Origin of the sequence: Alkalihalobacillus trypoxylicola, assembly GCF_001590785.1 — a bacterium.
Taxonomy (GTDB): Bacteria; Bacillota; Bacilli; order Bacillales; family Bacillaceae_D; genus Alkalihalobacillus; species Alkalihalobacillus trypoxylicola.
The window spans coordinates 1-57671 of record NZ_LTAO01000001.1; the positions used below are offsets into that span (position 1 = coordinate 1).

Sequence of the window (57671 nt, forward strand, 5' to 3'; positions counted from 1 at the left end):
GTGTGGTAACTTACTAATTCGACTTTTGGGGAGGTACTCCTTTTTTCGTGTCTTGAAAGCCTTACGAAACTAAGGGTTCAAATTATGAAATTCATTCAATTGATAAATTAAGTAAAAGTACTAAATGGAAAGCAGTGATAATTAAAAGTACTATGATTAGTGGATTTGCTTTTTTTCTTGTTACCTTTCTCTCGATCGGCATTTTATCACAAGGTGTTGTCGCTGATATTCGCTATCCATCTTTCTTTGTAGTTCAAACGATTACAATCGCTGACTTTTTTGAAAGGTTTGAAGTCATTATTGCGATACTTTGGTATATTACTATTTTTTTTAGACTTTCATTATTATTATATATTATATTAGAAGGCTTAAAGGGAGTATTTAATCTTACGAGTAATCAATCTCTTCTTTTGCCTATTTGTTTCATTTCTTTATTTGGAGCTATGAGTATTTGGGACGATGTTACAAGCTTAATTGAGTATCTTGAAGTTTGGCGGTTTTATGCTTCTCTTTTCGGGCTATTATTCCCTCTTCTATTAATTTGTTTAGGTTTATTTAGAAAGAAAGCTTTAGAAAATAAAAAAGGGATAAATCAGTAATTAGAAATCGATTGTTAATAAGTCTCGAAAACGCTCAATAGAATGATGAGAATTTTCGACTTTACCAAATCCGTATTTTGCATATATAAAAGGAATACCGGCAATTTGAGCCGCTTGAAAATCGCCATCTGTATCTCCTACATAAATTGAATTTTCTAGTTGGTTTCTTTTCATGATTAGTTGAATATTTTCAGCTTTCGATAATCCCGTTCTTCCAGGATTTTCATAGTCATCAAAATACTGATCTAACTTGTGATAATGATAAAACGCCTCGATATATCCATCTTGACAATTGCTTACAATGAATAGACGGTGATTTTTCTTCAAGGTGTTTAACGTTTCTTGAACACCTTCATATAGCTGGCCTCCATGCTCTTTTAAATAGTCATTTTCTCTTTGATTACACTGTACTAGAATGTTATTTCGTTGTTCCTTTGACAGCTCTGGTAACAAATGTTCTCCTATCTCGTGAAAAGGTAATCCCATTATTTGTTGAAATGCTTTTTTATCTAGTTTTGAATGCTTCCATGGAGACTTTGCTAGAACATCGTTCCAGGCCTTGACTATAGTCTCAGTTGAATCCCATAATGTTCCATCCAAATCGAAGATTATGTTTTTCATATTAAAATTTCCTCTACTATTATGGTACGTGAAATTATATTGTTCATTGCGTTTCCTTCCTCTCTAAAGCTAAATTATTATTAACTTTTCTCTTCAGTAAGTATATCACGGCAAAAAAAAACCGTCTAAAAAAGACGATTTTTTTAAAGTGTTTTAGTTATAAATTATTTTGTTTTCTTTAAAATATCAAGTAACTTATCCTTTTGTTCCATTTGAACAAGCACATATAAATAATCTCCAGCTAGTATTTCGGTACTTCCTGATGGAGATATCATCTCTCCATTACGTTCTATAGCACTTACATTTACATGAGGAGGAAAGCCTGCACTCGCTAAGTTCTTCCCAACAATTTCACTGTTTGAAGAGGTTTGAAAGTGAATCATCTCAGCGTTACTTCGTCCAATTGACATCAATTCTTTTCTGATTTCTTCTCGCCATTCATCACTTAGTTCATCACGAAGTTCATTATAAGCTTCTTTTTTTAGTATCGCCTTAAGCTCTTCTTGTTGTTTTTTTCTTGTTACTTTTTTGGACAAATCGAAATCTCTTATCATCATAATCGTGACGGCAATGACCATAATCACTAATATAAAAGCAAATGGAAGCGCAGCTGAAATGGCTGCCGTTTGTAATGCTTCTAACCCACCATCATCACTTACTAATAAGACAGACGCAGTTCCGGCTATTAATACACCCCAGATAATTTTTAGTAAAAAGCTCGGGTTTAATTTCCCGCCAGAAGTCATCGATCCTAATACAAAAGCTGCTGAATCAGCAGACGTTACAAAGAAGATAGCAACAACAATGATAGCAAGAATACTTGAAATAACGGTTAAAGGTAAATATTCAAGCATATAAAACAAAGTTAATTCGACTTCGTTCGTAGCAACTTCAGCAAGTCCAAAAATACCTGACATCTCAATCTCTAAAGCTGTACCTCCAAATACAGTGAACCAAATGACAGCAAGAAGAGTCGGTACAAGAAGGACACCAGCCATAAATTCTCGAATGGTTCTCCCTTTTGATATCCTTGCAATAAATAACCCTACAAACGGTGACCATGACATATGCCACGCCCAAAAGAATATCGTATTAGCACCAAGCCACTCACTTTCTGAAAATGGTGTCATAGTTAAAGACATATCAATGATATTAGCTAGATAACCACCAAATGTGCTAACCATACTTTCTAAAAGCGTAATCGTTGGCCCTGCAAAAAATACGAAAATTAACAATAACCCTGCTAATACTAAATTTATGTTCGTTAATCTTTTAATCCCTTTTTCAATTCCTACTACCGCTGAAAATAAAAACAAAACAGTAATAATAGCGATAATCGATAATTGTAAAACTATATTGTTAGATAAAGGAGTTAAAAAAGAGACTCCTCCAGATATTTGCAAAGCACTTAGTCCAAAGGTGGTTGCTACCCCTGCACAAGTAGAAATAACAGCTAATAAATCGATTCCTTTCCCTAGCCAGCCATTGACTCGATTTCCGATTAAGGGATAAAAAGCAGAGCTGATTAATGCTGGTCGATTTTTTCGATATTGTACATAAGCTAACGTTAATCCTACGACCGAAAAAGCACCCCATGCATGAAAGCCCCAATGAAAAACCCCATATTGTAGACCAATCTCTGCGGCTTCTACAGTACCTGGTGTAACTCCTGGTGGTGTATCTAAATAATAAATAATCGGTTCAGCTACTCCAAAAAAAACAAAGCCTACACCTAATCCAGCAGCAAAAAGCATTCCTACCCAGGATATAAACGAATGCTCCGGTTTATCATCATCTTTTCCTAATCTTAATTTTCCTACTGGAGATAAAGCAACGATGAAACCGAATAAAACAAAGGAGCTCGCAACTAGCATATAAAACCAACCAAAATGCTCAATAATCCAAGATAACATCGTATTAGCTGTATTGCCTAAATGAGTTGGTGATATCATGCCCCATAAAACAAATAGAACAACACCAATAACAGATGCGTAGAGAACAAATTGAGAACGAAAATGAAGTTCTCTTTTCTTCTTTCCCATAATCATCACCTTTCCTAAGAATATTATATGTATGAATACCTTCCCTATACGTAAACAAAGGGATGATCTCATTTACCCTCTAATCAAAAAGCTTAAACTTTAAAACAGCCGTATCTTTTCATTAGAAAATTTCTCCAAATAACATTTTGACATACACTATATATATGGGATAATAATAGAAAGTCTTTAATAGGAGTGATAAAACATGAATAGCGTCACATTAAATAATGGTGTTACAATGCCTCAATTAGGCTATGGCGTTTGGCAAGTAGAAAATGAACTAGCGACAAAAGTTGTTCTAGAAGCCATTGAAGTTGGTTACCGCTCCATAGATACGGCTATGATTTATCGAAATGAAAAAGGCGTAGGTGAAGCAATCAAACAAAGCCCTGTTCCTAGAGAAGAGTTATTCATCACAACTAAGGTTTGGAATAGTGACCAAGGATATGAAAATACATTACGTGCTTTTGAGGAAAGCATTGAAAGATTGGGTTTGGAATATGTAGATTTATACCTAGTGCATTGGCCAGCTCCCAAATTTGATAAATATATAGATACATATAAAGCTTTGGAGAAGCTCTATCATGATGGAAGAATAAAAGCAATTGGGGTATGTAACTTTGAAATCGAGCATTTACAAAGGCTGCTTGATGAGTGTGAGGTTGTCCCTGTATTAAATCAAGTGGAATGTCATCCTTATCTAACTCAAACAGAACTTAAGTCGTTTTGTGCCGAGCATAATATCTTTGTAGAAGCATGGAGCCCACTCCAGCAAGGTGGAGAGGTTTTACAATTAGATGTTGTCCAAAATATTGCTAAAAAGCATCATAAATCATCTGCTCAAGTCATTATTAGATGGCATCTGCAAAATAACACAATAGTGATTCCTAAATCAGTCACACCATCGCGTATTCAAGAAAATTTCGATGTGTTTGATTTTTCATTATCTGATGAAGAAATGAATTTATTGAGTGAATTAAATCGAAATGAAAGAAAAGGAAGTAATCCTAAAGACATGCATGTTTGCTAAATATTTTGTTTATGAAGGTTGTACGTAGATTCTACGTCAGCCTTTTTTATTTTTAAAGATTTACAGAAACAACAAAAAGCCCCCCTTCTTTTATTAGAACGAGGGTCTGTAAAATTTATAGAATGGTCTCAGCGATCATTAACTGAGAATAAATCATTTTCCTTTTATTACAACGAGATTTATGACTTCACTTGATAAAATTCATTGGGAATTGGTCCAAAAGTGCGTTTATGATAAAGTAAAGGCTCTTTTTTCTCATCTTGAATATCAATGACTTCACCGATTAAAATCATATGATCTCCAGCTTCCACGGTTTTATACGTTTTACATTGAAGAACAGCAGATGCCTTCGCAATAACAGGCAAGTCATGTTTAGACATTTCCCATTCACAATTGGCAAATCGGTCTTCGACTCGTGAAGCAAACAAATTACAAATTTCACCTTGATCACTTGCTAGTATATGTACAGCAAATTTATCAGTATTGGTAAATACATCATAAGATGATACTCGCTTATCAATGGACCAAAGGATTAACAACGGATCAATGGATACGGAAGCAAAAGAATTAACCGTTAAGCCTAAAGGTTTTTGTTCTTCATTTACCGTTGTGACAACCGTTACTCCTGTTGGGTAATTACCCATTACATCTTTAAATAATTGCACATGTTGATTTTGATTCATATTTATCTCTCCCTTTCCCAACTTAGCCTATTATATGTAGTCTCTATACTTTCCATACAAAAAAGTTTATAAACTCATTGTTAATATAGCATAATTTGATCATAATTGCATATGACAAGCTTGTAAAAGTAAAAGAGCTTGAGTGATAATTTCTACTCAAGCTTCTTTTATATTGGATATTTTTTCTTCTTTCTCGTTCATTACCCTTTTTAATATTTTATCTAGCACAGCAGTAAATGCTTGACTTGTTCTATTTCGAGGACGGGATAAGTGGATGGATTGGTCCAACACGATTTTACCATTTTCTATCAAAATAACACGGTCCGATAACGCTACAGCCTCCTCAATATCGTGTGTCACTAATAGAGCCGTTATTTCTTTTTCAATCCAAAGATTTTCAATTAGCTGCTGCATTTCTAATCTTGTTAGTGCATCTAAAGCTCCTAAAGGTTCATCTAATAATAATAAAGAAGGCTCTTGAATCAGTGCTCTTGCCAATGAAACCCTTTGTTTTTGACCACCTGATAAAACGGATGGCCAGTCATTGGCTCTACTTTCTAATTGAACCTGGCTTAACGCTTTAAAAGCTTTTTCATTCGACGACTCTTTCATTCCTAAACCTACATTTTCTAAAACGGTTTTCCAAGGTAGAAGCCTCCCATTCTGAAACATAATTCGAATATCTGGATGAATATTTTCGAGCTTTTTTTTATTAAATATGACCTCTCCTGAAGAAGCAACATCTAATCCAGCAATTAATCGCAATAAAGTTGATTTTCCGCATCCGCTTTTTCCAACGATTGAAACAAATTCCCCTTTATGAATCGATAGGTTGATATCATCTAGTACGTTTTGCTGACCAAATGACTTTTTGACGTATTGTAATTGTAAAAAGGCCTTTTCTACTTGACTCAATTTTAAACCACTCCTTATTTTTGATAGTGTGGATTCCATTTTAAAAAGCGATATTCTAAAATCTTCGCCAGCCAATCTGAGAATTTCCCTAATAATGCGTATAGAAGAATACTTAGGACGACAACATCGAGCTGCATAAATTCCCTGGCATCCATTGCTAAGTAACCAATTCCACTATTCGCAGAGATTGTCTCAGCAACAATAAGAGTTACCCACATAATTCCAAGCCCATAACGAATCCCTACTAAGATAGATGGAAGCGCACCAGGCAAAATAATTTGAGTGAAAAGCTCCCACTTGGATAAGCCATAGCTCTTGCCCATTTCGATTAATTCGTGATCGACTGAACGAATACCATGAAATGTATTTAAATAGATAGGAAATAATACACCTAGTGCAATAAGAAATATTTTTCCCTCTTCTCCAATTCCAAACCACATAATGACTAGCGGAATTAACGCTAAGTGAGGGATATTTCTGACCATTTGTATAGAAGAGTCAAACAGTGTTTCAGAGATTTTTGAAACTCCATTTAATACACCAAAAATAAAGCCTATGACACCTCCAATTAATAACCCTATTAGTGCTCTTTGTGAACTTGACCAAATATGAGTAAAGATCTCACCTGATGAAAAGAGCTCCCAGCTTGCCATGATTATTTCAGTAGGAGCAGGTAACACTCTTGATGAAATCCATTGAAGCGATGAAAAAAGTTGCCAAATGAGAATTAAAAATAATGGAATGATCCACGGAACTATTTTTTTTAAAATCGTGGAAAGATGCATGACTCTGTTCCCCCTTTTTTACGTTCTATAAAGATTACCTAGCAGCAATACCTCCAAAAGGGCTTACCCATTGGTGTTTAGAATGATTAGGATGTTCAGTATTTTTTACATTTAAAAGAGGGAATACAAGCTCTGCAAAACGATAAGCCTCTTCTAAGTGGGGATATCCTGACAGAATAAATGATTCAATCCCTAACTGCTCGTATTCTTTGATTCTTTCAGCGACTACCTCAGGGCTTCCTACTAAGGCTGTTCCAGCGCCTCCTCGAACTAAACCAACACCTGCCCAAAGGTTTGGACTAACTTCTAATGACTTTTTAGAGCCGTTATGGAGTACACTCATTCTTTTCTGACCAACAGAATCAAATCGTGAAAAGATTTTTTGTGCCGCTTCGATATCTTCATCACGTATATGTTTAATTAAGTTTTCAGCCGCTTTCCAAGCTTCTTCTTCGGTTTCACGAACAATTACATGAAGTCTAATCCCAAATCGTACGGTTCTTCCAGTCTTTTTAGCCGCTTCCTTTACTTTAGTTATTTTCTCTGCTACTTTTTGTGGAGGCTCTCCCCATGTTAGAAAAACATCAATATGTTTAGCTGTTACATCTATAGCAGCTTCAGAAGACCCTCCAATATAAATAGGTGGGTATGGTTTTTGAGTTGGTGGAAAGGTCAGTTTACTTTCTTTAAAATCAAAGAAATTACTTTTGAACGTCACTTCCTCACCTTCCAATAACTTTCGGTAAATGTGTAAAAATTCATCAGTTAATTGATATCTATCTTGATGAGAAAGATGTAGTCCATCTCCTCCTAATTCAACTGGATCTCCTCCTGTTACAACATTTATCAAGAGGCGACCGTTTGAAAGACGGTCTAAAGTAGAAGACATTCTTGCTGCAACCGACGGCGAGGTCAGACCCGGTCGTAATGCAACTAAAAATTTCATTCTTTCAGTTGATGAAATGAGTGATGAAGCGGTAATCCACGCATCTTCACAGTTAGCACCCGTAGGAAGTAGTGCCCCATAATAGCCTAATTGGTCCACTGCCTGCGCTATTTGTTTTAAGTATGGAAAGGTTACAGCTCTTCCTCCTATACTTGAGCCTAAATACTGACCATCACCGTGTGTTGGTAGAAACCATAGAATTTTCAACTATCTCACATCCCTTTCATTTTTTTCGACTAACGCGTCTTGTATGTTCACGTTTTCCGGAATTAATTCTAGTTCATAAAATACATCGCCAATTTCTTGTTGATCATTGGCTACTTCCTCCGTTATTCTCTCAATCCCAAACCCTCTTCTTTTTAAAACTTCCTCTAAAATTTCATTCTCAATACCAACCTCAGGAGATAAAAAGGAAGCCGTTTCTTCGATGTTATTTTGGGCGAATTGTTCTACCGCTTTTAGTTCCTCTAAAATAATGGAAACAATATCGTCATGATTTTCCGCAAATTCCTTATCAGCTAAAATAAATTCCCGATTAGCAACTAATCCCTCGCCATTTCTTAATACTTTCGCTCCAAGCTCTTTTTCTGCTTCAGCAAGGAAGGGATCCCATATAACCCAGGCATCTATATCGCCACGGTCAAATGCTATTCGTGCATCAGCAGGAGGTAAATAAGTAACCTCAATATCTTCTAAAGTTAAACCAGCTTCTTCCAATACTTTCACTAATAAATAATGAACATTTGAACCTCTATTTAAAGCTACCTTTTTTCCTATTAAATCATTCACAGATGTTATCGATGATTGATTTTGAACAACTAATGCTTCTCCTTTAGGTGAACCAGGACCATTGCCAATATAAATGATTGGTGCACCCGCAGCCTGAGAAAAGATAGGTGGCGCTTCCCCTGTATGGCCAAAATCAATACTTCCTGCATTTAATGCTTCTAAAAGCTGAGGTCCTGCTGGAAACTCATTCCATTCCACTTCAATTCCTAATGGTTCCAGTTTTTCTTCTAGTGTCTCTTCCGCTTTTAGAATGTTCAACGTGCCAAATTTTTGATACCCTATTTGTAAGGTGTCTATATTACCAGAAGTAGTGCTTTGGCAGCTCATTAAACATACTAAACAAATAACAATAGTCGGAAATAATATAAATCTTCGGCCTGTTTTCAAATTCCTCATCCTCCCCTAAATAAAAAGAAAGCACTATTCCTTCAATTACGAAAGAATAAGTGCTTTCGGATGTCCGATCAGTCACCTGATAAATCATATGTGCTTTCAACTGATTTGATATCGTCATTTTATTCCAATTAAACCGATTAGTCAACTGCGACTTTATTACTCTTTTTTATTACTGGGTCTATTTAATTGGTTTTTAAGCTTTCATTTTCATAAAAGCGTTCTATATATTCGACAACCTTTTGATCGGCTATTAGTGGTGGTGCATGATGTGGTTTTCTTCTAGCATCTATGATTAGCTGGTCACATCCCCAATGCTTAAATTGAAACGTTTCATTGACTCCGTACATATCTGTTGCTGGGTTGCTTCTAGTAAAAGTAACCCATTGGAAATTACTGATGCTTTCACTTGTAAATGAACTATCATCGCATACAACAAGTAACGGGCATGAACTCATATTAGGAAGCTTAGATAGCTTACTAGCTAACTGATTCATTTCTTTCATTGAATCATCATAATTCATGAATGATTTCATCTCTATAGCTATAATGCCAGGTAAAACAAAGTGTGCACGTTGAATTTCTTCTATTTGCAAAAATTCTGGAGGTAATTGTAGACATAGCTCTCTTTTTTTCTCGCCTGCTGCCGCAAAGACCACCTTACTTCCTTGATTCATCCCTGTTCCGGTATAATCTAATGTATCGATCGTCGTATTAGTTTGCAAATGGATATCTCGTTGCAAGTCAATTCTTTCTAAAAAGTACGTAAAAAATTCTACTTGCTTATGAGTAGACAAAATCACTTCCTCTTCAGCTGCAATAAATAAATATTTGGCTAGACTTAAATGACTTGTACCTAGTATTCGATTAGCGATCGTTAAAATCTCTTGAGGTTGTTTTAACTTTTGATAAGGAGTGTACCTTTCATAGCCTATCGCTAAAAGAAGTGGATGAACTCCTGCTGCATCGACTGCATGAACTTCCTTTACTCCAGGTATTTCTGCTTGAACCGCCCCACCTGTCAATTCATGAATTAAATCTCCAAATGAAGTGTCCTCTTGCGGAGGCCTGCCTACTACCGTAAATGGCCAAATCGCATTGTCCTTCGCATAGACTTTATGGACCTTCATCACTGGAAATTCATGAGCAAGACTGTAGTATCCTAAATGATCCCCAAAAGGACCTTCTAGCTTTGTTTCATCAGGATATATTTCTCCAGTTATCACGAAATCTGCGTCATGACTAACACAAAACCCATCTTCATAGCTATAACGAAAACGTCTACCTGCTAATAATCCAGCAAAGGTTAATTCACTCATTCCCTCTGGTAAAGGCATAACAGCCGATAAAGTATGAGCAGGATGACCACCAATAAAAATACTTACCTTTAGAGCTTCACCTTTTTTAACGGCCTTTGCCTGATGAACTCCTATCCCTCGATGAATTTGATAGTGTAATCCTACCTCTTCGTTCTCTATGTAATCATTCCCGTCTAATTGAACTCTGTACATACCTAAATTTGAATTCATAATACCGGGTTTATCGGGGTCCTCTGAATAAACTTGAGGTAAAGTTATAAATGCCCCACCGTCATCTGGCCATGATTTAATTTGAGGAAGATCTGTAATTTGAATTTCTTTAAAACTGCTCGGTAATTGTTTCTTTTTTTGTGGTAAAGCATTTATAGCCGCAAAGCCAGAATCAAGATATTTGAATGGATTTTTTAAAACTACACTTGGATTATTTCGAACACCGATCACACTTTGAGTTTTGGCTATCGTTTTTCGGAAGATAAATTTACTTCTTTCCACTGTACCAAATAAGTTAGAAACAGCTGGGTACTTTGATCCTTTTACTTTTTCAAAATATAAAGCAGGTCCTTTTTCTGCATATACGCGTAATTGCAATGCAGCCATCTCTAAATAGGGATCCACCTCTTCTTTAATTCGAATAAGGTGCCCCTCTTTTTCTAAATCTAGAATACATTCTTCTAAGTTTTTATACATATAACTAAACCCCTATAAAAATATGTCTTTTCTCTTATTATAGCTTCTAGAAATTAAGTTGTCTTGCTCTAACTAATCTGTTCATAGACTTTCAACATTTTGCTATCTTATCATTGATCTTTTGCTAAAAATACATTTTTGACAAAAAAAAACAGAGAATAGCTCTCTGCTTTTTTATTGATGAAAATTAGTCCCATCTGTTGTAGCTTTGATTATATTTTTTCTGATCAAGAAATCACCGAAATGTTCTTGTTCTTCACGCTCTTTTGCATACTGAGGTAAAAGCTCGTTAAGTATGGATATTATTTCAGCTTCTCCAATGTTTTCTCGATACATTTTACTTAATCGGCTACCATCAAAAGCTGCACCTAGATACATATTATATTTCCCTGGTGCTTTACCAATAAAGCCAATCTCTGCTAATGTGGGTCTCGCACAGCTATTAGGACAGCCTGTCATTCGTATCGTAATTTCTTTATCCGTTAAACCATTACTATCTACAATCTCTTCAATTTGAGTAACTAAAGAAGGTAGATATCTTTCAGCTTCAGCCATCGCTAAGCCACAGGTTGGAAGAGCCACACAAGCAAGTGAGCTTCTTCTAAGAGCAGAATAATGCTTGCCATCTGTTAATTGATAAGCTTCGATTAATTCATTTATTTTTTTCTTTTTATGACTAGTCACATTGGCAATTACTAAATTTTGGTTGGCAGTTAATCGAAAATCTCCCGTATGAACTTTAGCAATTTCTCGTAATCCCGTCATCAGTGGGTAGTTTTCTTGGTCAATAATACGTCCACCTTCTACAAATAATGTGAAATGCCATTTCCCTTTAGAACCTTTCACCCATCCATAGCGGTCACCATTACTATCAAACTGAAAATCTCTAGCTTTCTCAAGTTTCCAACCTAATCGATGTTCTAGCTCTTCAACAACTGCTTCTAATCCCAAACGGTCAACCGTATATTTGAAGCGAGCATTTTTCCTTTCAGAACGATTGCCATAATCTCTTTGTATGGTAATTAACTTTTCCGATAGCTCTAAAATTTGATTCGGCTTTACAAAACCAATCACTTTAGCTAATTGAGGATAGGTGGCTTCATCTCCATGAGTCATGCCCATTCCTCCACCTATTGCCACATTAAATCCGACTAATTTTTTATTTTCTACAATCGCTATAAATCCAATGTCCTGTGAAAAAACGTCAATATCATTGGATGGAGGAACCGCGATTCCGATTTTAAATTTCCGTGGTAAATATAATGCACCATACATCGGTTCTAGTTCATCTTGTTCAGGGGTACTAACCACCTTTTCCTCATCAAACCATAGCTCATAGTAAGCTCTCGTTTTCGGTAAAAGATAATCACTTAGCTGCTGTGACCAGTCAAATACCTCTTGATGTATGTCTGATTGATCTGGGTTCGGATTACACATTACATTTCGATTGACATCACCACAGGCAGCAATTGTATCTAGCTTGGAGGAATAGATATCTTGAATCGTTTGTTTCATATTCCATTTCAATATTCCATGCATTTGAAATGCTTGTCGCGTGGTCAGCTTTAAAGTTTGATTTCCATATTTTTGAGCAAGTTCATCCATCACCAGCCATTGTTCTGGAGTAGATACCCCACCTGGTGTCCGAACTCTAAGCATAAATTGAAAGGCAGGTTCTAACTTTTGTTTTTGTCTTTCTATTCTTAAGTCGCGGTCATCCTGTAGATAGCTACCATGAAATTTCATTAAACGATTATCATCATCTGAAATTCCGGAACTGATTGGTTCTACCATCGATTCAGAAAGCGTTCCCCTCAAATAATTACTTTCTCTTTTAATTCGTTCCACATCACTTGGCGGCCCTTCAGGAGCCGTTAAGATAGGCTTCGTCATACCATAATTCTCCTTTCAATCAACAAACCTAGTAAACATCTCTTTGATATTTACGTTGTTGCTGCAAGTCTAATATAAATGCCTCTGCTTCGTCTCTACTTAAACTAGCTTCTTTTTCTACTATGTCAATTAGCGTTTGGTGAACATCATGAGCCATATTTTTTTCATCACCACATACATATAATACGGCCCCTTCTTTTATCCATTCATAAAGCTCGGCGCTGTGCTTTTTCATACGATGCTGGACATACACTTTTTCATTTGTATCGCGCGAAAATGCAACATCCATATTCGATAGTGTTCCATCCTTCAACCAACCTTGCCATTCTGTTTGGTAAAGAAAATCCGTTACAAAATGCTGATCCCCAAAAAATAACCATGACTTTCCTGTGTGTCCTTGCTCCTCTCTTTCTTGTAAAAAGGATCGAAAAGGCGCTACTCCAGTTCCAGGACCTACCATGATAATCGGTGTATCTGGATTTTCAGGAAGTTTAAAATTCTCGTTATGCTGAATATAAACGGGTAAAGTATCTCCTGGCTCTATTCTTTCTGAACAAAGTATAGAGCAAACTCCATTTCGTTCTCTACCTGCTGATTGATACCGAACTGCACCAATTGTAATATGTACTTCTTCTGGATTCGCTTCTAAGCTGCTTGAAATAGAATATAATCGACCTGGAATTTTTCTTAATTGATTCACAAAATCTTGAATCGAACCGGACCACGGTCCAAAGTCTTTAATGAAATCAAGCAAATCTCTTCCTTTTATATACTCTTTTAATCTATCTTTTTCATTAGTTGATAGTAGCTTGTGTAAATCTTCATTGGCCGTTAGCTTTGAAAGTTTTTCGACAAGAGGTTTTGTTAAAATAGTAATTTCAAAATAATTTGTAAGTGCCTCCTTCAAAGGAAGAACATCACCTTGCTTATTTATGGTCACAATTTCATTAGATTCTGCATTTAATTCATTCAATAAGAGATCGACTAATGTAGGGTCATTAGTAGGATAAATTCCTAAGCTATCTCCTGGCTGATAAGTTAGCCCAGATCCTTCCAAGGAAATTTCTAAATGTCTTGTTTCTTTATTGGAGCCCCTACCATTTAAATTAATATTTTCTAAAACTTCAGCTTGAAATGGATTCGTTCTTGAGTAAGGAGATTCTTCTGCACTCGAAGAAGGGCCTGCTGCTAATTTAGAAGCAGCTTCTGAATGAGTCGAATCTGATTGCAATTCGGTTAACCCTTTTATAATGCCTTCCATCCATTCAGATGCTGGTTCATCAAAGTCTAAATCACAATCAACACGAGGGAAAACTCTTGTTCCACCTAACTCTTCTAACCTTTGATCAAATTCTTTTCCTGTATGACAGAAAAACTCATATGAGCTATCGCCAAGCGAAAGCACAGAAAAATGAACCCCATCTAGTTTAGGAGCTCGTTTTCCTAGTAAAAATTCATGAAAGGAAAGTGCATTGTCAGGTGGTTCGCCCTCACCATGCGTACTCACTAAAATAAAAAGATTTTCAACTTTTTTTAGTTGATTAGGCTTAAAGTCATTCATTGAAGACAAGGTTACATTAAATCCATTACCTTCTAATTTTCGTTTTGTTTCCTTGGCTAAGCTTTGAGCATTTCCTGTCTGAGAACCGAACAATATCGTTACATCCTTCGATATAGCAGGAGTACTGACAGACTGTTCAGAAATTTCTGTACCTGTTTCAAGCGGTTTTACTACTTCTACACTTTGTCCTGCAGCCATGTACCCGCTTAACCATAATTTTTGAGATTCTGTTAAAGTTGGTAAGAGTTGATTTAATAAATCAACTTGTTCTTGATTAAAAGGACTGTTTATAACTTGAAGTTGCAACAATATCCACCTCACATAAGAATAAATACAAATTCACGTTTTTGTTGAAATAAGTTTATTCTATCATAGCTTCACTATTCCTATACGTCAAGTTGGTTTTAACAAATAAAGTGCTATTCTTTTTAGTTTAAGCTCAAAAAAATAGATAGTCCTAAATACATATGTATGTATATATAGGCCTACCTTTTTTTCTCTTCATTATTTAAACCAACCACGTTCTTTAGATTGTTTAATGGCTTCGATCCGATTGGTTACTTCTAGTTTATCAAGTATAACCGATACATAATTTCTAACCGTCCCCACCTTAATACTTAATTGGTTAGCTATTTCATTCGTACTTTTTCCATCTGCTATTAATTCAAGTACGTCTTTTTCTCTTTCTGTTAATGGATTTTTTTCACTGTACACATCATCCATTAACTCAGGTGCGAAAATTCGCTTGCCATTCATCACTTGACGGATCGCATTGGCTAAATCATCACTAGGAGAATCTTTTAATAAATAGGCCTTAACCCCCGCCTTTAAAGCTCTTTGAAAATATCCTGCTCGTGCAAAAGTGGTTAAAATGATGACATTCGTTTCACTATCTTTTAATTCCTCAGCAGCCTCTAAGCCACTTTTTCCTGGCATCTCTATATCCATTAAACAAATATGTGGCTTTAAGTCTTGCACCAACTTGATAGCCTCACCACCATCAAAGGCTTTTCCGACAACCGTTATATCTTCTTCTAGGTTTAAAAGAGCCCCTAATGCACCTAGAAGCATTTGTTGATCTTCTGCAATTACAACCTTTATCATGATGATTCACCTCCGCGCGCATCAGATGGAACCGTTATTTTCAAGTTGGTTCCGTCTTGTGTAAACAATTCAAGCTTGCCATTAATAAATTCTAACCGTTCCCTCATACCAATTATTCCATAGCCTACTGTATAGTTAGCGGAAGGTTGTTTGAAGCGTCCATTATCCATTATATTTAAAATCGTACTATCTTGCTTAACCTCTATTGAAATATGACAAATCGTTGCTCCACTATGCTTCACTACATTATTTATGCCTTCCTTTAAACACATGCTTAGTATATTTTCTGATATTAAACTTAAATGTAACGTTTCAGGAGGATTGTCTATACTTGATTCAATTTCAGCTGCCTGTAAAAGCTGTTTAACACGAACTAATTCGTCTTTTAATCGGACACTCCTCATCTGCGAAACCATTTTTCTTACCTCACTCAGTGCCGTTCTTGCTGTTTGCTGTACATCTTGAAGCTCCTGACTTGCTTGTTTTGGGTCTTTTTTTATTAATTTATTCGCTAATTCAGATTTTAATCCTATCAAGGAAAGTTTCTGTCCGAGCGTATCATGAAGATCCCGTGCAATACGTTCTCTTTCTTCAACCTTAATCAGCTCTGAAATCATTTTATTGGCATCTTCTAATTTTTCCTCTAATTTTTCTTTTTCATTTCGGTTAAACAAATTAAATGGCAATAAAATAATACTGATTAGAACGATGATGATAAAAGGAAGCTGTCTAATAAACAACGGTTCTTGGACGGCAAACATATAATTAATCATCACAGTGGTCGAAAGTAAATGAATAAAATATAAGATAAAAAAGGCAATTCTATCTCGTATGTTCCCAATAAGATAAGCCAAAAAGAAAGCAAAGTACACATAGCTATATAAATAGATAGCCATAATGGACATAGCATTTAACAAAATCGTCCATAAATAAATCGTCCAACCCTTGTTCGAAATATTGGCCAATCTAAAAAAAAGAAAGAAAAGCAGCGTTAATGATATACCAATAATACTAACAAGAGTGGTTGATTGAACGATAAAATAAAAGGGCAAAATACAAAGGACTGTCCAAATATATGGAGCAATCCCGTTTCTTTTTTCAAAGTTTAAATATTGTTTGACTGTGATTGATAATTTGTGATTACCCATTTTTTAACCCTCTTAACTTACTTTTCCTAATCGTACCTTTTTTGCGGCACGAAAGCCAACAAATTTCTTTTGATTTTCATCCCATAAATGATACTTTAATGAGGCGATGCTTGTTTTAATCGTTATTGTAGGAACATGCTGAAGTGGTGATACCTCATTATGAACCTTTTCTAATTGATAGTTAGGAACCCGTGGGCTTAAATGGTGAACATGGTGGTAGCCTATATTTCCAGTTAACCATTGTAAAAGCTTAGGTAATTTATAGTAAGAGCTTCCTTCTACTGAAGCTAGCACATAATTCCACTTTTGGTCCACTTCGAAATAGGAATCTTCAAATGTGTGTTGTACATAAAACAACCAAACACCCGCTATACCGGACACTAAAAATATCGGCCCTTGCACGAGTAGAAATGATTGCCAGCCGATTGTCAAACACAATAAGGTAATAGAAGCAACAATAAGTAGATTCGTTAAGTACGTATTCATTCGTTCTTTTCTTCTGGCACCTTTTCTATTGAATCGATTTTGAATTAAAAATACAAAAATCGGTCCAAGTACAAACATAACGAAAGGATTACGATAGAGACGGTATTGTAGTTTTTCTAATTGGGAAGCTGACGCATATTCATCAACTGTCATCATCCAAATATCTCCTACACCTCGTTTATCCAAATTCCCACTTGTCGCATGGTGCACGGAGTGTTCATGTCCCCATTTACTATATGGAAATAAAGTTAATACACCTGTCATTGTACCGATGATCTTGTTCACTTTTCGATTTTTAAAAAATGAATGGTGACAACAATCATGGAAAATGATAAACACACGAACTAAAAATCCACCAGCGATGACTGAAAGACCCAAAGATAACCAAATAGAAATTTCAAGAAGATAATAAGCTCCAATCCATAACAAAACAAATGGAACTAATGTATTGAATAGCTGAGTGATACTTTTATGACGATTACTTTTCTCGTACGGAGCTACTTGCTTACGTAGAGCTTTTTGTTGTTCCTTCATCAAATCATTCCTTATTGTGTTTTTTTTCATTATAAGAAAGATTGAAATGTTTAGGCAGTCATACGTATCATGTTAGCTATATGATAAATGTCATATATCAAAAAAAGAATGAAATAATCATTAAAACAGCTATGTTAAAATAGAGCAATATGTGTTTATTAAAGGAGTTCTTCATGTGCGTATATTATTTGACCTGATTCAAACTATTTTCATTTCTTTTTTTGGTGGTTACGTCTTTCATTTGTTAAGTCTCCCTTTGCCTTGGGTATTGGGTTCTTTAACCGCTGTAGTGCTTTGGCAAGGATTTACACAACGCAAATTATATTTGCCAAACTCACTTAAAAATGGAAGTCTGATTTTATTAGGAGCTTATTTTGGTCTATATTTTACCCTTGAAACCTTTATTACGATAGGGCCTTTTCTGTTGCCCTATTTATTTTTAATCGCTTTATTAATTTTAATCAGTATTTGGCTTAGTATAATGGTGACGAAATGGATTTCAGTGGATAAAGTAACGAGTACTTTTAGTTCAATTCCTGGTGGTTTGACGGAAATGGTCGTGGCAAGCGAATCGTTACATGCAAACTCTTCTTATGTGACGATATTTCAAACGATTCGTTTATTAACGGTTCTTTTTACTGTTCCACCTATTATGATAGCTCTATTCAGTACAGATACCGAAACACTTATTAAAGATACGTATCAAGCCACACTTACTTTTGAGTGGTCCTATAGCTTTTATATTTTTCCTATTATCGTCGCGCTAATATTAAAAGACAAAGTTCCTGCCGGAATTGTTGTGGGACCGATGCTTGTCGTTGCGTTATTAAATATTATTTTAGGTTCGATTCCTCCTCTTCCAGAATTATTGTTAATCATTGCGCAAATATGCTTGGGTGCAAGCTTAGGTATAAACATTCATTTTTCAACGTTAAAAGAAGGCGGAAAATATGGTTTTGTTTACCTAACTATTACGCTTGTCCTGATTATCGTTTCTATCGGATTAGGATGGATATTAAGTAAATTGACTTCATTAGATTTAGCAACTGCTCTATTAAGTACAGCTCCTGGTGGACTGATCGAAATGGTTCTAATTGCATCCCAAGTAGGGGCTGACCCAGCTATCGTTAGCGCCTTGCAACTAACACGTATTTTGTTGATTGTAACGGTTGTTCCTATCTTTTTAAAATGGTATTTTCAAAAAGACCGTTGAATGAATCAATTTCTTAATTCATATCTTATAATGAAAACCGGACGATTTGGTTTTGATTTTCACTTTAGGTAGATGCTTTCCCAAGGGCTTGTCTTCAGCTAACTCTGATTCCACAGAGCGTCGTCAAAGTGGATCTTCAAACAGCGATTTCATTTGGGAGTCACTACCTACCGTTACAATCAAAGAGTGAATTCGAAAACATTCAGTACATTTTTATAATGAATGGTCGTTTCCATTAACTTAAACCCACTTCATCATTCAAATTTTATATTGAAAACCGAACGTTTTGGTGTTTGATTTTCACTTTAGGTAGATGCTTTCCCAAGGGCTTGTCTTCAGCTAACTCTGATTCCGCAGAGCGTCGTCAGAGTGGATCTTCAAACGGCGATTTCTTTTGGGAGTCACTACCTACCGTTACAATCAACGAGTGAATTCGCAAAAAATCAAGACATTTTATAATTATTGTTCGGTTTCATTCACTTATAGAGCAATGATGAAATTCACTCAACTAACAAAATAATGGATTATAGCTTCTCTTCAGACTCTTTATAAAAGCTTTTTATGAACTGATAAAATAGTTGTTCAGCTGGTAATAAATCTCGGTCTTTTGCTCGAATCATTCCTACTGTACGAGTTAATTGAGGATTGGAGATTCGAATTTTGACTGTAGAGCTTGGTATATTTTCTAAGAGTGTTACTTGTGGCATCAATGCAATGCCAAGACCAGCTGAAACTAACCCTTTCAACGCATCAATATCATCTCCCTCAAAGCCAATTAATGGCTCAAATCCTGCCTCTGTGCAAGCATGAACAACCATTTCCCGAAATACAAAACCTTCAGGTAAAACACAAAAGAAATCATCCTTCAATTGATTGAGAGATATTTCTTCCTTTTTGCTCAGTGGATGAGCGATTGGTAATAAAGCTACGATCGAATCTTCAAATAAAGCTTCTTTTACTACTCTTTCTTCTTGTAAAGGTAAAGGAGAAATTAAAGCCATATTAAATTCACCTTTTATAACAGAGTCAATAAGATCATAATAAAGCTGCTGCTTTAATTGAAAATCGATTTGCTGATATATTTGCCTAAAAGATTGTATGGCTCGTGGTAGTGTATGAGCGGCTAAACTAATCGGGTAGGCAATTTTAATCATCCCTCTTTCTGGATGAATATATTCAGTCACTTCCTGTGTAGCATGGTCTATTAATTGAAGCGCTTGAGTCATCTTATCAGCGAATAAACGACCTATAGGAGTAATATGTACTCTCCTCCCTTCTCTAACAAACAAAGATACACCTAGCTCCTCTTCAAGTTGGTTAATTTGGCGACTAACGGCCGATTGAGCTACATGTAATTTCTCCGAAGCTTCTGTGAAGTGCTCTCTTTTAGCAACCTCCAAAAAATACCGAATTTGTCGTAATTCCACGAATAACATCCCTTTCATCTCATTTTGATATTGATAACATCGATTTTTGATATTGGATAGATGAATTAATTGATTATAAAATTAATAATAAGTTTTGAGCCAATTGTCAAGTTAAGTTGTTGGATGGGGAGGATTTACATGACCGTAGTGGAGAAAACAGACATTAAAAATAAAGAAGAAATAAAAGCTTATGTAGAAAACATTAAAACCATTGTTACATCTAGAAATCCAAATGAAGATGAATTTCATCAAGCTATTTTTGAGGTTTTACACTCCTTAGAGCCAGTATTGCAAAAAAATCCACATTATATCAAACATCAAGTACTAGAAAGGCTCGTTGAACCAGAAAGAATGATTACTTTTAGAGTCCCCTGGCTAGATAATCAAAACCAGATTCAAGTCAATCGAGGTTTTAGAGTACAATTTAGTTCAACTTTAGGACCTTATAAGGGAGGACTTCGCTTTCACCCTACCGTAAACAGTAGCATTATAAAATTTTTAGGTTTTGAACAAATCTTTAAAAATTCCCTAACTGGGTTAATGATTGGTGGCGGAAAAGGCGGAAGTGATTTTGACCCTAAAGGTAAGTCGGACGAAGAAATCATGAGATTTTGCCAAAGTTTTATGACGGAATTATATAAACACATCGGGTCTACTATAGATGTCCCTGCCGGAGATATTGGGGTCGGTCAGCGAGAAATTGGTTATTTATATGGGCAGTACAAACGTATTACAGGATCATTTGAAGCCGGTGTTTTGACAGGTAAAGGGTTAAGCTATGGTGGAAGCCTGGTCAGGAAAGAAGCAACTGGTTATGGACTTGTCTACTTTGTTCAAGAAATGCTCAAACAAAAAAGCTTAGATTTTAATCGTAAAAAGGTCATTGTTTCTGGCTCTGGAAATGTTTCGATCTATGCAATGGAAAAAGCAGAGCAATTAGGCGGCACTATTATAGCTTGTAGTGATTCCAATGGGTATATTTTTAACGAAAAAGGCTTAGATATACAGAAGATTAAACAAATAAAGGAAATCGAAAATAAAAGAATCAAGCATTATCTTGAATATGATTCTAATACCACATATGTAGATAGCTGTGCTGGAATTTGGTCTATTCCTTGTGACATTGCACTTCCATGTGCAACACAGAATGAGATAGATGAAATGTCAGCAAAGCAATTAGTTTTTAATGGTGTTTTAGCGGTAGGAGAAGGTGCCAACATGCCATGCACTCTTGAGGCCATTAAAACCCTTCAATCAAATGATGTTTCATTCGCTCCTGCAAAGGCAGCTAATGCTGGTGGTGTAAGTGTTTCCGCATTAGAAATGGCGCAAAACCGCTCCCTTCCTTGGTCATTTGAGACTGTTGACACAAAGCTACAACAAATTATGAAAGATATCTATTTTGAAAGTTTGGAAACTGCAAAACAATATGGCGAACCGAATAATTTAATTTTAGGTGCGAATATTGCAGGGTTTATTAAAGTAGCAGATACGATGATCGCTCAAGGTGTCATCTAATAAATAAAATCAAGCAAAAAGAATAATTTCAACTCTCCCCAAAGAGTTTGTTCTTTTCGATTTTCTTTTGTTACAAATTTTCCAGCTTTCAATTCAATTAAAAACTCTTCCCTATATAAGGAAGAGTTTTTCTTATTCTCTTATTCCCCTTGATACAATTGCTCCTGAGCCTCTTGCCAGCGAACATTTAAATCTTCCATTATATCATCATAGGATTCTGAACGATTCCCAATTGCTGCTTCAACAATTCTTTGTTTAAAATTCTCTGCCCATAGACCAACCTCTGACTGATTGTCAATATCATCAAGTAACCCTTCTTCTCCTTCATTCGGAGGATTATCAGAAATAAATTCAACTCCTAACTCATCAAAAGAAGCAAGTGTTTCAGGGTAAGGTTCTCCAATTAATGGTGAAATCCCTCCCTCATCTACTGCATAATTTGATTCATCTACAAAGTAATCAATCCAAGCCCGCGCTGCTTCTTTTGAATCGGAATGCACATTAATTCCTACAGCAAAATCACTTCCTACAGTAGAGTAAATCGTACCGTCATCATGCGTATAAGGAAATGGCATATAGCCAATAGAACTCGGATCTGCTGCCATATCTTGAATTTGAGTGATCGCCCAAGAACCAAGTACCATCGTTGCAATTTCTCCATTAGCTAGCATTTGTTTGGAAGATTCCCAATCCGTTGTTAACGGATCATTTTCGGTCAATTCTTGTTCGACTACATCATACATTAGTTTGTACAATTGGTAATGTGGCTCGCCTTCTTCAAAAGGTCTTGCTGTTCGAACTAGTTCATTGTTAAAATCAGGGTCTCCTGAAATCGATAATCGATTCGCCTCCCACTGTGAAAGGGGCCATGTATCTCCATAGTTCGTGTATAAAGGAATAGCATCTGTATTCTCTTTTACTAGTTTCATAGCTTCTATAAACTCTTCATGAGTTGAAGGTATTTCTGTAACACCTGCCTCTTCAAATATATCTTTATTATAGACAATACCATTTGCGTTTATTGTGATTGGAATTCCATATGTGACTCTTTCAAAAGATGCGATATCGGCAAATAAATATTTATCTAATAGCTCATCTGTATTTCCTAATGGTTCAAAAAAAGTTGGAAAATCTCTAGGTAGGATGTTATCAGGTAGCATTAATACATCTCCATAATCCGTTGTATTCATCCTGATGTTTACTTGACCCTGATAATCTGTTATTGCTTCAAAGCTAATCTCTACATTTGGATGTCTTTCTTGGAACGCCTCTTTATACCCTTCAAAAACAGTATCAACAATATCCGTGCGATGAATAAGAATCGTTAAATCACCCTCTAAATCTTCTGGGGAAACGGCTTCAGATGTTTCACCTTCAGAAGGCTCTCCTTCGATACTTTGGTCTCCAGTTGTTTCGTCATTACCTCCACTACAAGCAGCAACCATCCAAACAAACGCAGAAAGACAAATTAAGTAAAGCCACTTCCTACCTTTCATTTCGACCCCTCCATCATTATAAAGTTATCGTTAACTTAATTATTTTTATTCTATTATGAAAACGCTTTCTAGTCAATCGTTTTTTAAGTGAATCCAATTCATTATTTCTATCTTATAATGAAAACGTAATGATTAGGTCTTTGATTTCCACTTTAGGTAGATGCTTTCCCAAGGGCTTGTTTTCAGCTAACTCTGACTACGCTGGGCTTCGTCAGAGTGGATCTTCAAACGGCGCTGATCCTTTGGGAGTCACTACCTACCGTTTCAATCAACGAGTTAATTCAGAAAAATCCGTCTTTAAACAAAAACCGAACGATTTGGTGTTTGATTTTCATTTTAGGTAGATACCTTCCGAAGGGCTTGCCTTCAGCTAACTCTGATTATGCAGAGTGTCGACAGCGTGGATTTTCAAACGGCGCTGATCCTTTGGGAGACACTACCTACCGTTACAATCAACAAGTTAATTCATAAATATTCAAGACATCATTTATAATAATCGTTCAGTTTTATTCACATATAGAGCAATGATGAAACTCACTTAAGTAGACTTTTATTATTTAACCGAACCATCAGTAAAGCCATTATAGATATACTTTTGTAAAAAAAGAAAAATGATTAGCGTAGGAATAATAACAATAACGATGCCAGCACAAATGACTTCCCATTGAGAACCATACGGTCCCTGAAATTTAAATAAAGCGGTTGAGACTACTTGTAAATCCGGTTTAGGCATATATAAGAACGGAGTATAAAAATCATTATAAATACCCACCCCTTTAATAATCAGAACAGTAGCCATTGCTGGTTTCAATTGCGGTAAAATAATTTTCCGATAAATCGTAAAGTAAGAGGCTCCATCAAGCATTGCTGATTCATCTAAAGATAAAGAAACTCGCTCTAAGAATTGAAGAAAAATATAGACAGCAATAATATCAGTACTAGCAAAGAGAATAATAGCCGACCATCTAGTATTAAATAAGCCTAAATCACTTATAATTTGAAAAGTAGCTACTTGAGTCGTGATAGCTGGGATTAACGTTGCTAGTAAAAATAAAGAAATTAATACTTTACTTCCTCTAAACTGAAAGCGATTCAGGACATACGCAATCATTGTCCCTATCAGAATAGCAATTATTAGTGAGGCAGCTAGCATAAATCCAGTGTTAAGAAAACCTAATAACATATTACCTTCAAAAAAGGCTCTTTGGTAATTTTCAATATTTAACCAACTCTCTGGAGGAGAAATCGGGCTTGTGTTTGCATATTCTTCTGGTGTTTTAAATGAAGCGAACAGTACAACTAAAATCGGAATAGTCGTAATAAGCACACCTAAAATAAGAGAGAAATACTTGAAAAAACTGGCCAGAATAGCTTTAGGAGATAATGTCATACTATACTCTCCTTTCTTTAAACAGTAACCTTTGTAGCACAGTGACAAAAATGACAATGATTAATAATACGATTCCCATTGCGGAAGCTAAACCTACTTTACTAAATTTAAAGGCGGTATCGATGGTTTGGATGACGAATGTAGAACTTCCATTAGCTCCTCCGGTCATAATAAACGGAATTTCAAAAACAGAGATAGCTCCACTAATAGCTAAAATCACATTGAGCTCTACAATTCTCCGGATACTTGGCAAGATAATATAACGAAATTTATGCCAGCTATTAGCCCCATCAATATCTGCTGCTTCGTAAATTTCCGCTGATATTGATTGTATCGCTCCTAAAAAGATTAAAAAATTGAGCCCCATATATCTCCATATAGACGTCCCAGCTAATGAGACATTAATCATATTCGGATCTCGCAACCAATATTGCGTCCATTCCCCTAATCCGAGTATTCCTAATAAAGAATCTAAAGTACCATCAGGTCTAAAGAAAAATAAAAAGATAAACCCTATAGCCACTCCATTTAATAAATAAGGGAAAAAGATTGCTCCTTTAAAAAGATTTTTAAATCTTACTTTAAAACTAAGTATCGTTGCAAAATATAAGGCTAAAGCCATTTGAATAAATGTTGCAAAGAAATAATATAAACTTACTGTAAAGACTGAAAAATATTCTGGGCGTGTAAATATTTCAAAATAATTGCTTAATCCGATAAATTCCTTGATCGGACTTGTTCCATTCCAACTAGTAAAGCTGTACATAAGCATATTAAAAAGCGGTAAATAAGAAAAAGTTATGAGTAATCCGACTGGTATGATGGAGAAAGCAATAATAATGACTATCTTTTGTTGCTTGTAATTCATACGACTTAATGAAAAGGCATGACGAATTTTGTAAGAAATGTCTGAAGCGGAAGACGATGTTCTTTTTTCCATCTAAGTGCCCCCTAAAGTTTTCATGTCTAACTATATTTACTATCCTGCACAAGCAGCTAACACTACTGACTAATATCAAATAAACTAAATATTTTTAAATTTGTTTCTACCTCTTTTAATGATAAAGGTTTTGAAAGTTCCTCTTTTTTTATCGTTATTAATCTTTTTCGATCAGCTGATAAATCAAAATAATTATCACTGAATATAGCATCACAATCCGCAAAATCTAGTTCTACATTTTTAGCAAACGCTCTTGAGGATAATTCAATTGAGTATTGATCATCATTTTCATAGATAGCATGTTTAATATGAGGAGAAATAAAGTTAAAGTGCTTGGCTTTTGTAAAAAGGCAAGTCTTTACTTGAAGAAGTTGAGCATTTTCATTGTACAATTCACATTCAACATAGATGTTTTCTTTTCCATATTCCTTTAATTCTTCTTGTACTTCAATTCTGCTTAATTTTTCGGCTGTCAATGGTGTTATATTAGTATGAAATTCTCCATTACGAATGAGATTAGAATGATGATCTTTCACATACCATTTTATTTGTAAATTGTGGTGAGAGTATGTATGGTCATTTGTTAAATGAATATCAACAAAATCTTCATCCTCACACAAGGAAAGAAGTAGCGGCGCATAAAATGTTTTTGCATAATAATGAAGAGCTTTCCACCTACCATAATAATCGATGCTCGACCATGATGCGACTGGCCAACAGTCATTTAGCTGCCAATAAATCGAACCCATACAGCGACCTCGATGTCTCCTCCAATGCTCAACGGCATATTTTATTGCTTCAGCTTGTAGAATTTGCGAGGTGTACAGTAAAGAGTTAAAGTCTTTTGGGTATAAGTAATTTTCTGATAAATAATAAAGAATTTTACCATTTGCTTGACCGTTCTTTTGATGATTTTCCATCACTTGTGAAAAGATATTTCGATCAGTAGGATTAGTAAAAGATTGCACAGTCTTTAAAGAAGGAAAAGATTGAAAGCCAAACTCCGAACAAAAACGAAAATAAAATTTCCGATACTCAGTAAATGGCTTTTGTCCATGCCATACTGACCAATAATGAACATCCCCACTATTTTCATCATTTGGTTTTTCAAAGCCTCCACCTGATGATGGTGAGGAGAGCCAATAAGCTGTATCCGGGTCTAATTTTTTAAGTAAATCAGGCATAATGATTTCAAATTGCTTCAAATAATCGGCACGCAATTTCGCAGTTTTTGGAAAGTCCCAACTCGACCAAGCTTCCTCCATTTCGTTATTTCCGCACCATAGGCTCAAGCATGCGTGATGTCTTATTCTTTTTACCTGGTCGGTTATTTCAGCGATGACTGATTCTTCGAAAGAATCAGTCCATTCATATACTGCACAGGCAAACATGAAATCTTGCCACACCATTAGACCATAACGATCGCATAATTCATAAAAATCATCATCGGGATAAAAACCTCCGCCCCACACTCGAATCATATTAAAATTGGCATTCACGCAGCTTTGAATTAAACGCTCCGTCCTCTCTTTACTTATCCGTCCCACAAAATTATCTTCTGGAATATAGTTGGCACCCATTGCAAAGATTGATATCCCATTTACTTCAAATTTAAAGCTTTCCCCCCATTGGTCAGGCTCTTGTATAAGAGAAATCTTACGTATGCCTATTTGATATATTTTTTCATCTAAAGGTTCGTCACCTTCATATAACTTCAGTTCAACTTTATAAAGCGGTTGTTTACCATATCCATTTGGATACCAAAGCTGTGGTTTTTGTATGGTAATAGAAGTATCTCCATTCAATGCTGACAATTCCTTGACTTCCTTCCAGATTTGACCGTCAGGTGAGGTCACCTTAACTTCTAAAGCCATTTTCTGATGAACATCACTAATTGCCCATTCACTTATTAGTGTAACTTGATGTTCTTCATGCTGCTGTCGAATGTAAACATCATGAATAAAACTTTTCTTTTTAGCAATGAGATTAATGTTTTTCCAAATTCCACTGTCAGGAATTTTCGGGCCCCAATCCCAACCGAACATATAATGAGCTTTTCGAATATGAGGAAAACCTTCTATTGAATCCTCTGCTCCCCACAAATAGCTTTCGCTTTGTTTTTTCTCAATATACTGAAGAGGTGACTTGAGGATTATATGAATCTCATTTTCTCCCACTTTCACATGAGGCTTTATATAAATCTCGTAAGTGCGATGCATATTGTCCGTTTTCTGAATAAGCGAGCCATTGATATAAATGGAAGCAATCGTGTCAATCCCTTTACATTGTAAGAAAATATTGGGATATTGGTTGAATGATTTTTCTAACATAAAGGTTCTTTTATACTCGAAGTCCTTTGATGCCCATTCCAGAACGTGCTTTTCATCATCTCGATAAAAAGGATCTTTCATTTTTCCTTGCTTCATTAATTCAGCAAAGACTGATCCTGGGACCGTTGCTTTCTTCCAATTAAAATCTTTTGTATCTTTCATATCCCATTGACCATTTAATGATAATTGCCGCACTTAATCCCCTCCACTTTTTTATTAAGTTATCGTTAAGTTAATAAATTAATCTTAAATTGATAACGCTTACTTGTCAATGGGAATTAGGGATCATTGCTTTATCTTTTTAAAAGAGATTTTCAGCAAGGCCATTTCATCCCACTGGAGTATCCGTACCATATGTGAGCTTTATTTCAAATTTCATAAAGGATTTACATATTCAAAAGACCCTCTCTCTTATCACAAGAAGGAGGGTCTGTTCGTTATTGATTATAAGTGTAATAATCGTGGACCTCTCATAGAGTAAATTGAGGACATACCCACAAATCGTTTCTCTCAAATTTGTTTCTTATCATCTTTCTTAGCTTCTGTTTTCTTTCGTTTACTCAAAATCTTTGGTAATGAGATCGATTCAAATAAGAACAGCACCGTAAACCCATAAAGTGCAGGAAAGCAAACGAGAAATAAAAAAACATGTAGCCTTAATAGGTAAAACATTCCACAAAAAAATGCTACGATTAAAACCGTAAAAAACAGATGCCTAGTAGACAACCAAAAACCAACCATTAAAGCTTTCCCTATCGTCCACTCTCTCTTGGTTAAGATATAACAGCTATATGTAAATAAAACGACAAGCTTTAACAAAAGATATAAGCAAATAACGGTTAATAATAGAGATAAGGCGTGGCTTTCTTTATTTAAAAAATAAAGCAAAACATAGAGCAAAAGGATAAAAATCGAAAACAAAAAAGAAGGAAGCGTATACATTTTACTTCGCTTTAAGTAATGGTTTTTAAAATGTTGATGAATAGGAGTATCATCTTCGTCATATTTTCTAAGAAAATTAATTGAAAAGAACAAAGCTATCGTCGCAGGCACCACACTATAAATAACAGCTCCACGTAACAAATAAATCCAATACAATAAGCTTATTTTGATACTTTCATACACTTTTGTAACAAAAGTTGTATCAAACATTTCGGTTCCGTTCCCTTCCTTTTCAAAACGTTGATTTTACCAAGTACTTAAAAAATGATAAATCGCATCTGGGTGGCCGGGTAAATGCTCATGTGCAAAATCTGGATAAATTTTCAATTCTTTTTTCGCCTTAATTTTATTATAAGCTGCCAATTGAGTAGAAGGTGGACAAACTGTATCCATTAGACCCGTAGCCATAAATACTTCACCATTTATTCGGTCAACTAAATGTTGAATATCAATGTATCCTAATTTTGTAAAAATTTCTTTCTCCTTTAAATGCTGAGGATCAAATAGACGGAAATATTTTCGTAGCTCCTCATATGCATCTCTAGCTAAATCCATTTCCCACACACGCTGGTAATCAGATAAAAAAGGATACACTGGTGCGACCTTATTAATTCTTGGCTCTAAAGAAGCACAAGCTAAAGCCAGACCTCCGCCTTGTGACCAGCCCGTAACCGCTACCCTATCTTCATCAACCTCTGGCATTTCCATCACAATATTCGCTAGCTGAACAGTATCAAGATAAACTTGTCTAAACAATAACTTATCTTCATGATCATCTAACCCTCGAATAATATGACCGTGATGCGTATTGCCTTTAATCATACTACTATCTTCTGATTGGCCCCCCTGCCCTCTAGTATCCATTGCAAAAACGGAATATCCTAGACTTGCATAGGATAAAAGATTAGACCAATCCCCAGAATTACCTGTATAACCATGAAATTTTATCACTGCAGGAGATTTCTCTTTTATCTGCTTTGGACGGATATATTTAACATGAATACGCGCTTCATTCACACCAGTAAAGAATAAGTCGAAGCAATCAGCATATGGAGATTGAAATGAGCTAGGGTGCTTTTCAATATTAGCTTCTACCTCTCTCATCTCTTGTAAGGCTCGCTCCCAATATGCATCAAAATCTTTAGGTTTTGGGTTTCTGCCTTGATAGTTCTTTAATTGTTCCATTGGCATATCAATCATTGGCATTCTTCGTTTCACTCTCTTCCGAATTAAAGTAAACTACGAATCTATTTTATCAAATTCTTTTGAATTTGGGTATTTCTTTAGGAGAACTATCAAAATCTTGAAAAACTTAAGGACACATGAATAAGAAACAGCAAAGGTATAAGAATCTTCCGGCTATTCACTTCCCTATGAAACTCTCGACTGCTGAAGTGTCGCTACATTTAGTTCATTTTCAAAAAAAAGTGAATTTCTGAGTAAATAAAAGTAGTGGATAGGATCATCCGTGAATGATTCCTACCCACTAAACTTACTATTATTATTGATTGAATGTTACATCTCGTAAGAATAAAAAGCTACTTGGATATTGATAAAAACCTTCTACCTCATCTCTTAAACCCGCTAAAAGAATCGAGTGATATAAATAAACGATAGGTGCTTCTTCAACTAATAACTCTTGTACTTCATGATAAAGCTCTAATCGCTTCGTTTCATCCGTTTCCTGTCTAGCTTGCTCTAATAAAGAATCAATTTCAGGATCATCAATGAAAGAACGATTACCCGCCATTCCTGCATTTGAAGAGTGGAACATTGGATATAAACCATAATCAGCGTCAAGAGTTACCGTACCCCAGCTGCCAATAAACATTTCAGAATTCCCATTCCCTGTTGTTTCTAAATAAGCGCCCGTTTCTGCCGTTTGGATTTCTACTTCAATTCCTAATGAAGCTAATTGCTCTTGAACATACTCGGCAATGTCGATAAAAGCTCTATTTTCATTAGTAAGAATCGTAGCAGAAAACCCATCCTCATAGCCCGCTTCTGCAAGCAATGCTTTAGCTTCCTCTAATTCAAAACTTAACGGTTCAAGATTTTCGTTATGACCAAACACAGTTGGTGCAAGAGGACCTTTTGCTTCAAGTGCAACACCGTCTACTACTCCACTAATTAATACTTCCTTATCAATTGCCTTCGTAATAGCTTGGCGTACTCTTCGGTCATTAAATGGTTCTACTTGAGTATTAAATCCTAAATACGTAATATTCGCACTATCGGATTGAACAACCTTTGTGTTTTCTGCTTCATTTAAACGAGTAACATCATTAGGATTAACAGGATAAATAATATCAGCATCACCTGTTTCAAGTTCAGCAATTCTTGTAAAGTCTTCAGGTACTACTTTAAACGTTACAGAATCTACTTTGGCATCAACATCCCAATAATTTTCGTTTTTAACTAATTCAATGGATTCACCAACATTACGGTTTTCATATTTGAAATAACCCGTACCGATTGGGTTTTCATTGACATAAGAAAAAGCTGGCTCTCCATTTGCAATCGCCTCATAATCTGCTTCTATTGATTGAAGACCGATAATATGTCCACCAGGGTGTGCTAAATGAGCAGGTAGTGACGCAAATGGAAATTCTGTTTCGATTTGAACGGTGTATTCGTCCATTTCACGAACCTCTTCAATCATATCGAATAAAAACCCTAAAGGAGAGCCAAGGTCAGGATCCCTCACCCGGTCAAGATTTGCTTTTACGACCTCTGCATTTAATGGTGTACCATCATGAAACGTAACATCTTGACGAATTTTTACTTCCCAAATGGTATCCTCAATTTGTTCTAAACTTTCAGCTAAGCCTGGTTGAATCGTTAAATCCTTATCTAAATAAACAAGATTATCATATATAGCTGTCATGACATATAATGAATTTCCATCATTCGCTGCATGTGGGTCAAGTGAAACAGCATCTGACGTTAAATCTACTGTTAAGTCGCCACCCACCTCAGCATTTTCTTCTGTTTGTTCACCATCTACTTCTGGCTGTTCAGAACCTTCTTGCTCGGTATCTTGATTTCCGCAAGCAGCCAATAAAAGCATGAATAGGATAGCGTATAAATAAATACCTTTTTTCACAGAATAAATCCCCCTTCGTAAATCCCTAATTTTATTTCCTACAAAAATCATATGAATAATCCGCTTTTAAATTATAGCCCCACATTCATACACTGTCAATAAAACCAACTCAAAAAACAAACAGCTCAAAAGTGAGTGTTTGTCTTAGTTTAAGCATGATCATTTTAATTGATACATCATGGCATCTTGTTAAAAAAGCTTTTAATGGTTTTGGATGCTGGTTTACCATACACACAATAATCATCATTTAAATAAGCTTCTTTTTCTGAATATAATTGAGCCGGCCAATCCCACAGCATAAATCCATAAAACCAATCTTCTGTCTCCATACTTTTAAACATCATACGATAATATTCATCTTGCTCAGTGAGATTTATTTTTCCTTTATTTAAATTCCAATCATTAGGAACAAGAGATGAACCATCGCGACTTGGACACCCTGCTTCCATAAAGAAGAAAGGCTTCTTTTCTTTAGCTACTACACTTTTAATGCGAGATTTTTGTCTTTCCCAATCACTAATCGGATAATAGCCGCTTGAGGATATCAGATCGACTTCATTCCACCACGTTACTTGTCCTTCTTGATATTTGTCACAATTATAAGTGATCAAGCCAGAATAAACATTTCGAACTGCTTTAATTAAACTTCTCCATTCATGCTCTCTTCTCTCTGTTTGAACCATCTCACAGCCAATACAAAACATTTCACATTCCATTTCTTCAGCTATTTTCGCATAATGAATAATAAATTTCTGATAACTTTCAAACCATTGTGACCATTTTGGTTCACAAGGTACATCTAAATCAAAAAAATTAATATGAGCTCTCCAAGTACCATCTTCAACATTTACTACTGGCTTTAAACATACCTTTAAATTTAATGATTTTGCTTTTTTTATAGCCCACTTAACTTCATCATCACGTAAAGATGTTTCCGTTTGGAAGTTAATAAAAGTAGAAAAAGCCGTTTTTTGTAGTCCTTGAAAGGCAATCGCTGTCCAATTTATCGAGAGAGCTTTCTTCATTTCATCCATTGAGTATTCAGCCTCTTCATTCTTCCATGTTCCTCTTGTACCTACCCATCCCCATGTCATACCTTTTATATATTCCATCATTACCTCCTCTACTCGTTACGAATTAAAGTATTCAGTCGCTCACTCATCTCAAACCCGAAACGAGCGTTATGATACGGACATTTCCATGGTTCTACCTTCTGTAAGGCTGGATCAATGCTTAAATCACTTCTTCGTTTCCAAAACCATTCCCCATGCTGATGATCAATGATAAATTTTTTGGTAAAAGACCAATTTTGCTGTAGCGCAAGTAAAAACTTCTCATTTTTTGTTAATTGATAAGCATTTAAAAACCCCACCATTGCCTCTGCTTGAACCCACCATATTTTATCGCGATCTACTTTCTCATTTATTCGTTCGTTATGGACACCGCCATTGCTATCGATTCCATTTTCATAAACCGTTTCAACCATCTTTACTGATGTTTCTCTTATACTTAATAGGATGTTCTTGTCTTCTAGCACTTCTGCTGCTTCATATAATAGCCAGCTACCTTCAATATCATGACCATATGAAATAATGTTTGCTTTAGACTGCCATTTTTCATTAAAAAATAAACGAAATTGATATTGTTGTTTATCGAGAATTTTCTCATTAAAAACCTCAATTAATTCTATTAATCTCTCTTTCAAAAGCTTATCCTTCCATACACGATATAAATTGCAATAAGCTTCTAATAGATGCAGATGCGTGTTCATCGTTTTTTCGGCTTTTAATTCTTTTCCACTTAATCGAAAATCATCATCTTGATCCCAGTTATTTTTAAAAGCCTCGTAATAACCTTTATTTTGAGGGTCGTATGACTTAGCTTCAATGACTTTAAATAAACCTTTTGCTATATCTAAACTTTCTTCTTTTCCAGTTGCTCGATAGAATTCAGATAACCCATAAATGGCAAAAGCTTGATTATATATGTGTTTTCTTGTTTCAGTAGGAATCCCATTATAAGTGACTTCCCAGAACAGCCCGTTATTCTCTAAATCTAAAAAAACCTCTTTTAAATAAGAAAATGCGTGTTCGGCTATCGATAGATAGTTTAATTCTTCAAAGTGTCGATAAGCTTTCGAGAATGTCCATAAAATTCTAGAATTTAAAATAGCTCCTTTTTCAGCTTTCTTTTTAACGTCTAATTCATTACTTACACTTCCGTAGAAGCCTCCATGGACACGATCGACCGTATGCGTTTCCCAAAAAGACAAAATGTTATTTTTTAATTCATTTTCAATTTCGACTTTTAATTGATTTAAGTTCAACATCGTTTGACTCATACTCTCACCTCTTTCAATAAAAAATAAAGTAATCGTTTAAGTAATAAATAAATCATAACTTGATACAAACCATGATGTCAATTGATTTTAACGTAGCTAAACATCCTTATAATCTAAAAAAACTCAAGGAGTTAAAGTCCTTGAGTTTATTCCAAGCTATTTAGCTAAATCTGTTTGCTTAGAAAGCTCTTTTACACTTTCTCGATGAATAATCTGACCCTTTATTAATACACGCCCGTAACTAGTTTCCGTGTTCTTAATTTTCCCTATAATATATTTGACGGCAACCGTTGACATTTCTTCTAAATTAACCTGTACAGTCGTAATAGGTGGTGATGATAAGGTAGAATAAATATCATTGTCGAAACCAACAACTGAGCAATCATTTGGAATAGAAAGACCGATGCTTTTTAGCTGCTGAATTAGATTAAATGCAACACGGTCGTTGTTACAAATAAAGGCTGATGGTAAAGGTTGCGGTAATTGAACAACATCAAATAATCTTCCTTTGTCGTCACGATCATTCACAACAAACGACTGATTTAAGTCAATTTTATGTTCTAATAATGATTTATAATATCCTAAGAATCGATCTTGGATACTACTGGTTGAATGAATATTTCCAACAAACCCAATTTCACGGTGCCCATTGCGTATCAAATAATTGGTTAATTCATAAACTCCATAAAAATTATCGGTTACAATAGAGTCCACTTCTGAATGATCGGTATAAAAATCTAAAAAAACCTTTGGTATGTTATGTTCAGTTAATAAATGGATATATTCACTGCTTACTTGTCCTAAAATAATAAATCCATCTACTTTATTTTCATAATAAGTACGAGGAAGCTGCAATTGGTCTTCATCTTCGCTACTTAAGATTTGTAAAATTCCATAATAATGATAGTTCTCAAGTACCTTTGTTATATGCTGATAAAACTTTAAATAAAAGGATTGAGAATCATCGCCTGTAAATCTTTCAGGAATAATGATACCTACATTATAGGAATATCCCTCTTTCATCGATTTGGCAGCAGTATTTAGACGATATCCCATTTCTTCAGCAAGCACTTTAATTTTTGATTTTAAGTCATCACTTACGCCTTCTTTATCGTTCAATGCTTTGGATACGGTTACACTACTTACTCCCATTTTATCCGCTATATCCCGCATTGTGACATTTCCTTTCATAAGGTCACCTCCACGACTCATTATGACACTTAACTCTAACATTATAACGATCATTTTATACTAAATGGTTGTAAATGTAACTATTTACTGCTTATTTTCTCTTTTTAATAATGCTAGATTACTTTCAATAAGCGCTGCTCTTTGCTCAGCACACTCCAAAGAATGAAATAAATCCTTCGGAGTATTAAATGTATAATCGATTAATTGGTCAATGGTAGTCGTGGCAACATGGATACGCGTATCGCTTGATGCATAATAAATAAACACCTTATTTTCATCATTTACTATAACACCATTACAGAAAAGCACATTTGAAACATCTCCTACCCGTTCTTCACCATACGGTGCCATAAAATAACCACCTGGCTTTGCCACTATTTGATTAGGTTCTTTTAAACATGTAGCGAATGTATACAAAACATAGCGTAATCCGGCGGCTGTATTTCTAACACCATGAGCAAAATGGATCCAGCCTTTTTCTGTTTTTATAGGAGCAGGTCCTTGACCATTTTTTTCTTCTGAGATCGTATGATACATTTTTTCGTCTATAATGATTTCTTCTTCTATAATAGGTATATTAATATCGTTAACCAATCCGAATGCTATTCCACCTCCATTGCCCGTAGAAATAAATCCATCTTGTGGTCTTGTGTAAAAGGCGTACTTTCCATTTACTCTCTCGGGATGCAAAACGACATTCCGTTGCTGAGGTGATGGGGTTACAATATTAGGTAAACGCTCCCATTTCCTTAAATCTTTTGTCCTTACTAATCCAGCTTGTGCAATGGCACTAGAAGTATCTCTAACAGATGCAGCTGGGTCTTTCATTTCCGAGCAATAGGTACCATAAATCCAACCATCTTCATGAAGCACCAGTCTCATGTCATACATATTCGTCTCTTCAGGATAAGGGTTTTCCCAAATTATCGGCTTATCAATAAATCGAAAGTGGTCGATTCCATTCTCACTCTCCACAATAGAGAAAAAAGATTTTCTATCTACCCCTTCCGTACGAACCATTAGAAAGTATTTACCATTTAAATAAAGAGCCCCTGGATTAAATGTACTATTAATTCCTAGTCGTTCCATAAAATATGGATTACTCTTCTTATTTAAATCATACCTCCAGTGCAGAGGAACATGATGTCGTGTCACTACTGGGTATTTATAGCGGTCATACATACCGTTACCATCTAACTTTTTTTCATTGTTCCTATCAATCAGTTCATTTTGTCTTATTAAAAGCTCTTTATACTTTGGATGAATCATAACATTGCCTCCCCTTCTCCGAAAGTAATCGATAACTTATTTTTATTATATCTTTACTTTTATACATTCTGTCAATTATATTTTTCGGATATATTCAAAAGTAACGGAAAGAAAGGGTTAGAATTTTTTCTTTAAGAATCAATTTCATCATTCATATCTTATAATGAAAACCGGACGATTTGGTTTTTGATTTTCACTATAGGTAGATGCTTTCCCGCTTTCTCAGCTAACTCTAGACTATTCATAGCGTCGTCAGAATGGATTTTCAGACTGCGCTGATCCTTTGGGAGTCCCTACCTACCGTTACAATCAAGAAGTTAATTCGCAAACGTTTAAAACATATTTATAAGAAACGTTCGTTTTTATTCGTTTATAGAGCGATTATGAAATTCACTCGTATGGTAATAAAAAAAGAAAAAGGATTATGATTTAATTGAAATAAGTTTGTTAAATTGGTTTATCCTAACAATGAGGTGAGTATTTATGTTACTAAACGGCTTAATTTGTCTGTTTTTATTTTTACATCCTATCGACCAAATTGCGGATGATTTAACTTTAACGATACATAACCAAAAGGTTGAACAAATTAATCGAGAAGATTTCCGTTTACTAGCAACCAATAAAGAATGGATCGATCAAAAGGCCTTCAACCTTATCATTACAAACCTAACAGCTAAATATCAAAAACCGGCTAAAAATGCCTACATTTCTGATTATGGAGACATTATGCCCGAAGAAAATGGCTATAAAGTGGATGCTAAAAAATTAGCGGATATTTTATACGAATATTTTTATTCGATTGGGAAGGACTCTGTGGAAATCCCTATTATACCTGTGTACCCTAAAGTCGACAGTGAATTATTAGAATCCATTCAAAAAAAACAGATTGGCTCTTATGTCACTTTTTTCAATCAGCATAATTTAGAAAGGTCTCATAACATAGAACTGGCTACGAAAGCGATTCATAATAACGTTGTTTTTCCTAAAGAGCGATTCTCATTTAATGTAACAGTTGGAGAGAGAACACCTTTAAAAGGTTACAAAAAAGCAACCGTTATCGTCAAAGGAGAACTAAGTGAGGGAATTGGAGGAGGAATCTGTCAAGTATCATCCACTTTATTTAATGCAGTAGATGCTGCTCAATTATCGATTATCGAGAGGTATATACATAGTCGCAAAGTATCCTATGTACCTCCTGGTCGAGATGCAACCGTTAGCTGGGCAGGACCTGATTTTATTTTCTTAAATGACTTTAATCAACCTATTTTAATTCAAGCTAGAATTTACGGTGGAATGCTTTCTGTAACGATTTTATCCTCAGAGAACATTCAATTAAAAAAATAAAAAAGGAATAGAGTGTAATATGCAAACTTTTGTAAGGAATATTTGTAAAAAAGGTGAGTGAACAACTCATGAGGCTGGGACACTACGGTTGAATAAAGAGAACTCCACATATGTTAGGTGCCACTCCGAATCCACTGGAGTCTCCGTGCCTTGTTCGCTAGATTCACACTTTTATAAAGGATCTATACCAAGTTCAAAAGAACCCTCTTTCTTTTCACACACAAGAAGAAGGGTTCCTTGTTCATTATCTGTGTTTCCATACTCATCATTTAAAGTTTCGTTACATGAAATAATTTAAAAACAGGTTAATTCCCAGCGTTTACAATTAAACGTATAAGAATGTCTTAAATTCTCATTTACTACTTCTTAATAGTGAGTTCAATTCATTTATTTCCTCTTCTAAACTGATTAATTGTTTTTCTAATGGAGACATATTATGTGAGAGTGATTCCACTTTCTCCAAGTCTTGCTGCAATCGAACATATTCAGCTTTTAGTTCCTCAAGTCTATCTTTAACCTTTTCTTGCGCCATACCCCATTCCCCCCATCTTTTTTGATCTTAACCTAAAATGAATCACTCAACAAGGTAAGTATTATTCAAATCATCATTATTGATTTTCACTAAAAATTTCAGCTACCATTTCATAAGATTTTAAGCGGTCATTAATATCGTAAATCATTGAGCTAATAATGATTTCATCCGCATTCGTTTCTTTTAGAAACGAGATTAACCCCTCTTCAACAACTTGCTTATTACCAATAATATTAGAGGATGACCTTTTTTCTAATGCCATTTGTTCTTGAAATGATAGATGATGGTCGATTTGTTCGGTAGCAGGAATCAATCGCGCAGGCTTACCACGGATTAAAGATAAAAACTGATGCTCTTGACTACTCGCTAACCAATTAGCTTTTTCTGTTGTTTCGGCAGCAATTACATTCATACCGACCATTACATAAGGTTTATCTAAAACATCAGATGGTTCGAAATGATCCCGATAAATCTTAAGAGCAGGTAATGTATAATCAGGTGAAAAATGACTAGCAAATGCGAATGGCAAACCTAACTCGCCTGCTAATTTAGCACTAAAACCACTTGAACCTAACAACCAAATGGGAATATTTTGTCCTTCTCCAGGATATGCTCGAACGAGCGGTGGATATAGCGAACGCTCTGGATTAAAGTACGTTCTTAATTCTTCCACTTGTTCTGGAAACTGATCTCCATTTTGATGTAGGCTTCTTCTAATCGCTTGCATTGTTGCCTGGTCACTTCCAGGCGCTCTGCCAAGACCAAGGTCTATTCTCCCTGGATGAAGAGCCTCTAAGGTGCCGAATTGCTCGGCAATAAGTAAGCTCGAATGATTAGGCAACATAATTCCACCAGCCCCTATTCGTATACTCTTTGTGTGTTGAGCAAGGTGACCAATGACAACCGAAGTCGCAGAGCTTCCAATACCAGGCATATTATGATGTTCAGCGACCCAATAGCGATTATAGCCAAGCTGCTCTGCTTTTTGAGCCAATGTAACACTATTTGAAAAAGTTTCTTCTATATTTTTCCCTTCTAAAATCGGGACTAAATCTAAAACTGAATATTGTATATCTTTTATTGATTTCATTCCAAAACACCTCTTTTTATATTCTCCACACCTTTTATCGTATTAAACATTTTTTGTTACGTCTATTTTTTTGCTTATAATATGTATGACATGAGATAATGAAGTAACGCTTAAAGAATTTTGGTAGAGGAGAAATATGTAATGAATCAGAATGTTGACCAAAAAATTATTGACCAATATCAAATGGATGAAAGAATGATGATTTTAATTTATAGTCAATGGTGTATTAATCAAGGTTTAAATCCTTTTAAGCTCTATGAGCAGGCTTATCCGGACCAATTCAAAAACCCTATTTTAAAAGAAGTTCAAGAATTAACGGTTTCTAAAGAGGAAGCTGGAGAAATTAATAATGAAACTTTATTGAATGTTCTTTCTCTATTCGGAAATGATGAGCTTGCGTTTGTTGTCACGGAAGAAATAAAGAAACAGTCTAAATAATTTTTTTTAATCACAAAAAGGTAACCCCTAACCATATTGGCGTATTTGGGGTTACCTCATCCTATTTCAATTAGCATTATTCTTATTTTCCCTTCCAAATGCACAAAAGCCTTACTCGAAAAACATTTATGCCTTCTTGATATTATGTGTTATAAAGTGAATTCCCATGTACATAAGTTTATTTTGTACATTTCGCTAACGGTACGTCATTGGACTCACGTCCCTTCTTATTCACATTTTTATTTGTAGGTTTCGTATGCAGCTCCTTTCTTTGATTGTTTTTATTTTAACGAAACGTGTTCTTTTTGTAAATTTCGTAAAAAGTTCGTTTCCATCGATTTTCTACTAATTTTCTCACTAATTCGTCATTTATCTGTTGTTTTCTAATTATTTTGAATAATTAATTATATCATCTTTAATTCGCATAACACTTTCTTTATCTGTCTTACTATTAATACTGAAATTTTGTTTATAATTCTCATGGCCCTTACCAGTAATCACTACCCAGCTGTCATCGATTGCTTGTTCCATAGCAAATTTTATAGCTAACGTTCTGTCTGGAATCATTTTAATTTTATTTTGATTAAAAGATTGAGCAAGTCGTTTCCATTCCACTTCCATTTCCTCTAAAGACATTCCATTTAGATCATCTAAACATATAATCGTTAAGTCGCTCAGTTCCACCGAAAATGAAAGCATTTTTTTTCTTTTGGAAGAATCTCCATCGCCTCTAAAACCGAAAACATGAATCACTTTTTCTGGTTTAAATTTTTTGACTGTTTTTAAACAAGCATATATAGCGTCTGGCGAATGTGCATAATCAATGACTGCTTTTCTACTATGTGAGTATGTTATCATTTCAAATCGTCCGGGTACTCCAGTAAAACTCATTAAGGCTTCTTTAATCACTAGACGGCTTATGCCGCACGTCTCAGCTGTTACAAAAGCTAATAGGGCATTCCGATTTTGATAAACACCTGTTTTAGGAATCGTTAGCTTACTTATCGGTAATAATGAATCACTCCAGATTAACTCATTAGAAAATTCGTTACTATAATCAATAACGTCATTATGACTATGAGCTCCAACTGTAGTTACTGGAATTTCCTTCATCATCAAGTGATGAACAAGCTTTTCTGACCAAAATTTAGTATAAGTGCTCACAATCGCTTCTCCTGATTTTATATTTAACAGGTCAAATAATTTCAGCTTGCTAGCAAAATAAGCTTGAAGATTATGATGATAGTTCAAATGGTCATGTGTTAAATTTGTAAACAACGCATAATCAAAACCAATCTCATCCACTCTACCTTGATCAAGTCCATGTGATGACACTTCAATAATGACAAACTCATCTTTACTTTTTGAAAGAAGTTTATGGAGTGTGAGGGCATCAGGAGTAGTGTGTGAGGAATCATACGTTTTTCCGTTTATGATGTGATAGACAGAACCAATTAAACTGCATGTTTTTCCTGCCGTCTTTAGAATGTGATAAAGCATAAAAGAAACAGTCGTTTTACCATTTGTTCCAGTTATACCAATAATCCGATGATGTTGGGACGGAAACTGATAAAATTTGGATGCTAATAATGATAAGCACTTTCTACTATCTTCAACAATATAGCATGGGATTGACAGACTATTATTGACTTGTCTTTCAGCAATTACCGCAACCGCGCCATTGCTTATTGCATCATCAATGAAGTCATGACCATCAAACTGGTGTCCCTTTATCGCAATAAAAATAAAGTCCTCTTCAATATATTTGGAATTATAATGGATTCCTTTAATGTCTCTGTCTACTTTCAATTCTTCGTCTATTCCTATAGATGAAAGTAATGTAAGTAACCTCATAGTTATGATCTCCTCAAACAAAGAATTGACCATAGTTTTTCCTGTTCATATTGAATATATCCTTTTCTAATTTGAAAATTGCTCAGGTAAAATCCACCTTTTAACGATAAAAATATATATCGTATTTCAACGAACTTGAAAAGTAAAAAAGTGATTAAGAATATTATAAAAAAGAGTGTAGGATTATACTCATTATTGAAAACCTCCACATATGTTAAGAGCCAGGTTTTTCGCTCTCCAAACACTCTGCGTATGGTTTTAAAGTACATTCCGTCATAGTCACTTCATTGCACTAGAGTCTCCACTCCTTATATTCAATAAATTTTGTATTCATAAAGAATCTAGAAACACAAAGCGCCCCTCCTACTTTATAAGAAGGAAGGGTCTATTTGTCATTAGTTTAGCTTTCCATTACATACCATTTTCATTTCACTACATAAGATATTTAAAAACAGCTTTTGTCCCAGCAGCTTTGATTACATTTTACTATTACCGTCACTGTATCTCCATACTTTCATTTTGGAGCCAATCACTGTATTTATCCTTAACATGTCGAGAACATTGAGCTTGCAAAAATGTTCCATTTTCTAGATACTCCCATTTCTTAATCAATGCATGTTCTTTCATTTCATCAATAATGGCACTCTTCTCATACGGAATCAAAAAATCACATACGATTTGCTCCCCATATAACTGTTCTTGAATAATGGTTGTTAGAGAATCAAGACCTTTTTTATTTTTAGTAGAAATATAAACGGTATTTTCTCTGCCATAATCAGGAACCTCATTCATTAAATCAATCTTATTATAAGCATAAATCATTGGGATGTCTTTAACTCCAATTTCCTTTAATGTATGATTGGTCACTTCAATTTGCTCTTCAAAGAAAGGATTAGAATAGTCAACGACATGTATCAGTAAGTCAGCTTCTTTAACCTCTTCAAGAGTTGAACGAAAGGCTTTTACAAGATGATGTGGCAATCGTTCGACAAACCCGACTGTATCGGTTAATAGAAAAGGAAAAAATTCCGGTAAAGCAATCTTTCGAACAGACGTTTCCAAGGTTGCAAACAGCATATTTTCCTCATAGACATATTTGGAAGTTTGCGTCTGGTTTGTATCCATTTCTAAAAATCGATTCATGAGTGTCGATTTCCCTGCATTTGTATAGCCTACTAATGCAACCGTTCGAATTCCCTGCTTATTTCTTCTTCCTCTTTGTACTTTTCTATGCTTAACTAATTGCTTTAAATCATTTTGTAAAGAATTAATTTTAGATTCTATATGTCTTCTATCAAGCTCTAATTTTTTTTCACCAGCACCTCTATTGAAGGTTCCAACACCGCCTCCACCCTGTCTACCTAGAGATTTTCTTAAGCCAATTAGACGGGGAAGCATGTATTGCCATTCGGCAATTTCTACTTGGAGCTTTGCTTCTTTTGTTTTTGCTCTAATCGCAAAAATATCTAAAATAAGAATCGTTCGGTCGATGACTCGACAAGATAAAACCGATTCAATATTTCTAATCTGTGAAGAAGATAGCTCATCATTAAAAATGACAGTTTCTACGTTCTTCTCCTCCATCAATACTTTCAATTCATTTAATTTTCCAGAGCCAATATAAGTCGTCGGGTGAATCTGCTCAAGTTTTTGAGAAAGAACAGCTACAACTTGTAATTGGCATGCTTCAGCTAATTGTTTTAATTCATTCATGGATCGTTCATGTTGGTATTGTTCTGTACTTGCTTCCTCGACACCAACAATGATTACTTGCTCTAATTCTTGCATAATAACCTCCCTATTTCTTTGCTTTTAGCATTCGCTAAGAATAGAAAATAAATCATGTAAGCTGTGTATTTCAAATGTAGGATTAACATCTGTAGCTTTCATTTCTTCACGATTAATCCATACAGATTGAATTCCGGTACGGTTTGCACCTAAAATATCCGTATTTAAATTATCTCCAACCATTAAAACTTCACTAGCAACTAACCCCATTTCCTCTAAAGCGTGTTCAAATATGGAAGGATCGGGTTTACCTTTGCCAAATTGACCTGAAATGATTATTTTCTCAAAAAAAGGAGCGATTTCAGGTGTTATCGTTAATTTAATGTTTTGAAGTTGAGGAGACCCATTCGTTAATAACAAAAGACGGTACTTTCCTTGTAATTTCTCTAAAACAGAATAGCTTTCTTCGTAAACAAAAGGATTTTTCTTCCTTTCTTCTGGAAAGGTTTCGGCTAATGTTTCGGCAAAATCAGCATCTTCAATATGAAAAGCATTAAGTGCTGCTCTCCAAACTCTTTTTTGATAATCTGGAGCGATTTCCTTCATTTTGTTAAAATCGATCCCTTTATCCTCAAATTTCCCCCATAAACCTTCAAAAGGATTAATACCAATCATTTGAGTAAATGGAAAAGTATCATATTGTCCATAAATAGCTTGAGCATTCTTTCTTACTTCTTGTTCAAATAAGTTGACATCTAAATCATATTTTTCCGCTGCTAGAAGGCACGTATTATACAATGCCGTTGCAACACTTTTTTTATCCCAAAGTAATGTATCATCTAAATCAAAAAAAATCGCCTTAATCATACTCTCCACTCCTCAAACATTTTATCTTTACTCCTTAGAGTACAGCTTAATGATGAGTGGGGCAAGTAGATTTAGCGATTTAATTATCTGTTTTAGTAGAGAATTCCCTTCAATTCAATTTCTACCGTTTCAAGAGTTTCAGCTTCTAAAGTTTGCTTTATTTTATTAGCCTTTTTAAAAGCATCTAGCATTCCACGCGCTTGAATGTGATGCTGCTCAGATACCTTTTGATTTTCCTTTGTGAGGCAATAAAGAAAAACATATTGTTTCAATGGACGAACACCTCCGTTAGAATGGATATTACTAGTCATTCTATAATTTCATGTTCTTTTTTTCCATTGATTTTGTAAGATTATATACCGTTTTTCTTAAATAAAAAAATTATTTGACATCAATTGATCATTTATAACAACTTGTTACAAATTTTAATAAATGCAAGGCTTTTTCATATATTTGAATCATTTCATCATTCCTATCCTTAAATGAAAACCGAGCGGTTAGGTTTTGATTTTCACTTTAGGCAGATGCTTTCCCAAGGGCTTGTTTTCAGCTAACTCTGACTATTCAGAGCGTCTTCAGAGTGGATCTTCAAACCGCGCTCACCCTTTGGGAGTCACTACCTACCGTTACAAATCAATAAGATTTTTAACAAACATTCAATAGATATTTTATAATAATACGTTCAGTTTCATTCACTTATAGAGCAATGATGAAATTCACTGATTTAAATATCGTTTGGTACTTGGTGAATATCTTCTTTAAAACACACCCTAATTTGGAACTACTTCTCCTTCTTTGAAATCATGCGAACCTCATAAACTCCACCTGCTATCGATTGAGGTGCTGAAGAAAAGCGGACGGTAACAGAGCTTTTATCATTGGTAAGAGAAATCGGCAACTCATAATCAATAGTAAAAAGCTCACCGGGTTGTTGATGATTTAATTGTTGAGTGGCTATCATTTCTTCCTCAACAAATAGACTGAATTCTCTTTTATACCACTGATTTTGATGTTCTATTGGAGCATCATCTCCACTATAGGTCACCCTTAACATCATTGCTTCCTCCTTTAAAACCTTCATTTCATAGCTAAAGAAACCATCTATACAGTCTCTCCATCCCTTGCGCGCTTTATGGGAATAGCCAGATCTAGAATTATGACTTTTTAAGTGATGTTCTATTTCCGGCTGCTGCTCATGAGGATTTACGACATCAATGGTGATCGCCTTTAATTCATCGGCTTTTTCTTTTTCCTCATCTATAAAATGTTCATACGTATCACGATTCATTAAGGTCCAATAAAGGGTATAACGCTCATGATGTAATTGGTAAAACGGAATGAGCCTCATCGAAAGATTGCCCGGCTGAGCAATAGGAGCTGTCATAAATTCTAAAGGACGACCTTCAATAGGTTGTATCCACTTATTTATGTCATCTTCAGGAGTCACAAGAGTCGGCACTTGAATCAAAGGATGATGATTTAATTTTAAATGATCATCCAGCTGATCACTTTCTGGAAAGTTTTCTCTTCCTAAGGCACCAGCTAAAACGATCGGTCCATATAAAAAAGCTACTTTATTAGGGTCTTGTTTCGTAGACTCTTTATAAAGAGACATATGCCACTTTATTTTTATTTCGTCACCCTGCATCCATTCTCTTTCCAATTTGAGATAGCCTTTCTTAATAAGTCCCTCAACTTCTTGATCATTTATCAATACGGTATACTGACTAGAGCACCAATCTGGAATTCGAACATGTAGAGCTTGACATTCTCTATCCGTTTTTTCCATAATCAATGTCGTTTCGTTACTCTCTGGAAAAAGTGTTTTCTGTTTAATGACCATTTTTCCATCATTTATTGCTAACTCAGAAGAAATAAATAAATTCACAAAAATATCTGAGTTTTTTTGATAGTATATACTGTTGATATAACGTGCTGGATTCTCCATTCCTGTACCTGTACAACACCAAAAAGACTCATCCGGTGTGCAATAAATTTTAAAGTGACCAGGCTCTGTCGGTATAAAGTACGTTTTCATTCCTGTCTCAGGATCCTGTGAAGCTAAAATGTGATTATACAATGCCCTTTCATAAAAATTCATATATTCTGCTTTTTGTTCCCAACTAAAGAGAATTTCTGTGAGCTTTAGCATGTTATACGTATTACAGGTTTCTGCCGTTTGGATACCTAGTTCATTTGTTTTCTCTGGACCAAAATGTTCATCTATACTATTTCCACCAATGACATAAGAGCGGTGCTTAGTCACTTGATTCCAAAAGAAAGTAACCATTTTCTTGTACTGTTCGTCTTTCGTAATATTATAAAGCTTTGCCGCACCGATAAGCTTTGGAATTTGAGTATTAGCATGTCTCCCTTCCAATTCATCGATCCCATCAGCAAGTGGTTCAAGAACCTCTTTATGACAAAAACGAATCGCCAATTGTAAATAGTCTTCCTTTCCTGTTAAAAGATAAAGATCAGCAAAAACTTCATTCATTCCACCATGCTCACAATAGAGCATTTTTTCGAACTGATCATCATCTAAAGCTTTTAGACCGTTTTTTGCCCAGTCTGCTAGTTTAAGAACAACCTCCAAAGCTTGCTTGTTTTGAGTTAAATGATAGGTATCTATTAAACCTGCATAAATTTTGTGAATACTGTACCATGGCACCCAGCCTCCAGCAAGATTAAAACGGCTCACCTCAAATTCGCCCGTAAATACCTTGTCAAAGCATTCTCTTGAAAACCCAGCAATAAACCCTTCACTATCTAATTTTTGGAGTTCAGCTAATTCTGAAATCGCATAATCAAGCTTGTCCTTTAAGGCTTGATCCCTAGTTTGAACATACATACTAGCAGTAGCAGATAACCAATGACCAATGGAATGTCCGCTAATGCCTCTTTTTTCCCATCCTCCATATCGCTCCTTTTTGGCCACCTTTCCAGCCGCTTCAAAGCAAGGAGCTATGAGGCGATCAACATCTAAATATAAAAGATATTCCTTACCTTTTTCCCGTGATTGTTTGAACATTCCATCCAAAAGCTTTACATTCATCACTATTGCCTCCCTATTTATTAGACGTTATATACTTTCTATTATGAAAAAGGAAGGTTATAATTGGAATTCACTAATCAATATAATCCATATCTTTTTTTTGGATTTTCAAGAAGAAGTATAAGCTATAAAAAGGATGAGGTGAAAAAATGAATCAAATTCAAATTTTAGCTAATCAGCTTCCTATAATAAGAGAAATTGGTACCCTTCAAGATTCTAATGGCATACATATTCACCCGAATCGTATAATGGAAAATATCCACGTTTTTGTTTATGTAAAAAGCGGTCATATCCAAGTTATTGAAGAAGAGAAAGAATATCTTTTATCTAGTGGTTGTTTTCTTTTCTTAAAAAAGAACATTCATCATTGGGGCTCGCTCCTCTATTCCCCTAAAACGGAGTGGTACTATATTCACTTTTATGATGGAATGAATCAACCTTCTGAACAATTCCCAGAGTTTACTCATTATCAACAATCTTCGTTAATTTTAGAAGATACGTATTGTTCCAAATTAACCCTTCCAAAACAAGGAAAAGTAAAAAATAAGGAATATACAGAGCGACAGCTAGAAAAATTAGTCGATCTTTTCAATTCTACTCTGCCAATGAGACCACTACATTTATCGATTTCAACAATGGATTTTTTCCTAGAATTATATTCACAAAAAATACAAGAATCACAGCATACAAAGAAAAATCGAATTATTTATAAAGTAATAGAATATTTGAATGAAACTAGTTCTGCAAAGAAAGAAAGTAGAGAAATCGCAGATGCTTTAGGCATGAATTATACGTACCTTTCTTCCCTTTTTAAAAAGGAAACAGGAAAAACCATTACACAATTTCAAAATGAATTACTAGTTGAACGAGCGATGCATATGTTAAGAAAAGAGCCTATACATATAGCTGAGGTTAGCAATGAGCTAGGCTTTAGTAACCCATTTTATTTTAGTCGCGTATTCAAAAAAGTAACTGGGGTATCTCCTTCGACATACTTAAATGAAATTTATCGAAGACCATAAAAAAATGATGCTTGCTAACTAACATGAATTTCCTTATAAGAGGGAAAGTAAAAGGAAGATTGATTTTTAGGAGGCACATAAATATGAATGAAGATAAACGTTTGAATAACCAACTTGCCATTGTCACTGGAGCGAGCTCCGGTATTGGTCGTGCAGCTGCCATTGAATTAGCGAAACAAGGTGTTACTGTCTGTTTATTTGATGTTAAAGAAGAAGCTGCAAAATCTGTTAAAGAGGAAATCGAGCAACTCGGAAGTGAAGCTTTTATTTTTGATGTTGACCTTGCCGACTATGAAAGAATGCAATCTGCCTTTCAAGATATTAAACAAAAATGGGGGAAACTAGACATTCTTTTTGCAAATGGTGGGATTAATGGGGTTTTAGCTCCTATTGAAGATTTAAAACCAGAAGATTGGGACACCACACTGGAAACCAATTTAAAGGGCACTTTTTTATCTGTAAAGTATGCGATTCCTTTAATGAAGCAAAATGGAGGAAGCGTTATTATTACGAGCTCTATTAATGGAAACAGAGTATTCTCAAACTTTGGAATGGCTGCTTACAGCTCTTCAAAATCAGCTCAAGTTGCTTTTGCTAAGATGGCTGCGTTAGAGTTAGCTCAATATAAAATTAGGGTTAATGTTATTTGTCCTGGTGCAGTAGAAACGAATATTGGGAAGAATACGAACAAAACAAAAGACGTTGAAAAAATAGAAATTCCTGTTCAATTTCCTGAAGGGAGTCAGCCTCTAGAGCATAAACCTGCTAAACCCGAACAAATCGCTCAGCTTGTTTCATTTTTAGCCTTTAAACATTCTGATCATATTACAGGGACTGAAATATATATTGACGGTGCTGAATCTCTTCTATAAGGTTGTCAATTTGAGAGTTCTATTGCATACAACAACGACAAAAAGGACCTTTCTTCTAAGCTAAAGAAGGAAGGTCCTGATACTTTTGAAGATTCACGGAATTTCCAGTGTATGAAATGAGATATATTGAAATCCATTTAAAAAAATGAGTATGGTATCACCACATTTGACGCGAAGTGACTTGAAAATGGCTCTCTCGAGGAGCTTAATTGTAAACTCCATTTCCGTCGCTTTTTACTATTTCTAATCTGACTTTATTTCGCGAGGATGCAAAATAGGCTTTTCTATTAATGATACACTTGTTTGCTGTGTACCATCTAACTCTACTATAATCAATTCATTTTTCCCTTCTTTTAAATAAGGTCCCGGTGCATACAAGGTATGCTGTGGGCCTTTTTTTTCCCAATACCTTCCTAAATTGAATCCATTTATAAAAACATTTCCTTTTTTAAAGCCTTTTAAGTCGACAAAAGTGTCAGCTACATCATCAACATGAAAGCTTCCTTTTAGAAATTTGGGGAATCTTTGATCTTCTCCAATATAATTCTTTGGTAAATGCTGAAGCTCAATGCTATACATCTCCCAATTAAACCAATATTGTTCGCCTAACCAAATGTTATGGACTAACCCTTTTTGATCGGTCAAATGCTCTCCATAATTAGCTCTGCCCATATTTTCAACGAAAAGCTCTAAAACATTGTTTTCATTAGGGAAATTTAAGGAAACTTCCTTGTCGAGGTCATTGATGTAAACCGTCTTTTCAAAACGCCCATTGATATAAATATGACAACGATCTCGTATCGAATCCGTCCGAAATGTTAAAGTACCTTTTCGGTTAATATCAGTCCGATATAAAGTATATCCAAAAGACTGATCGAGTGATTCCATTGATAATGGAGTTAAATGCTGTTTCTTTACTCCTATTTCTGAAAGAACATCAAATATACTAACAGATTCAGTCAGTGTAATATCTCCATAAGCGTTCGTTTTTAGCTTACTTACATAATTCTCAGGTGTTTCAATGTATTGACTAAGTATTTTTTTTATTTCTTTATATTTTTCGGTTATTTCGCCATTTTCAGTTAATAAACTATCATAATCATAGCTTGTTATTGTTGGGTAATATTGGTCATAATGATTAGCACCGTTCATAAAACCAAAATTAGTTCCTCCATGAAACATATAAAAATTAACAGAACTGTTTCTGTCCATCAATTCTTCAAAAACTCTAGCTGCCTCTTTCGGGTCTCTTGTATGGTGTTTACCTCCCCAATGGTCAAACCAACCAATCCAAAATTCTGCTACCATTTTGGGAGAGCCCGGTTTATAACCATCAAGCGCTTCGAAGGCTTCCTCTACTTTTGAACCGAAATTAAGTGTTGTAGTCACTTGCTCAAGTGAACCTTGTTTCATAAAGGCAGGTCCATCTGAGGTAAATAAAAAGGTCTCTAGTCCATGTTTTTCATATTGTTGTTTTAGAAAATTTAAATATGCTTCATCGTTACCATAAGCGCCATATTCATTCTCTATTTGCATTGCAATAATCGGTCCACCATTTTGATACAAAAATGGTTTGAACTTTGGTAAAAGTACATCATAATACTCTTCAACATGCTTAAGATATACGGTTTCGCTGCTTCTTAAAATGGTCTCTTGATTTTTTAGAAGCCATGAAGGTAATCCGCCCATTTCCCATTCAGCGCAAATATATGGAGATGGTCTTACGATTAATTTCAATTCTAATTCTTGACAACATTTTATAAATTCTTCGATATTCGCTAAACCAGTAAAATGAAACTGTCCTTTTTTAGGCTCATGGAAATTCCAAGGCACATACGTTTCGACCGTATTCAAGCCTAGAGCACGAAGCTTTAATAATCGGTCTTTCCAATATGCTGGTGGAACTCTAAAATAATGAATTCCTCCTGATAGAATTTGAAACGGTTTTCCATCTAAATAGAACTTTTCTTCTTTGTTAATAAGCATTCTATTCCCCTTCTCCTACAATTGACTTCATAAATGGTTTGTTACCATTCTAACATTTTATGAAACGGATTTCATAGAGTTTATTTCAAAAGGACATAATAATAAAAAGGAGCGTCTTGAAAAAATGGCAGAGACTCTCCTTTTCCTGTAAAAATTATATTTTCATCATAAAATAGAGTGAATTTCATAATGGCTCTATAAGTGAATAAAACCAAACATTCATTATAAAAATGTCTTGAATGTTTGTGAATTTACTTGTTGATTGTAACGGTAGGTAGTGACTCCCAAAGGATGAGCGCAGTGTGAAGATCTACTCTGACGACTCTCTGAATAGTCAGAGTTAGCTGAAGACAAGCCCTTGGGAAAGCATCTACCTAAAGTGAAAATCAAAAACCTAACCGCTCGGTTTTCATTAAAAGATATAAATGATGAAATGGATTCAATAGTCTTTTATTTTTCTAAATCATTGACTATATCTTTTAAGTTCAAAAGCTCTTCTTCAGAAAAGGTTAGTCCTTTTCCCATTTTTTCATGATCCTCTGACCAGTCACGAATATCATATTTTGGTTCACGACCATTCCAGCTAATAAGATTTAATTCTCTTTTCCAGCCTTTTGCATTTTCAGATAATACTCCAACTGTTTTTATGATTTCGTATTTGAATTCTGACATGAAACCATCCTTCCATTCCATTTTTTATCTACTTCACTTACTACTATTAATAGTAGCAATCCTAGTATAAAACCAGCTACAACATCTGTACTATAATGCACACCTAAGTAAATTCGACTTAATCCAATCACAATAATGAGGATCGATAAAAGAAGGATACCGATAAGTCTCCAATGAGATGGTTTAAAAAAACGAAGAAATAATAGGATGATAAAGCCGTATAGTAAAAGTGACATCATGCTGTGATTGCTAGGATAGCTATACCCAAATCCATCATATTGAAGTAATATGTCAGGACGCTCTCTCACAATCGTTATTTTTAATATTCGGTTGAGAATACTCCCTGTAATCATCGTCAGCGATAAAAGCAAAGCCCATTTAAATTTTTTTGTGAACAAAAGAATAATCACGAGCAAAATCGTTAAAATCGTAAGTACACTTGCTGCACCAAATTCTGTTATCGATTCCATAAACGTCCATACGAAGGGCCAATCAAAGAATAAGAGCCAATCAAAGACAATCGTATCAAAAGCAATGGTATCATTCCAAATAACGATAGCACTTAAAATGAGGAAAGTACAAAATAATAGGAAGAACAACAAATAAGAGGGATTTTTGAGGTTCATTATAGTCGTCCTTTTTTTATGATTTTTTAAATAATGTAACATGTTTTATAAAAAAATCAAATAGGACAAATAAAGAGAGAATGTTTAGAGGATTTTAACACTTAGATTCTAAAATCAGGATATGAAATTAAAACTTGAACAATCATATAAAAAGCACCCCTTTCTCTTTTTTTATTTGATTCGACGTTTTAAATCTCTTTCCTGCAAAAATATTTAAAAACTCTCTACAAATCAATGGTAATTTAATAGGACAGTGGTCACTTCCAAATCATTTAGAAACGATTATACAATAATCTCTTCTTTCATTGAAGAGAAAGATAGGAACATCATAGGGAGAGAGGGTTCGGCTATTATTCCTTCTTTAAAATATAAAACGTGTAATTTTGAAACTTTTTTAATACTCATTTCGTAAGCCGTATAAAGGAGGAACAACAATGAAAAAAATAATGACAATATTTATCGTTGTACTCATCTCACTAGGTATAGCAGATGTTTTAAAAGGAGTTATTTTAACATTCCTTTATACGCCGAATTCATTTTCAACTAATGTTATGGAGATGTCGAACCTCCTATCTTACACGATTTCTGCTACAACTGTGACAATCATTCTTTGGAGTGTGTTCAAGCTAAAAAACTTATGGAAAGGTTCTAAATCAATGGTTAAAGTGTCATAAAGTCTTACATAATAGATTGGCACTTCTTGTTAGAAATACTTTTTTAACCTCTTACTAATCAGAATCTAGTTTACACCAATTAGTTAGAAAAATGGCATATAATATCGCACTTTCAAAAACATTTTCTAATTTGATTTTCTCATTAGGAAAATGAGCAAGCTCTGTGATACCTGGACCCATAACGATTGCGGGAATATGTGCGACCTGGCTAAAAAGGCCAGCATCTGTTCCCCACGGTGATGCTTCAATCCTTGGTTTTTTATGATAAAGAGACTCAAAGGAGTCTACCAAAGCTTTCATGAATGGATGGGTCTGTTCAATTTTCCCAGGCAACCAGCTCGCACCAAACCATTCTATGTCAATCGGATATTGTTCAAACCAAGGGTCCTGTAAAAGGGCAGGGCTTAATAGATAGGAGAATTCTTCCTTTGCTTCCTCTATTGTTTCTTCAGGAGAAACACCTAAACGACCTTCTATTTCAAGATAATCTGGAACAGAAGAGGGCCAGTCCCCACCACTGATTTTGCCGACATTAATAGGTATAGGAATGGGAAGATTTTGATACAATGGGTCGTTTATTCTTTGATTACGCCTCATTTCAATTTGTCTAATTTGCTGAATAACCTGCATTGCTTTTTCAATAGCTGAAACTCCTTCATACCTTGTTCCTCCATGAGCCGAGCGTCCTCTTAATTTTAATCTAAACCAAATCGATCCTTGTTGTAAGGGAAATATCTTTTGATTGGTTGGCTCTGGAATTAATACTCCATCGGCTTTATACCCTTCCAAAATGGTAGCTAGAGTACCGGCGCCTCCACATTCCTCGTCTACTACACTTTGAAAGATAACATCTCCTTTAAGAGTTACTTGAATATCAGATAAAAGCTGCAAGGCTAAAAGTAAGGAAATCGTACCTCCTTTCATATCAGTGGCTCCTCTTCCATATATAAACCCATCCTGAAAAACTCCAGAAAATGGATCATCATACCATTGATTTCTTTCTCCAGTAGGAACGACATCAATATGACTATTTAATATAATTGAATTTCCACCTCCACTACCTTTCCATTCCCCTATAATGATAGGACTATTTTCAAACGTATCCCTATTCGACATATAAGAAGGATGTTTTTTTAACACTTTTATATTAGGAATGAAGGAGTTCACCTCTAAACCAATATCACTTATATATTTCTCTATTAGCCTCTGACCGTGCTGCTCATTTAGAAAGGTCGTTGGTACTTGAATGAGCTTTTTTAGCTTTTCTGTATACTCAGCCCTTCTCTTTTCTAATGCTTTTTTTAGTGCGGTAATGAAAGAAGTATCCATTAACTTTACCTCCTCAATATGGTTGGTGAAAGATATAGTGATGCTTCTGTCGATTGAAGAACTTCCTCTAACGAATATGGTAGAAAAATTTCTTTCAGTTCTAAACCTCTTTTCGACACATGTATTACTGCTTTCTCCGTAATAATCATATTGACACACTTCTCAGCTGTTAAGGGCAGCTGGCATCTTTTGACGATTTTTGATTGACCATTTTTGTTTTGATGAGTCATCATTATGATTAGCTTTTTTGCTTTTTGTGCTAATTCTATTGCCCCACCAATTCCAGATACCTTTTTTCCTGGAATAATCCAATTAGCTAAATCTCCTTGTTCACTAACTTCTAAACCTCCTAAAATCGCTACATCGATATAGCCACCACGTATCATAGCAAATGATTGGGTACTGTCAAAAAAAGAACCACCCTTTTGAATGGTCGTTGGCAGTCCTCCTGCATGGCAAATCATTGGATCTTCGTAGCCTTTTTTAGGAGTACTACCCATTCCTAAAATTCCATTTTCAGCTTGAAGCATAATTCCTTTTTCTGGACGAATATAATCCGTGACATAAGAAGGTAAGCCAATTCCTAAATTAACGATACTATTTCTCTGCATTTCTAATTCAGCTCTTTGAGCCATTTTTTTAATTTGCTCTATTCCCAGGCCCATTTCCAATCAACTCCTTTGCTTAAAAGAACATGATTAACAAATATCCCTGGGGTCATAATTTCATTAGGCTGTAGTTCGCCTAATTCAAGAATTTCTTCAGCCTCCACTATCGTTATAGTAGCCGCCATTGCCATGACAGGTGCCGTATTAATTGCTGTTGATTCATAAAATAAATTGCCAAAACGATCACTTTTTTTGGCATATATTAAAGCTATATCAGCCTTTAAAGCCTTCTCTATATATAAAACTTGATCATCTATTTCTATTTTTTCCTTCTCAAGATTTAAGGCTTCAGCGTATTGAATATTGCTTAAAAAAGCAGGTAAGCCAACACCTCCAGCTCGAATTCGTTCCATTAATATACCTTGAGGACAAAACTCAACTTGCAAATCACCTTGGAGCATTTTTTCACCTGCTAAAGGGTTTGAGCCAATATGAGAGGTAATCAATTGTTTAACTTGATTATTAGAAAACAAACGCCCAACCCCTATATCTGGAAATGCTGCATCATTACTGATCATCGTTAAAGAAGACGTACTGGATTGTTTCAATAATTTTAACAGAGTAGGAGGATTTCCTATCCCGCCAAACCCACCGACCATAATGGTTTGACCATGCTTAAATAAACCTCTAATATATTTCTCTGTAGTTTCTTTATTGATCATGACTATCCTCCTCTTCCTTTTTATCAGGAGAAGAAAGCCGTTCAAGAGTTTTTACTATTTTTCTTAATAATAAATTCATTTCAGAATAACTAATGATATAGGGAGGTGCTATTAAAAAGGCATCCCCCCTTACCCCATTTCCTGCTTGAGCTGGATATAATAGAAGTCCTTCCTCCTCAGCTATCTGAAGCAATGTTTCAAGTACTTTATTTTGTCTCGGAAACATTTTTTTCGTCGAACGTTCTTCAACAAGCTCTACACCTATTAAAAGACCTTTTCCTCTAATATCACCAACGATATCGAATGGTTTTAAGAGCTTTGTTAGTTTTGTCATTAAATACTCGCCTTTTTTCTGCACTTGCTTTAGTAATTGTTCATTTTCAATATATTCAAGAACTGCGAAAGCTGTAGCAGTTGATTGAGGATTGGCACTATACGTGTGTCCACTCATTATAAAACCAGAGTTTTTAGCAAGTGTTGAATATAAAGATTCACTTATACAGGCTGCAGCAATTGAAGTAAAACCAGCCCCTAACCCTTTACCAAGAATGATAATATCTGGTTTTACTTGCCAATGGTCAATCGCTAAAAAATCGCCTGTTCTACCAATTCCAGTCATGACCTCATCGGCAATAAATAGTATTTGATGCTTTTCGCATATAGCTGAGATAATCGAGTAATATTCCTTCGGAGGTGTTAAAGCAGCTCCAGCCGCTCCTACAATAGGCTCGGCAATAAAGGCAGCAATATGAGTAGAGCCCATTTTATGAATGACCGTATCTAGCTCATAAGCACACCGCACATTACATTTAGGGTAAGATAATTGAAAAGGGCATCGATAACAATAAGGAGCTTCTAATTGGGGTGACTTTTCAAGAGTTGCTTCAAATCTCTCTCTTCTTTTTCTGTAACCAGACAAGGATAGTGCCCCTCTCGTAATACCATGATAGCTAAACCACCTTGAGAGTATAAATTGTTTAGTTGGTTTGTTTCGGTCTTGCCAATACTGAATCGCCATTTTTATAGCGGTTTCTGTAGCTTCAGAACCACTGTTAACAAAAAATGAATAAAAATCTTCATCAAATGAAAAGAGACCATTTATCTTGGAAGCTAATTGCTCTGATTCATTTGTAGTGAATTGGGAACGATAAACGAAGCTTACTTTATTTGCTTGAGCATTTATCGCTTTTTTGATTTCATTTACATTATGTCCTAAATTTACCGTAATGGCGCCGGAAGAACCATCTAGATAAGCCTTGCCATTTTCATCAAATAAATAAACACCACGACCATGAGTAATTTTTTTGTATCGTTTATTCATCTCTGGTTTGATCAAAAATGACTTTTGCTTCATCACTGTGTGCCTCCTCTGAGGTTATTAAAATGACCTTACCTCTACCGAAAATAATTTCGTTTTAACCACCTAGGACGGCTCATTAACTCCTGATAGGAAATTTGTGAAGGCAATTTTGAAGTATCAATTAACATCAGCTGGTCTTCAATCCCCTCTACAAACTGATCATCCTGGTAGACCATCTGGCAATTCTCACAATG

Annotated in this window: 49 protein-coding genes (1 of these 49 running past the window's edge); 9 read left to right on the plus strand and 40 right to left on the minus strand. The window is 35.1% G+C overall.

Annotated elements, in window-relative coordinates:
• The first annotated feature begins 98 nt into the window (after window positions 1-98).
• Complete coding sequence (locus AZF04_RS00005; protein WP_268753412.1) at window positions 99-599, plus strand: GerAB/ArcD/ProY family transporter; 501 nt, start codon at window positions 99-101, stop codon at window positions 597-599.
• Here the strand turns inward: AZF04_RS00005 and AZF04_RS00010 are convergent, their stop codons facing one another.
• Complete coding sequence (locus tag AZF04_RS00010) at window positions 600-1220, minus strand: HAD family hydrolase (protein WP_061946986.1); 621 nt, start codon at window positions 1218-1220, stop codon at window positions 600-602.
• Window positions 1221-1384: 164 nt separating this feature from the next.
• Window positions 1385-3262 (minus strand): BCCT family transporter, encoded by a 1878-nt coding sequence (locus AZF04_RS00015; protein ID WP_061946987.1) that lies wholly within the window; start codon window positions 3260-3262, stop codon window positions 1385-1387.
• A gap of 205 nt (window positions 3263-3467) precedes the next feature.
• On the opposite strand from AZF04_RS00015, the gene AZF04_RS00020 reads away from it, so the two are divergent.
• Window positions 3468-4292 carry an aldo/keto reductase gene (locus tag AZF04_RS00020; protein WP_061946989.1) on the plus strand — a complete coding sequence of 275 codons (825 nt, stop codon included), beginning with the start codon at window positions 3468-3470 and terminating at the stop codon, window positions 4290-4292.
• A 179-nt stretch (window positions 4293-4471) separates the two neighbouring features.
• On the opposite strand, the gene AZF04_RS00025 is transcribed toward AZF04_RS00020, so the two are convergent.
• The 11 genes from AZF04_RS00025 to desA form a co-directional block, all read right to left on the minus strand.
• Entirely contained in the window at window positions 4472-4975 is a 504-nt protein-coding gene (locus AZF04_RS00025) for a flavin reductase family protein (RefSeq protein WP_061946991.1), read from the minus strand.
• A gap of 156 nt (window positions 4976-5131) precedes the next feature.
• Window positions 5132-5890, minus strand: coding sequence for an ATP-binding cassette domain-containing protein (locus AZF04_RS00030; RefSeq protein ID WP_235599886.1), 759 nt, complete (start codon window positions 5888-5890; stop codon window positions 5132-5134).
• A gap of 14 nt (window positions 5891-5904) precedes the next feature.
• Complete coding sequence (gene ssuC, locus AZF04_RS00035; RefSeq protein WP_061946992.1) at window positions 5905-6675, minus strand: aliphatic sulfonate ABC transporter permease SsuC; 771 nt, start codon at window positions 6673-6675, stop codon at window positions 5905-5907.
• Window positions 6676-6709: 34 nt separating this feature from the next.
• The gene (ssuD, locus tag AZF04_RS00040) at window positions 6710-7828 is read right to left on the minus strand and encodes an FMNH2-dependent alkanesulfonate monooxygenase (protein WP_061946994.1); all 1119 of its coding nucleotides are present in this window, start codon (window positions 7826-7828) and stop codon (window positions 6710-6712) included.
• Window positions 7829-8806, minus strand: a complete 978-nt coding sequence (locus tag AZF04_RS00045; protein ID WP_061946996.1) for a sulfonate ABC transporter substrate-binding protein — start codon at window positions 8804-8806, stop codon at window positions 7829-7831.
• 182 nt (window positions 8807-8988) lie between these two features.
• Entirely contained in the window at window positions 8989-10809 is a 1821-nt protein-coding gene (locus tag AZF04_RS00050; protein WP_061946998.1) for a UbiD family decarboxylase, read from the minus strand.
• A gap of 174 nt (window positions 10810-10983) precedes the next feature.
• Window positions 10984-12702 (minus strand): assimilatory sulfite reductase (NADPH) hemoprotein subunit, encoded by a 1719-nt coding sequence (cysI, locus tag AZF04_RS00055; RefSeq protein ID WP_061947000.1) that lies wholly within the window; start codon window positions 12700-12702, stop codon window positions 10984-10986.
• A gap of 28 nt (window positions 12703-12730) precedes the next feature.
• Window positions 12731-14569: an assimilatory sulfite reductase (NADPH) flavoprotein subunit gene (locus AZF04_RS00060; protein WP_061947002.1), complete on the minus strand. Its 1839-nt coding sequence runs from the start codon at window positions 14567-14569 to the stop codon at window positions 12731-12733.
• 198 nt (window positions 14570-14767) lie between these two features.
• On the minus strand, window positions 14768-15367 hold the full coding sequence (locus AZF04_RS00065; RefSeq protein WP_061947004.1) for a response regulator transcription factor: 600 nt from the start codon (window positions 15365-15367) through the stop codon (window positions 14768-14770).
• Window positions 15364-16515, minus strand: coding sequence for a sensor histidine kinase (locus AZF04_RS00070; protein WP_061947006.1), 1152 nt, complete (start codon window positions 16513-16515; stop codon window positions 15364-15366). Before AZF04_RS00070 ends, AZF04_RS00065 begins: the two co-directional genes overlap by 4 nt.
• Window positions 16516-16527: 12 nt before the next feature.
• Window positions 16528-17535 (minus strand): Delta(5) desaturase DesA, encoded by a 1008-nt coding sequence (desA, locus tag AZF04_RS00075; protein WP_061947008.1) that lies wholly within the window; start codon window positions 17533-17535, stop codon window positions 16528-16530.
• A 175-nt stretch (window positions 17536-17710) separates the two neighbouring features.
• Between desA and AZF04_RS00080 the strand changes: the two genes are divergently transcribed.
• On the plus strand, window positions 17711-18748 hold the full coding sequence (locus AZF04_RS00080; protein WP_235599888.1) for an AbrB family transcriptional regulator: 1038 nt from the start codon (window positions 17711-17713) through the stop codon (window positions 18746-18748).
• Between the two features lie 524 nt (window positions 18749-19272).
• On the opposite strand, the gene AZF04_RS00085 is transcribed toward AZF04_RS00080, so the two are convergent.
• Window positions 19273-20175: a LysR family transcriptional regulator gene (locus AZF04_RS00085; protein ID WP_061947474.1), complete on the minus strand. Its 903-nt coding sequence runs from the start codon at window positions 20173-20175 to the stop codon at window positions 19273-19275.
• A gap of 138 nt (window positions 20176-20313) precedes the next feature.
• On the opposite strand from AZF04_RS00085, the gene gdhA reads away from it, so the two are divergent.
• On the plus strand, window positions 20314-21693 hold the full coding sequence (gene gdhA, locus AZF04_RS00090) for an NADP-specific glutamate dehydrogenase (RefSeq protein ID WP_061947010.1): 1380 nt from the start codon (window positions 20314-20316) through the stop codon (window positions 21691-21693).
• A gap of 140 nt (window positions 21694-21833) precedes the next feature.
• On the opposite strand, the gene AZF04_RS00095 is transcribed toward gdhA, so the two are convergent.
• From AZF04_RS00095 to AZF04_RS00145, 11 genes are all read right to left on the minus strand, one after another.
• A complete protein-coding gene (locus AZF04_RS00095) occupies window positions 21834-23189 on the minus strand; it encodes an ABC transporter substrate-binding protein (RefSeq protein ID WP_061947012.1) in 1356 nt (451 codons plus the stop codon).
• Between the two features lie 553 nt (window positions 23190-23742).
• Entirely contained in the window at window positions 23743-24579 is an 837-nt protein-coding gene (locus tag AZF04_RS00100; protein ID WP_061947015.1) for a carbohydrate ABC transporter permease, read from the minus strand.
• A 1-nt stretch (window position 24580) separates the two neighbouring features.
• Window positions 24581-25447 carry a carbohydrate ABC transporter permease gene (locus tag AZF04_RS00105; protein ID WP_061947475.1) on the minus strand — a complete coding sequence of 289 codons (867 nt, stop codon included), beginning with the start codon at window positions 25445-25447 and terminating at the stop codon, window positions 24581-24583.
• A 134-nt stretch (window positions 25448-25581) separates the two neighbouring features.
• A complete protein-coding gene (locus tag AZF04_RS00110) occupies window positions 25582-28044 on the minus strand; it encodes a beta-mannosidase (RefSeq protein ID WP_061947017.1) in 2463 nt (820 codons plus the stop codon).
• Window positions 28045-28359: 315 nt separating this feature from the next.
• Window positions 28360-29001: a YesL family protein gene (locus tag AZF04_RS00115; RefSeq protein WP_061947019.1), complete on the minus strand. Its 642-nt coding sequence runs from the start codon at window positions 28999-29001 to the stop codon at window positions 28360-28362.
• Window positions 29002-29037: 36 nt separating this feature from the next.
• Entirely contained in the window at window positions 29038-29997 is a 960-nt protein-coding gene (locus AZF04_RS00120) for an alpha/beta fold hydrolase (RefSeq protein ID WP_061947021.1), read from the minus strand.
• A 295-nt stretch (window positions 29998-30292) separates the two neighbouring features.
• Window positions 30293-31897, minus strand: a complete 1605-nt coding sequence (locus AZF04_RS00125) for a glutathione ABC transporter substrate-binding protein (RefSeq protein WP_235599889.1) — start codon at window positions 31895-31897, stop codon at window positions 30293-30295.
• A 176-nt stretch (window positions 31898-32073) separates the two neighbouring features.
• The gene (locus AZF04_RS00130) at window positions 32074-33009 is read right to left on the minus strand and encodes a glycoside hydrolase family 113 (protein WP_061947023.1); all 936 of its coding nucleotides are present in this window, start codon (window positions 33007-33009) and stop codon (window positions 32074-32076) included.
• Window positions 33010-33020: 11 nt separating this feature from the next.
• Window positions 33021-34238, minus strand: a complete 1218-nt coding sequence (locus AZF04_RS00135) for an AGE family epimerase/isomerase (RefSeq protein ID WP_235599890.1) — start codon at window positions 34236-34238, stop codon at window positions 33021-33023.
• 156 nt (window positions 34239-34394) lie between these two features.
• A complete protein-coding gene (locus tag AZF04_RS00140; protein ID WP_061947025.1) occupies window positions 34395-35429 on the minus strand; it encodes a substrate-binding domain-containing protein in 1035 nt (344 codons plus the stop codon).
• A gap of 84 nt (window positions 35430-35513) precedes the next feature.
• On the minus strand, window positions 35514-36698 hold the full coding sequence (locus tag AZF04_RS00145; protein ID WP_061947026.1) for a glycoside hydrolase family 130 protein: 1185 nt from the start codon (window positions 36696-36698) through the stop codon (window positions 35514-35516).
• A 483-nt stretch (window positions 36699-37181) separates the two neighbouring features.
• Here AZF04_RS00145 and AZF04_RS00150 point away from each other — a divergent pair, with 483 nt between their 5' ends.
• On the plus strand, window positions 37182-38042 hold the full coding sequence (locus AZF04_RS00150) for a VanW family protein (RefSeq protein ID WP_061947028.1): 861 nt from the start codon (window positions 37182-37184) through the stop codon (window positions 38040-38042).
• 352 nt (window positions 38043-38394) lie between these two features.
• Here AZF04_RS00150 and AZF04_RS00155 read toward each other — a convergent pair whose 3' ends face one another.
• Together AZF04_RS00155 and AZF04_RS00160 are read right to left on the minus strand one after the other, a co-directional pair.
• Window positions 38395-38574 (minus strand): SE1832 family protein, encoded by a 180-nt coding sequence (locus tag AZF04_RS00155; RefSeq protein ID WP_061947030.1) that lies wholly within the window; start codon window positions 38572-38574, stop codon window positions 38395-38397.
• 76 nt (window positions 38575-38650) lie between these two features.
• A complete protein-coding gene (locus tag AZF04_RS00160; protein ID WP_061947032.1) occupies window positions 38651-39664 on the minus strand; it encodes an LLM class flavin-dependent oxidoreductase in 1014 nt (337 codons plus the stop codon).
• Between the two features lie 141 nt (window positions 39665-39805).
• Here AZF04_RS00160 and AZF04_RS00165 point away from each other — a divergent pair, with 141 nt between their 5' ends.
• A complete protein-coding gene (locus AZF04_RS00165) occupies window positions 39806-40102 on the plus strand; it encodes a hypothetical protein (protein ID WP_061947034.1) in 297 nt (98 codons plus the stop codon).
• A gap of 387 nt (window positions 40103-40489) precedes the next feature.
• Here the strand turns inward: AZF04_RS00165 and AZF04_RS00170 are convergent, their stop codons facing one another.
• The 5 genes from AZF04_RS00170 to AZF04_RS00195 all read right to left on the minus strand — a co-directional run bounded on the left by AZF04_RS00170 (window position 40490) and on the right by AZF04_RS00195 (window position 47606).
• Window positions 40490-41956 (minus strand): UDP-N-acetylmuramoyl-L-alanyl-D-glutamate--2,6-diaminopimelate ligase, encoded by a 1467-nt coding sequence (locus AZF04_RS00170; protein WP_061947035.1) that lies wholly within the window; start codon window positions 41954-41956, stop codon window positions 40490-40492.
• Window positions 41957-42451: 495 nt separating this feature from the next.
• Window positions 42452-43744, minus strand: a complete 1293-nt coding sequence (gene hflX, locus AZF04_RS00180; RefSeq protein ID WP_061947038.1) for a GTPase HflX — start codon at window positions 43742-43744, stop codon at window positions 42452-42454.
• Between the two features lie 24 nt (window positions 43745-43768).
• On the minus strand, window positions 43769-44551 hold the full coding sequence (locus AZF04_RS00185) for an HAD family hydrolase (protein ID WP_061947040.1): 783 nt from the start codon (window positions 44549-44551) through the stop codon (window positions 43769-43771).
• Between the two features lie 92 nt (window positions 44552-44643).
• Window positions 44644-44823, minus strand: a complete 180-nt coding sequence (locus AZF04_RS00190) for a hypothetical protein (protein WP_045481888.1) — start codon at window positions 44821-44823, stop codon at window positions 44644-44646.
• A gap of 509 nt (window positions 44824-45332) precedes the next feature.
• The gene (locus AZF04_RS00195) at window positions 45333-47606 is read right to left on the minus strand and encodes a glycoside hydrolase family 127 protein (protein ID WP_235599891.1); all 2274 of its coding nucleotides are present in this window, start codon (window positions 47604-47606) and stop codon (window positions 45333-45335) included.
• 149 nt (window positions 47607-47755) lie between these two features.
• Between AZF04_RS00195 and AZF04_RS00200 the strand changes: the two genes are divergently transcribed.
• Both AZF04_RS00200 and AZF04_RS00205 read left to right on the plus strand, forming a co-directional pair.
• Window positions 47756-48628, plus strand: a complete 873-nt coding sequence (locus AZF04_RS00200) for a helix-turn-helix domain-containing protein (RefSeq protein WP_061947044.1) — start codon at window positions 47756-47758, stop codon at window positions 48626-48628.
• Between the two features lie 83 nt (window positions 48629-48711).
• Window positions 48712-49500, plus strand: coding sequence for an SDR family oxidoreductase (locus AZF04_RS00205; RefSeq protein ID WP_061947046.1), 789 nt, complete (start codon window positions 48712-48714; stop codon window positions 49498-49500).
• Between the two features lie 243 nt (window positions 49501-49743).
• Here the strand turns inward: AZF04_RS00205 and AZF04_RS00210 are convergent, their stop codons facing one another.
• The 3 genes from AZF04_RS00210 to AZF04_RS00220 form a co-directional block, all read right to left on the minus strand.
• On the minus strand, window positions 49744-51486 hold the full coding sequence (locus AZF04_RS00210; protein WP_061947048.1) for a glycoside hydrolase family 35 protein: 1743 nt from the start codon (window positions 51484-51486) through the stop codon (window positions 49744-49746).
• 450 nt (window positions 51487-51936) lie between these two features.
• The gene (locus AZF04_RS00215) at window positions 51937-52158 is read right to left on the minus strand and encodes a YdbC family protein (protein ID WP_061947050.1); all 222 of its coding nucleotides are present in this window, start codon (window positions 52156-52158) and stop codon (window positions 51937-51939) included.
• Complete coding sequence (locus AZF04_RS00220; protein WP_061947052.1) at window positions 52131-52784, minus strand: phosphatase PAP2 family protein; 654 nt, start codon at window positions 52782-52784, stop codon at window positions 52131-52133. The genes AZF04_RS00215 and AZF04_RS00220 overlap by 28 nt, the downstream gene beginning before the upstream one ends.
• 434 nt (window positions 52785-53218) lie before the next feature.
• On the opposite strand from AZF04_RS00220, the gene AZF04_RS00225 reads away from it, so the two are divergent.
• On the plus strand, window positions 53219-53458 hold the full coding sequence (locus AZF04_RS00225) for a hypothetical protein (RefSeq protein WP_061947054.1): 240 nt from the start codon (window positions 53219-53221) through the stop codon (window positions 53456-53458).
• A 54-nt stretch (window positions 53459-53512) separates the two neighbouring features.
• Here the strand turns inward: AZF04_RS00225 and AZF04_RS00230 are convergent, their stop codons facing one another.
• The 5 genes in view from AZF04_RS00230 to AZF04_RS00250 are tightly spaced (at most 41 nt apart) and all read right to left on the minus strand, a layout consistent with a single transcriptional unit that may run on beyond the window.
• The gene (locus AZF04_RS00230; protein WP_061947056.1) at window positions 53513-54787 is read right to left on the minus strand and encodes a peptidase; all 1275 of its coding nucleotides are present in this window, start codon (window positions 54785-54787) and stop codon (window positions 53513-53515) included.
• A 5-nt stretch (window positions 54788-54792) separates the two neighbouring features.
• Entirely contained in the window at window positions 54793-55452 is a 660-nt protein-coding gene (locus AZF04_RS00235; protein ID WP_061947058.1) for a 3-oxoacid CoA-transferase subunit B, read from the minus strand.
• On the minus strand, window positions 55437-56117 hold the full coding sequence (locus AZF04_RS00240; protein ID WP_061947060.1) for a 3-oxoacid CoA-transferase subunit A: 681 nt from the start codon (window positions 56115-56117) through the stop codon (window positions 55437-55439). The genes AZF04_RS00235 and AZF04_RS00240 overlap by 16 nt, the downstream gene beginning before the upstream one ends.
• The gene (locus AZF04_RS00245; RefSeq protein ID WP_061947062.1) at window positions 56107-57471 is read right to left on the minus strand and encodes an aspartate aminotransferase family protein; all 1365 of its coding nucleotides are present in this window, start codon (window positions 57469-57471) and stop codon (window positions 56107-56109) included. Before AZF04_RS00245 ends, AZF04_RS00240 begins: the two co-directional genes overlap by 11 nt.
• 41 nt (window positions 57472-57512) lie before the next feature.
• On the minus strand, window positions 57513-57671 hold the 3' portion of the coding sequence (locus AZF04_RS00250; protein WP_412459184.1) for a YokU family protein. The gene runs 114 nt beyond the window's last position; 159 of the gene's 273 nt are visible here — the last part of the coding sequence; its start codon lies off the right edge, out of view; it ends in the stop codon at window positions 57513-57515.

What these genes read in the sequence shown, in the direction of transcription:
- AZF04_RS00200 (WP_061947044.1), top strand. Translation starts at nt 47,756, where the DNA reads ATGAATCAAATTCAAATTTTAGCTAATCAGCTTCCTATAATAAGAGAA.
- AZF04_RS00135 (WP_235599890.1), bottom strand. Translation starts at nt 34,238, where the DNA reads ATGAGTCAAACGATGTTGAACTTAAATCAATTAAAAGTCGAAATTGAA.
- AZF04_RS00145 (WP_061947026.1), bottom strand. Translation starts at nt 36,698, where the DNA reads ATGATTCATCCAAAGTATAAAGAGCTTTTAATAAGACAAAATGAACTG.
- AZF04_RS00160 (WP_061947032.1), bottom strand. Translation starts at nt 39,664, where the DNA reads ATGAAATCAATAAAAGATATACAATATTCAGTTTTAGATTTAGTCCCG.
- AZF04_RS00195 (WP_235599891.1), bottom strand. Translation starts at nt 47,606, where the DNA reads ATGAATGTAAAGCTTTTGGATGGAATGTTCAAACAATCACGGGAAAAA.
- AZF04_RS00215 (WP_061947050.1), bottom strand. Translation starts at nt 52,158, where the DNA reads ATGTCAGAATTCAAATACGAAATCATAAAAACAGTTGGAGTATTATCT.
- desA (WP_061947008.1), bottom strand. Translation starts at nt 17,535, where the DNA reads ATGAAGGAACAACAAAAAGCTCTACGTAAGCAAGTAGCTCCGTACGAG.
- ssuC (WP_061946992.1), bottom strand. Translation starts at nt 6,675, where the DNA reads ATGCATCTTTCCACGATTTTAAAAAAAATAGTTCCGTGGATCATTCCA.
- gdhA (WP_061947010.1), top strand. Translation starts at nt 20,314, where the DNA reads ATGACCGTAGTGGAGAAAACAGACATTAAAAATAAAGAAGAAATAAAA.
- AZF04_RS00105 (WP_061947475.1), bottom strand. Translation starts at nt 25,447, where the DNA reads ATGAATTACAAGCAACAAAAGATAGTCATTATTATTGCTTTCTCCATC.
- AZF04_RS00210 (WP_061947048.1), bottom strand. Translation starts at nt 51,486, where the DNA reads ATGCTTATTAACAAAGAAGAAAAGTTCTATTTAGATGGAAAACCGTTT.
- AZF04_RS00220 (WP_061947052.1), bottom strand. Translation starts at nt 52,784, where the DNA reads ATGAACCTCAAAAATCCCTCTTATTTGTTGTTCTTCCTATTATTTTGT.
- AZF04_RS00045 (WP_061946996.1), bottom strand. Translation starts at nt 8,806, where the DNA reads ATGAGGAATTTGAAAACAGGCCGAAGATTTATATTATTTCCGACTATT.
- AZF04_RS00050 (WP_061946998.1), bottom strand. Translation starts at nt 10,809, where the DNA reads ATGTATAAAAACTTAGAAGAATGTATTCTAGATTTAGAAAAAGAGGGG.
- AZF04_RS00140 (WP_061947025.1), bottom strand. Translation starts at nt 35,429, where the DNA reads ATGAAAGGAAATGTCACAATGCGGGATATAGCGGATAAAATGGGAGTA.
- AZF04_RS00025 (WP_061946991.1), bottom strand. Translation starts at nt 4,975, where the DNA reads ATGAATCAAAATCAACATGTGCAATTATTTAAAGATGTAATGGGTAAT.
- AZF04_RS00150 (WP_061947028.1), top strand. Translation starts at nt 37,182, where the DNA reads ATGTTACTAAACGGCTTAATTTGTCTGTTTTTATTTTTACATCCTATC.
- AZF04_RS00065 (WP_061947004.1), bottom strand. Translation starts at nt 15,367, where the DNA reads ATGATAAAGGTTGTAATTGCAGAAGATCAACAAATGCTTCTAGGTGCA.
- AZF04_RS00155 (WP_061947030.1), bottom strand. Translation starts at nt 38,574, where the DNA reads ATGGCGCAAGAAAAGGTTAAAGATAGACTTGAGGAACTAAAAGCTGAA.
- AZF04_RS00020 (WP_061946989.1), top strand. Translation starts at nt 3,468, where the DNA reads ATGAATAGCGTCACATTAAATAATGGTGTTACAATGCCTCAATTAGGC.
- AZF04_RS00130 (WP_061947023.1), bottom strand. Translation starts at nt 33,009, where the DNA reads ATGGAATATATAAAAGGTATGACATGGGGATGGGTAGGTACAAGAGGA.
- cysI (WP_061947000.1), bottom strand. Translation starts at nt 12,702, where the DNA reads ATGACGAAGCCTATCTTAACGGCTCCTGAAGGGCCGCCAAGTGATGTG.
- AZF04_RS00185 (WP_061947040.1), bottom strand. Translation starts at nt 44,551, where the DNA reads ATGATTAAGGCGATTTTTTTTGATTTAGATGATACATTACTTTGGGAT.
- AZF04_RS00070 (WP_061947006.1), bottom strand. Translation starts at nt 16,515, where the DNA reads ATGGGTAATCACAAATTATCAATCACAGTCAAACAATATTTAAACTTT.
- AZF04_RS00010 (WP_061946986.1), bottom strand. Translation starts at nt 1,220, where the DNA reads ATGAAAAACATAATCTTCGATTTGGATGGAACATTATGGGATTCAACT.
- AZF04_RS00015 (WP_061946987.1), bottom strand. Translation starts at nt 3,262, where the DNA reads ATGGGAAAGAAGAAAAGAGAACTTCATTTTCGTTCTCAATTTGTTCTC.
- AZF04_RS00230 (WP_061947056.1), bottom strand. Translation starts at nt 54,787, where the DNA reads ATGGATACTTCTTTCATTACCGCACTAAAAAAAGCATTAGAAAAGAGA.
- AZF04_RS00100 (WP_061947015.1), bottom strand. Translation starts at nt 24,579, where the DNA reads ATGACATTATCTCCTAAAGCTATTCTGGCCAGTTTTTTCAAGTATTTC.
- hflX (WP_061947038.1), bottom strand. Translation starts at nt 43,744, where the DNA reads ATGCAAGAATTAGAGCAAGTAATCATTGTTGGTGTCGAGGAAGCAAGT.
- AZF04_RS00225 (WP_061947054.1), top strand. Translation starts at nt 53,219, where the DNA reads ATGAAAAAAATAATGACAATATTTATCGTTGTACTCATCTCACTAGGT.
- AZF04_RS00235 (WP_061947058.1), bottom strand. Translation starts at nt 55,452, where the DNA reads ATGGGCCTGGGAATAGAGCAAATTAAAAAAATGGCTCAAAGAGCTGAA.
- AZF04_RS00120 (WP_061947021.1), bottom strand. Translation starts at nt 29,997, where the DNA reads ATGCCAATGATTGATATGCCAATGGAACAATTAAAGAACTATCAAGGC.
- AZF04_RS00165 (WP_061947034.1), top strand. Translation starts at nt 39,806, where the DNA reads ATGAATCAGAATGTTGACCAAAAAATTATTGACCAATATCAAATGGAT.
- AZF04_RS00240 (WP_061947060.1), bottom strand. Translation starts at nt 56,117, where the DNA reads ATGATCAATAAAGAAACTACAGAGAAATATATTAGAGGTTTATTTAAG.
- AZF04_RS00245 (WP_061947062.1), bottom strand. Translation starts at nt 57,471, where the DNA reads ATGAAGCAAAAGTCATTTTTGATCAAACCAGAGATGAATAAACGATAC.
- AZF04_RS00095 (WP_061947012.1), bottom strand. Translation starts at nt 23,189, where the DNA reads ATGAAAGGTAGGAAGTGGCTTTACTTAATTTGTCTTTCTGCGTTTGTT.
- AZF04_RS00170 (WP_061947035.1), bottom strand. Translation starts at nt 41,956, where the DNA reads ATGAGGTTACTTACATTACTTTCATCTATAGGAATAGACGAAGAATTG.
- AZF04_RS00115 (WP_061947019.1), bottom strand. Translation starts at nt 29,001, where the DNA reads ATGTTTGATACAACTTTTGTTACAAAAGTGTATGAAAGTATCAAAATA.
- AZF04_RS00205 (WP_061947046.1), top strand. Translation starts at nt 48,712, where the DNA reads ATGAATGAAGATAAACGTTTGAATAACCAACTTGCCATTGTCACTGGA.